This is a genomic window from Nocardioides sp. cx-173, from assembly GCF_021117365.1.
Classification (GTDB): domain Bacteria; phylum Actinomycetota; class Actinomycetes; order Propionibacteriales; family Nocardioidaceae; genus Nocardioides.
In genome coordinates, this window is record NZ_CP088262.1 from 3,573,775 (window position 1) to 3,629,958 (window position 56,184).

The following is a 56,184-nucleotide window of genomic DNA, read 5'->3' on the forward strand; positions in this document are numbered from 1 at the left end:
CGGCGCCACTCGATGGCGGCCGGCTCGCCGAGGCGGCGCAGGCTGGCACGCAACGTGCGGGAGGCGTCCACCCGTCCGCGGTGCCACGCCCGGTGCCGCGCCGTACGGCGGACGGGTGCGCGCGGGCGCAGCGTGGCGAACATGGTGTCGAGCCGGGCCTTCTCGGCGGCGGAGAGGGTGGCGACGTCGCGGTGGCGGAGCACCTCGGCGGCCGAGGCCCGCGCGTGGACGCTCTCCTGCGCCGCCTCACCGCTGCCGGGGCCCTCGTCGGCGGGCAGGCCGGACGGGGCGGGGACCGACGGCGGGGCGGAGCGACTGCGGGGCAGCCCGTCGCGAGCGTCGAACCAGGCGGTGAAGACCTGGTCGTAGCGGACCAGGTCGTCGGGTGAGCCGCAGAGCGTGGCGCGGCCCGCGGTGTAGGTGGCGCGCTGGTCGCCCAGGCCGACGAGGGCGACCGCCTCCACGAAGGTCCGGGCGCGGTCCTGGGTGACCGGCAGGCCGGCCGCCCGCAGCGCCCGAGTGAACCCCACCAGCACCTCGTCGGCCTCGTGGCGCAGCGGCGGCGCCGCAGGGTCGCTCATGCCCGCAGCATCTGGTCGAGGGCCCGGCGGACCCGGTCGGTGTCCTCTCGGTACTTCACGAGCGCGCCGAGCGTGCGGGCCGCGGACTCCAGGTCCAGCTCGGAGGCGCTCAGGTGGTGCAGAGCGCGGGCCCAGTCGAGGGTCTCGGCCACGCCGGGTGGCTTCTCCAGGTCGTGCCGGTCGCGCAGCTGCTGCACCACCGTCGCCACCTGGCGGGCCAGCGCGGCCGGCACCTCGGGTGCCCGCGAGCGCAGGATCTCGACCTCGCGGTCGAGCCCGGGGTGGTCGATCCAGTGGTAGAGGCAGCGCCGCTTCAGGGCGTCGTGCAGCTCCCGGGTGCGGTTGGAGGTGAGGACCACGACCGGCGGCGTCGCGGCCTTGACCGTGCCGAGCTCGGGGATGCTCACCTGGTAGGTCGACAGCACCTCCAGGAGGAACGCCTCGAACTCGTCGTCGGCCCGGTCCACCTCGTCGACCAGCAGCACCGCCGGGCTCTGCTGCAGGGCGGCCAGCACCGGGCGCGCGAGGAGGAACCGCTCGTCGTAGAGGCTCTTCTCGGCCTCCTCGACGCCCTGCCCGGACGCGGCCCCGGCGGCCTCCAGGGCGCGCAGGTGCAGGATCTGGCGCGGGAAGTCCCAGTCGTACAGGGCCTGGGTCGCATCGATGCCCTCGTAGCACTGCAGCCGCACCAGGGGCAGTCCGAGGCTCTCGGCGATCGCCTCGGCCAGGGCGGTCTTGCCGGTGCCGGGCTCGCCCTCGAGGAGCAGCGGTCGCTCCATGCGCAGCGCCAGGAACACCACGGTCGCCAGGGCGTCGTCGCACAGGTACCCGGTCCCGCCGAGCTGCGCGGCGAGAGCGGCGGCGGACGCGGGCTGCATTCCTCGAATCTATCCCGGTACGCGTTGGCCGCGGGTTGGCGACGCGGGTTGGCGACGGGTGTTGCTGACGGGGGGGCAGGTCAGCGGGTGTCCACGTCGCGGCCGCTCGCCAGGTCGCCGCACTCGACCAGCACCGTGCCGGCGGCGGCGAGGTAGTCGCGGGCGCCGCGGTCGCCCACGGCGGTGGCGTCGACCCCGGCCCAGTGGTCGCGGCCCAGGAGCACCGGGTGGCCGGGCCGACCGCCGTACGCCGCCCGCGCGAGGACGCCGGTCCCCCCGCCCGCCGCAACCACGCGCCGTACGACCTCGGCGGTGACGTCGGGCAGGTCGACCAGCAGGACGACGGCCGCCTCGGCGTCGTCGGGGAGCGCGCCGAGCCCGGCCCGCAGCGAGGCCGCCATCCCCTCGGCCCAGTCCGCGGCGATCACCACGTCGACGCCGAGCCCGTCCAGGAGGCCGAGCGCCTCGTCGGCGGCGGCCCCGAGCACGACGGTCACCTCGTCGCAGCCGCCGGCGCGCAGCACCGCGACCGACCTGGCGAGCCAGGACTCCGCACCGTCATGGACGAGTGCCTTGGGCAGGCCCATCCGGCTGCCGCCACCGGCGGCGAGCAGCAGGCCCGCCAGGCTCACCCCGGGAACGCCTCGACGTAGAGCGCCTCGAGGGCGGGGCTGAAGGGGCCGCTGAAGCCGCAGACCGCGACCTGGCCCCCGTTGGCGCTGACCAGGTAGCGGCGGCCCTCCTCGAACTGCACGGCCCCCACGAGCGCCGTCATCAGCTCCGGCGGCGAGCTCACCTCCACCAGCTCCGTCGGCTCCCCGGCGTAGAACCGGTCCGGCGCCAGCGTCACCACGTCGGCCGCGACCGACTCGACGGTGGCCGAGAAGGCGACCTCCGCGGTGGCCAGCGTCTCGGCGTTCGGCGCCAGGCACTTCGCCGAGGTCGGCGGCGGCGCCGTGAGCTCGGTGACCGTGGGCGGCTGCGACGCCGGGGCGCTCGGCCCGGCCGAGGGCACGTTGTCGGACTCCGGGTCGTTGCCGAGCAGGGCGAAGACCCCGACCGCCGCGAGCAGCACCGCGGCCGCGGCCACCAGCCAGGTGAGGGGGCTGCGGTTGCGGGTGCCGGTCTCGCGGCTCTCCGGCAGCTCGTGCTGCTCGTGCTGCCCGTCGTCGGCGGGTTCGTCGAGGTCGGCGTTCATGGTGTCCTCCAGGAGTCGGGCCACCCAGGCGGGGTCCGCCGGGGGCAGGTCGGACGCCGGGTCGCCGGCCTGCAGCCGCTGTCGCAGCTCGTCGTCGTTCACGGGGTCCTCCCTTCCGTCGCCTCCTCATGTCCGGGAGCGGCTCCGCTCTTTCGCAGGATGCCCCGGAGCTTCTCGCGGACGCGGTGCAGCCGGATGCTGACCGCGTTGGGCGTCAGGTCGAGCACGGCGGCGATCTCGGCCGGCGTCAACTGCTCCCAGGCCCAGAGCCGGATCAGCTCGCCCTCCGTCGCGGTCAGCCCCGCGAGCGCCTGCTCCAGCCGCTGGTCACCGCTCCCCACGATCTCGTCGGGCCCGGGCTGCGTCTGCGCGGGACGGTCCAGCGTCGCCACCCGCCCGGCCACGCGGACCTGCCGGCGCGCGGAGCGCTCCGCGTTGGCGAGGCAGTGGCGCGCCACGCCGTACGCCCACGGCAGGGCGGCGTCCTGCGGCACGTCGTCGAGGCGCCGCCAGCACACGAGCAGGGTCTCGGCCAGCACGTCGTCGGCGGTCGCGTGGTCGGTACGGCGGGCCAGGAACCGCCGCAACGGCTCGATCAGTCCGGGCGCCAGCGCCTCGAACCGGGCGCGGCGCTCGGCGGCGCGGGGGTCGTCGTCGGCCACACCCCCAGCCTCACACACGCCGCCCCCGCGTAAACCCGCACGTCCCCCAGCGACCCCGCCGGGTTTCGAACACCCTCCCAGCGGATAGGTTCCCCTCGCCGGACCGCCCGCGACGGAGGAGACACGATGGCCCGCTTCCCCTCGGTGGGCGAGCAGTTCGGCGACTACCGCATCACGGGCACGCTCGGCCGCGGCGGCATGGGCGTGGTGTTCGCCGCCGAGCAGCGCGGCCTCGCGCGCACCGTGGCCCTCAAGGTGCTGGCCCCCGAGCTCGCGGAGCAGCCGGACTACCGGCGGCGATTCGCCCACGAGGCGTCCGTGCTGGCCCGCCTCGACTCGCCGCACATCATCCAGGTCTACGACCACGGCGAGCAGGACGGCTGCCTCTACATCGCCACCCAGTACGTCGCCGGCGGCGACCTCAGCGAGGCCATGCGTCGCCACGGGGCGGTCCCGACCGCCCCGGCCGCCCACATCGCCGCGCAGGTCGCCTGGGCGCTGGCCGACGCGCACGCGGCCGGGATCGTGCACCGCGACCTCAAGCCCAGCAACGTCCTGCTGCGCAACGTCGACGGCGCCGACGTCTTCGCCTATCTCTGTGACTTCGGCATCGCCCAGGACCGCAGCCCGGGTCTCACCGCACCGGGCGCGGTCGCCGGCACCTTCGCCTACCTCGCCCCCGAGCGTCTGCGCGGCGAGCCGGCCACGCCGAGCGCCGACCTCTACGCCCTGGGCTGCGTGCTGTGGACCGCGCTGACCAACTCCACGCCGTACGCCGGCAGCGACGTGCAGATCGGCATGAGCCACCTCAGCGACCCGGTGCCGCAGCTGGCGCCGACCTCGCCGGTCGCCCGGGCCGTCAACGACGTGCTGCGCCAGGCCATGGCCAAGGAGCCGGCCCAGCGCTACCCCTCGGCCAACGCGATGCGCACCGGCCTGCAGGAGCTGGCGCGGCTCGCGCAGACGACCCCGCACCCGCCACTGGTCCCCGACCGGGCGACCTCCCCCGGCCCCCCGCCGCCTGCGCCGCCGCGGTCTCAGCCCTCGCACCCCTCCCAGCCCTCGGCGCCGCGACCGGCGTACCCCGCTCAGCCGTCGCACCCGTCGCACCCGTCGCATCCGGCCGCTCCGACGATGCTGCCGTTCCGGCCGCCGCCGCCGCCCGCACCGAAGCGGCACCGCACCGCGCTGGTCGTGGGTGCCGTCGTCGCCGCGGTGGCCCTCATCGCGGGGACCGTCGCCGCGGTCGCCACTCGCGGCCCGGGTGACGACCCGAGCACGACCTCGACCTCCTCCTCCGAGCCCACGGCCTCGGACCCCACGACCGAGCCGACCGAGCCGACCGAGCCGACCGAGGCGATGTCACCGTCGGTCACGGCGCCGACCTACAGCCCCACGCCGCCGGCGCCGCCGCCGACGAGCACGGGACCCACGCCGACGTACCCCGCCGTGCCGCCCGCCACCGGGATCAAGCTGCAGGTCGGCAAGGCGGAGATGCGCGCGCCGGCCGGCTGGGGCCGGGTCACCCAGACCAACATCCCCAACGGCGTCGGGTCGCGCGACTACTCCGACTACGAGGGCTACTACTCCTCGGTCTTCCTCGAGCGCACGGAGCCGGTCTTCCCGCTGGAGTCGCTCACCCTGCTCGAGATCGTCGCCATGGCCGCCGTGGAGTCCCTGGCCGAGAAGAACGCCGACATCGAGCTCGTGGCCAAGGACGAGCTCCCGGCCGGCTGGCTCGACGGCGCCCAGGCCGCTCGGGTGCGCGGGGTCTACAAGAACACCGGGACCGGGCTCTACTTCGCCGAGGAGTCGTGGTTCGTGCAGAAGGGCAAGTTCCTCTACCGGCTGACCTTCCAGCACAGCCGCGCCGACAGCCTCGACGAGCGGCGCGCCGACATCGACCCGGTGGTCGTGTCCTTCCGCTGGCGCTAGGTGTACTCGGCTGGGCGCCGGCGGCGCCCTCGTCGGTCGAGCGGAGAAGGGGAAAGGCCCCCGGTCTGTGACCGGGGGCCTTTCGGTGGTGCTGTGCTGCAGAGCTGGCTGGGTTTCGAGACGCGTCGCGCTTCCCCTCGCTTCGCTCGGGTGAGCGCCGACGCTCCTCAACCTGCCGGCCTGATCGCGTCCCTGCGGCTTCGCCGCGGGGACGCGGGCCGTCAGAAGTCCATGCCGCCCATGCCGCCGGTCGGGTCGCCGCCGCCCATGGGCGCCGCCTTCTCCGGCTTGTCGGCCACCACGGCCTCGGTGGTGAGGAAGAGCGCCGCGATGGAGGCGGCGTTCTGCAGCGCGGAGCGCGTGACCTTCGCCGGGTCGATGATGCCCTCGGCGATCATGTCGACGTACTCGCCCGTGGCCGCGTTGAGGCCCTGGCCGGAAGGCAGGTTGCGCACCTTCTCGGACACGACGCCACCCTCGAGGCCGGCGTTGATCGCGATCTGCTTGAGCGGGGCCTCGGTCGCGACGCGCACGATGTTGGCACCGGTCGCCTCGTCGCCCTTGAGGTCCAGCTTGTCGAACGCGACGACCGCAGCCTGCACGAGCGCCACGCCGCCACCGGCGACGATGCCCTCCTCGACGGCCGCCTTCGCGTTGCGAACGGCGTCCTCGATGCGGTGCTTGCGCTCCTTGAGCTCGACCTCGGTGGCCGCGCCGACCTTGATGACCGCAACGCCGCCGGCCAGCTTGGCCAGGCGCTCCTGCAGCTTCTCGCGGTCGTAGTCGGAGTCCGACTTCTCGATCTCGGCGCGGATCTGGTTGACCCGGCCGGCGATCTGGTCGGCGTCGCCCGAGCCCTCGACGATGGTGGTCTCGTCCTTGGTGATGACGACCTTGCGGGCCTGGCCGAGCAGCTCGATGCCGGTCGACTCCAGCTTGAGGCCGACCTCCTCCGAGATGACCTGGCCGCCGGTCAGGATCGCGATGTCCTGCAGCATGGCCTTGCGGCGGTCACCGAAGCCCGGGGCCTTGACGGCGACGGACTTGAAGGTGCCGCGGATCTTGTTGACGACCAGCGTGGACAGGGCCTCGCCGTCGACGTCCTCGGCGAGGATCAGCAGGGGCTTGCCCGACTGCATGACCTTCTCGAGCAGCGGCAGCAGGTCCTTGACCGAGGAGATCTTCTGGTTGGCGATGAGGATGTAGGGGTCCTCGAGGACCGTCTCCATGCGCTCGGGGTCGGTGACGAAGTAGGCCGAGATGTAGCCCTTGTCGAACCGCATGCCCTCGGTCAGCTCCAGGTCGAGGCCGAACGTGTTCGACTCCTCGACGGTGATGACGCCTTCCTTGCCGACCTTGTCCATCGCCTCGGCGATGATCTCGCCGACGGTCGGGTCCGCGGCGGAGATCGACGCGGTGGACGCGATCTGGGCCTTGGTCTCGATGTCGACGGCCATGGCGGAGAGCTGCGCGGAGACGGCCTCCACAGCAGCCTCGATGCCCCGCTTGAGGCCCATCGGGTTGGCGCCGGCGGCGACGTTGCGCAGGCCCTCGCGGACCATCGCCTGAGCCAGGACGGTCGCCGTGGTGGTGCCGTCACCGGCCACGTCGTCGGTCTTCTTGGCAACTTCCTTGACGAGCTCGGCCCCGATCTTCTCGTACGGGTCCTCCAGCTCGATCTCCTTGGCGATGCTCACGCCATCGTTGGTGATGGTGGGCGCGCCCCACTTCTTCTCGAGCACGACGTTGCGGCCCTTGGGACCGAGGGTGACCTTGACGGCGTCTGCGAGCGTGTTCATGCCACGCTCGAGGCCGCGCCGGGCCTCCTCGTTGAAAGCGATCAGCTTCGACATATCTGCTGCGATCCTTCGCACTTCAGAGCTGTGGACGGACCGGTTCGCTGCCCGCGACGGACGATCAGGCTGCCCGGCGAACCCTTCTCGCCGGCGCTTCGGACCTCAGCTCCCCGGTCCGGGGAAAATTGTCACTCTCATGAGGAGAGTGCCAACCTCATGTTTAGCACTCGGGCAAGGCGAGTGCAAACAACTGAGCGCTCGAGTCGACACCGCATCGCCCCTCAGCCACAGCCCCCGGAGGTCGCCTCGACCGTGGCCAGCCGGAGGTCCGGCGCGTCCTGGTCGAGCAGCTCGAGGCTGACCTCGAGACACGCCCGCTCCGGCGCGTCCTGCCCCGCGCGCACCTCGATCACGTAGGCGGCGTTCTGCTCGTCCGCGACCTGGAGGTCGCCGCGCTCGCTGATGACGTCCCGCCCGAGGTCGGCGGCCATCAGACTCGCCACCTCCTCACCGTTGACCGGGCCGAGCGAGCCGGAGAGGTCCGCGGCGGCCTCTCGAGCGGCCTCGTCGAGCTCCTCCTGCGAGACCCGGCTCCGGTCGAGGGTCAGCGAGACGGCGTACAGGGCCATCACCAGGGCCGGCACCAGCGTCAGCGCGAGCATGGCCCGCGAGGTGGACGGCCGGGGGGCGTACTGGAGCGCAACCGGAAACGCCAGGGTCAGGGCAAGCACCCAGGGCACCCACAGCGGCAGGTTCATGACCGCTCCTTTCCCCGGCCGCGAGGCTCGGAAACGGAGTTTTGCCCGGAGGACGGCGGGGTAGGCGTCGTTGAACATCCACAAGTGGGGAAGACCATGTCGAACTACTACGAGCTGGAGTCGCTGATCGGGAAGATCAAGCGGGCCGCCATCGACGTCTACATGACCGACCAGGCCAACTTCTACGAGATCGACGGCGATCGCTACCGCTACCGCGGGTCGGGGCGCGGGGCGCCGCAGTACTGCACCCGTCCCGGCGAGGACGGGGAGGGCGGTGGCGACGTCTCGATGGGTGGCGGCATGCCGGACTTCCTGGTCAACCACCTCGACGCCGACTTCCGCGCCGCCTTCGGCAACATCCGAGGCCAGGTGGACGCCATCTTCACCAGCCTGAAGGACGTGCCCTCCGGTGCCAGCCTCATGTTCGAGGAGAGCCGGTCGATGGACGCCGCGGAGAAGCTGACCCCGAAAGGCGCGACCACGTCGCTCCCGGCCGGCGGTGGCTCCTCGCTGAACCTGAACAACGCGGCGCTGTCACAGCGGGTCAACGCCGTCCACGGCTACAGCTACCGACTGTCCTCGCGGACCATCAACGCCTTCCGGGTGGCCTATGCCGACCGCCTCGGTGCGATCCTCGACGCTCAGGCCGCGCTGGCGGCGACCATGGGCATGGCGGCGGCGGGCCAGACCGCGGTGTTCACCAAGCTGCGCGAGGACATCGCGACGTTCGCGGCCAACGCGCTCGCCTCGCTCAACGCGCTGGCCGGCGTGCAGTCGGCCGGCCAGGGCCCCGGCGGCGGTCACTTCGCCGTGGGCGGCGCGTTGCTCACCATCGCCTCGCTGAGCGGGGGGCCGGGTACCGCCGCCTTGGCGGCCTTGGGCGCCGTGGGCGGTCTGATCGCCGACCTGTGGCCCGACGCGCCGGCGAAGAAGGAGCTCGAGTTCAAGGGGTCGAACCTCGAGTCGATGATGCAGTCCATCGCCGACGCCAAGACCACGCTGCTCAGGACGCCGGTCGAGGACGAGACCGCCATCAGGCAGGCCCTGACCAACGCCTCCGCGGCAATCCGCCAGTCGCCCGCCTCGTTCGACATCAGCCGGCCGGAGTACCCCCGTGGCGGTGGCGAGGACGTCGGCGGCCCAGGGACGATCCAGCATAACCGCAACGACATGCAGCAGCTGGCCGCCACCTGCCAGCTCGTCTCCGACGACGTCGACGGGGCCCGCCTCCTGGTGGCCGGCGCTGACGGCGGCCGTGGCGAGTGGCGCCGTCCCGAGGGGATCGGGATCGGGCCGAACGGCCCCTACGACGCCTTCCGCGATCTCGGCAGCGACCTGGTCGCCCTCACCCGCAACACGGCCGCAGAGCTGGCGGAGGCGGCCACCAAGCTGATCGCGGCCTCGCTGGACTTGGACGCGACCGACGCCGACGTCGCCCAGGCCCTGGCCCGCGAGATCAGGGAGGTCAAGCAGGCCGAGGCGGCCGGCGACCTGCTCTTCGAGTGAGCCTGCCGCTGGAGGACGGCGCTAGAGCCGGGCCGCGACCGCGTCGGCGAAGAGGCCGCCATTGGCGGGCCGGACGTCCAGGTAGAGGCCCGGCTCGGTCACCTCGATCTCGCTGACCATCAGCCGGCCCTCGTGGCGCAGCAGGTCGATGCGGGCGTAGACGAGCTCGCGATCGAGGATCTTGGCCGCGGCACCGACGGCGTCAAGGGCGATCCGCGTGGCCTCTTCGGACAGCGGGGTGTCGTGGCTGCTGCCGCCGTACTCCTCGTGCACCCGGACGTCCCCCTCCCCTGCGACCTTGCGCACCTGGGCGACCGGGCGCCCGTCGATCACGAACACCGACACCTCCCCCTCCTCGCGCACCGAGGGCACCAGCGGCTGGACGACCCAGGCGCCGGGGTCCGACGGTGGCGACCACGCGTCCAGGTCGTCGACCACCACCAGGCCGCGCCCACCGGCGCCGACCCGCGGCTTCACGACCGCCGGCCGGACCCGCGCCACCGCCGCGCGCAGGTCCTGCACGGTCGACGGCACCTCCGTGGGCACGACCGGCACCCGGCCGTCCCGGGCGAGGTCGAGGAGGTAGGCCTTGTCGGTGTTCCAACCGAAGACGTCGACGCCGTGGAGCATCCTCGGACCGACCGCCTCGGCCCAGGCCAGGAAGTCGGCCAGGCGGTGCTCGTAGTCCCAGGTCGACCGCACGGCGACGAGCGCGGCCTCGGCCCAGTCCACGGCCGGGTCGTCCCAGACGGCCCAGCGGCTGCGGATGCCGCGCTCCGCGAACGCCGCGTCGAGCGCGGCGTGCCCGGGCTCGCCCTCGGCGTGCGCGCGGTCGGTGGCCAGCAGGACGAGCGGGGCGGTCATGCGGAAAAGACTGTCATCCCTGTCGATCGCGGCGTGCCTCGCCCGTCATCGAGGTGTCAGAATCCGACAGCGACGAAGTGAGAGGTCCCCATGACCGAGAGCAGCACCACGTACGTCATCCTCCTGCCGGGCGACGAGTCCGCCTGGGAGGCGGCGTCCGAAGAGGAGAAACAGGCGGTCTACGCCGTGCACCAGGAGTTCTCGGAGGCCCTGGAGGCGCGCGGTCACACGATCACCGGCGGCCTCGAGCTCGGCCCCTCGCGGGAAGCGCGCACCCTGCGGACCGCCGCGGACGGCTCGATGACGGTCACCGACGGCCCCTACGCCGAGGCGGCCGAGCAGCTGACGGGCTTCTACGTCGTGGAGTCCTCCAACCTCGACGACCTGGTCGAGGTGTGCCGGATCCTGGGCCGCAGCGAGGGCGCCATCGAGATCCGCGCGAAGGCGGCGTCATGAGGTTCCTGGTGCTGATGGCCGAGGAGGACCACTTCGCCCGCTGGGACGCGGCCGACGAGGCCGAGCGCCACGCGGTGTTCGAGTGCTTCCAGGCGTTCGACGCGGCCGTGAAGGAGCGCGGGACGATCGTCGCGGGCGAGGCCCTCGCCTCGCCGGCGGAGGCGAGGACGCTCGGGCCGGGCCCGACGCGGGCCGTCACCGACGGGCCCTACGCCGAGACCGTCGAGCAGACCGGCGGCTTCTACCTCGTGGACCTGCCGTCGCACGAGGCCGCGCTCGAGGCGGCCGCACTGCTGCCGCCGGCGTACACCGTCGAGGTGCGCCCTGTCCTGGACGTGGTCTTCGACTGAGCGCCTCCGACGGCGCTCTCGAGGCGGCCCTCGGGCGCGTGCTGCGCGACGAGTGGGGGCGCCTGCTCGCCCTCCTCGTCGCGCGGTACCGGCGCCTGGACCTGGCCGAGGACGGCCTCGCCGACGCCTTCGAGGCGGCGGCACGCACCTGGCCTTGGGCCGGCGCACCGGACAACCCGGCGGCGTGGCTGCTGACCGCCGCCCGCCGGCGCATCCTCGACCGGCTGCGCGCCGAGGCCGTGGCCGCTCGCACGCTGCCACTGCTGGCCGTCGAGGCCGGCCTGACGGAGGAGGCCCAGCGCGTCATGGCCGATCCCGGCGTGCCCGCCGCGCTCGCCGACGAGCGCCTGCGGCTGGTGCTCCTCTGCGCCCACCCCGACCTGGCCCCCGAGGCGGCCGCCGCCCTGACCCTGCGCCTGGTCCTCGGCGTGTCCACGGCCGACATCGCCCGCCTGTTCCTGGTGAGCGCACCCACCATGGCGGCCCGCCTCACGCGCGCCCGCAAGCGCCTCGCCGGCGCGTCCTTCGGGCTGCCGAGCGGCGCCGAGCTCGACCGCCGCCTGGCCGGCGTGCGCGACGTCGCCTACCTGGCGTTCACCGCCGGCTACGCGCCCGGCTCCGGCGCCGACGTGCTGCGCGCGGACGTGGCCGCGGAGGCCATCCGGCTGGCCCGGGTCGTCCGCGAGCTGGCACCGGGCCGCGAGGCCGACGCGCTGCTCGCCCTGATGCTGGTCCAGCACTCGCGCCGCGACGCCCGGGTCGTGGACGGCGAGCTGGTGCTGCTGCCCGACCAGGACCGCACCCGCTGGCACCACGACGAGGCCGCGGAGGGGCTGGCCCTGCTGGTCCCGCTCGCCGGAGGTCCCGCCACGCCGCTGCTGCTACAGGCGCTCATCGCCGGCGAGCACGCGATCGCGGCGCGGCCCGAGGACACCGACTGGCCGCGCGTCGTGCGGCACTACGACGAGCTGCTGGCGCTCACCGACACCCCCGTGGTCCGGCTCAACCGCGCGGTCGCCGTCGGGGAGGCGGACGGGCCGCTGGCCGGCCTCGCGGCACTGGAGGGCCTGCGGCTGGCCGGCCACCGCTTGCCCGCCGTACGCGCCGAGCTGCTGGCGCGTGCCGGGCACGCGGACGCCGCCCGCGCGGCGTACGACGACGCGCTGGCGGCGTGCGACAACGAGGCGGAGCGCCGGCACCTGGAGCGCCGGCGCGACGCGCTCAGCCCCCCGCGACCGCCGGGATGACCGAGACCTGGGTGCCGTCGGGGGTGGGGGTCGCCAGGTCGTCGAGGAAGCGCACGTCGTCGTTGCCGACGTAGACGTTGACGAAGCGTCGCAGCGCGCCGTTGTCGTCGAGGATGCGCGCCCTGATGCCGGAGTAGGAGGCCTCCAGGTCGTCCAGCACCTCGGCGAGCGTGGTCCCCTGGGCGGTGACCTCGGACTCGCCGCCGGTGTAGGTGCGCAAGATGGTGGGGACGCGGACGGAAACGCTCACGGGTGGGGCTCCTGGTTCGGTGGGGTGGGGCTCAGGCCAGGCCGGTCTTGACGAACGCGGCGTACGACGGGTCGATGGTGGCGGCGGGACCGACGGAGTCGGCGACCGCGTCGAGCGTCTTGAGGCCATGGCCGGTGTTGATCACGACGGTCTCGAGGGTGGGGTCGAGCTGGCCGCTCTCGACGAGCTTCTTCAGGACGCCGACGGTGGTGCCGCCGGCGGTCTCGGTGAAGATGCCCTCGGTGCGGGCCAGCAGCACGATGCCGTCGCGGACCTCGTCGTCGGTGATGTCCTCGACGGCGCCACCGGTCTCGCGGCAGATGTCGAGCACGTAGATGCCGTCGGCGGGGTTGCCGATCGCCAGGCTCTTGGCGATGGTGTCGGGCTTGACCGGGCGGATCGCGTCGGTGCCGGCCTTGTAGGCGGTCGAGACCGGGGAGCAGCCCTCCGCCTGGGCGCCGAACACCTTGTAGGGCTTGTCCTCGACCAGGCCGAGCTTGACGAGCTCCTGGAAGGCCTTGTGCACCTTGGTCAGCTGCGAGCCCGAGGCGACCGGGATGACGATCTGGTCGGGCAGGCGCCAGCCGAGCTGCTCGGCGATCTCGTAGCCCAGGGTCTTGGAGCCCTCGGCGTAGTAGGGACGGACGTTGACGTTGACGAACGCCCACCCGTCCTCCTCGCCGGCGATCTCGGAGGCGAGCTTGTTGACGTCGTCGTAGTTGCCGTTGACGGCAACCAGGGACTCGGTGAAGACGGCGGAGTTGACCTGCTTGGGCTTCTCCAGGTTGCTGGGGATGAAGACGACGGTCTTGATCCCGGCCCGCGCGCCGGCCGCGGCCACCGCGTTGGCGAGGTTGCCGGTGCTCGGACAGGCGAAGACCTTCGAGTGGAACTCGGTGGCCGCGCTCAGCGCGCAGGCGACGACGCGGTCCTTGAAGGAGTTGGTGGGGTTGGTGCTGTCGTCCTTGACCCACAGGGTCTCGATGCCCAGCTCGCGACCGAGGTTGCGGGCCCGCAGCAGCCGGGTGAACCCGGGCTCCATGTTGGGGCTCTGCTCGATGTCGGTCGGCACCGGCAGCAGCGCCTTGTAGCGCCAGATGTTGCGCGGCCCGGCCTCGATCTCCTCGCGGGTGACGACCGGGAAGTCGTAGGCGATCTCCAGGGGGCCGAAGCACTCCATGCACGCGTAGTGCGGGCCGAGCTCGACCTCGTGGCCGCACTCGCGGCAGATGAGGGCCCGCGCGTTGCCGAAGGCGCCCTCGCGGATGCCGGGGGTGGTGCCCGGCGTGTTGTCGGGGGTGTTGCCGGTGACCTGCTCGGCGATGACGGCGCTCATGGATCCTCCTTCTCATCTTCCCCGGCACGTACCTCGCGACGGGACGGAATTAGCACCGTTTCCGCGACTGCGCGATGGCAGGGAGCACGCGGCGGTTGCCGGGACTTCACTGGGCCGTACCCTCAGTCCCTCTTGATGAGCTGGTGGAAACAGTACGGGGCGCCTCCCCCGACGCGTCCACCGGGTCCGCATGCTGGACCCCCCGCCCACACACTGAGACACCTCCCGGTGACCCGTCACCAACTCACCGCAACGACCGCTGACCCGTCAGAAACTTTCTGACGGGTCAGCGGCGGGTGGGTGCAGTTGGTGACGGGTCGATCAGGCGGCGGCGGCGTGGCTCTCCGCCGGGGCCGGCACGAGGGCGCCGCGGACCACGTCGAGGACGTCGCCGACGACGTGGACGGTGACCGTCTCGAGGACGTCGTCCGGGACGTCGTCCAGGTCCGGCTCGTTGCGCAGCGGCACGAACACCTCGCTCAGACCGTGGCGCTGCGCGGCCAGCAGCTTCTGCTTGAGCCCGCCGATGGGCAGGACCCGGCCGTTGAGCGTGACCTCGCCGGTCATGCCGACCTCGGAGCGCACCGGTCGCCCGGTGGCGAGCGAGGTCAGCGCCGTCACCATGGTGATCCCGGCCGACGGGCCGTCCTTGGGCGTCGCACCTGCGGGGACGTGCACGTGGATCGCCCGGTCGAAGAAGCTCGCGTCGACGCCGAGGTCGGCCGCGTGGGCCCGTACGAACGACAGCGCGATCTGGGCCGACTCCTTCATGACGTCGCCGAGCTGGCCGGTCAGCGTCAGGCCGGCCGCGCCGTCGTGCGCGGAGGCCTCGATGAACAGGACGTCCCCGCCGAGCCCGGTCACGGCCAGCCCGGTCGCGACGCCGGGGACCGAGGTCCGCTCGTGGGACTCGGGGGTGAACCGCGGGCGTCCGACGAGGTCCTTGAGATCGGGCACGTCGATCAAGACCGTCGTGGCGTCGGTCGTCGCGAGCCGGGTCGCCGACTTGCGCAGCGCCTTGGCGATCAGCCGCTCCATCTGCCGCACTCCCGCCTCACGGGTGTAGTCGGCCGCGAGCTCGTGCAGGGCCGCATCGGTGACCGTCACCTCGTCGCCCGTCAGCGCGGCGCGCTCCAGCTGGCGCGGCAGCAGGAAGTCGCGGGCGATCGCGACCTTGTCGTCCTCGGTGTAGCCGTCGAGGGTGACCAGCTCCATGCGGTCCAGCAGGGCTCCGGGGATCTGCTCGACGACGTTGGCCGTCGCGATGAAGAGGACGTCGGACAGGTCCAGGTCGAGCTCGAGGTAGTGGTCGCGGAAGGTGTGGTTCTGCGCCGGGTCGAGCACCTCGAGCAGCGCCGCGGCGGGGTCGCCGCGGTAGTCGGCGCCGACCTTGTCGACCTCGTCGAGCAGCACGACCGGGTTCATCGAGCCGGACTCCTTGATGGCGCGCACGATGCGGCCCGGGAGCGCTCCGACGTACGTGCGCCGGTGGCCGCGGATCTCGGCCTCGTCGCGAACGCCGCCAAGTGCGACCCGCACGAAGTTGCGCCCCAGCGCCCGGGCGACGGACTCGCCGAGCGAGGTCTTGCCCACTCCCGGCGGGCCGGCGAGCAGGATCACGGCGCCGGAGCCGCGGCCGCCGACCACCTCGAGGCCGCGGGAGGCGCGGCGCGAGCGCACGGCGAGGTACTCCACGATCCGCTCCTTGACCTCCTCCAGCCCGTGGTGGTCGGCGTCGAGCACGGCCCGGGCCGCGACCACATCGGTGCTGTCCTCGGTGCGCACCGACCAGGGCAGGTCGAGCACAGTGTCCAGCCAGGTGCGGATCCAGGAGGTCTCGGGGCTCTGGTCACTGGACCGCTCCAGCTTGTCGACCTCGCGCAGCAGCGCCTGGCCCACAGCGTCAGACACCCCTCGCTCGATCAGGGCCTCGACGCGCGCACGGTAGTCGTCCGAGCCGTCCGGCTCGCCCTCCCCCAGCTCCTTGCGGATGGCGGCGAGCTGTTGGCGCAGCAGGTACTCGCGCTGGGTCTTCTCCATCCCCTCGCGCACGTCGGCGCCGATCTTGTCGGTCAGCTCGGCCTCGGCGAGGTACTCCCGCGTCCACCCGATCACCGTCTCCAGCCGCCGTTCGAGGTCGGGGGTCTCGAGCAGCTCGCGCTTCTGCTCGTCGCTGAGGTACGGCGCATAGCCGGCCGCGTCGGCGATCGCGCTCGGGTCGGTCATCCGATGCACCGAGTCGATCACCTGCCAGGCCTCGCGGCGCTGCAGCACGGCCACGACCAGGCGCTTGTACTCCTCGGCCAGCTCACGGACGTGCTCGGTCACGGTCTCCTCGACCGGCTCCGCCTCGACCCACAGCGCGGCACCGGGCCCGGTGACCCCGGCCCCGATCCGCGCCCGGGTCTCGGCGCGCAGCACTGCCGCGGGCGCCCCGCCCGCGAGCTTGCCGACCCGGTCGACGGTGGCCACCACGCCGTACGAGGCGTAGCGGTCCTCCAGCCGCGGGGCGACAAGCAGCCGGTTCTCGCTACCGGCGCGCGCGGCGTCGACCGCGGCCTGCGCGGCCTCGTCGAGCTCGATGGGGACGACCATGCCGGGCAGCACGACGAGGTCGCTGACGAACAGCACAGGCAGATTGGTCACGGACATGTGGCGCCTCTTTCACGGAGAGTCAAAAACGTTGAGCGTGATCGACTCAACCTCCGGTCCGCACTCGGTGTTCCGCTGTTCGTCGTGGGCGAACGCCGGTGGCGACGCGCGTGAGTTTCACCGGGTGCCCGGTGAAACTCACGCCTCCCCGACAAAGCTTCGTACGAGAAGCGCGAGTTTCGTGCCTGCCGTGGTGCGGGGGCGCCTGCCGATGATGCAGCGGCCAGGGGGGCGTCCGTCCGCGGGCTTGGCCCCAGAAGTCACAAGATTCACCGGGCACCCGGTGAATCTCACACCCACTACGCCCGCAGCGCCGCCGCGTCGTCGGCGAGCTGGCGCAACAGCTCCATGACGCCCTCGGGGCCGTGGACCACGACGTCGGCGAGGTCCATGAGGCGGTTCTCCTCGTCGGAGGCGGAGCAGACCAGGAGCGTGGCCAGGCCCTGCTTGTCGAGGGTGGCGACCGCCTCGAAGGCCTCCACGTCTCCGAGGTCGTCGCCGGCGAAGAGGAAGCCGCCCGCGCCGAGCTCCTCGGCCAGCCGCTCGACGACCAGGCCCTTGTGGATGCCGTCGGAGCGGACCTCGATCACCTGGCGGCCCGGCTCGACCACCAGGTCGTGGCGCGCGGCCAGTTCCTGGATCTCGGGCAGCAGCCGGCGAAATGCGGCCTCGGGGTCGGGCAGCCTGCGGGTGTGGACGGCCACCGAGAGGACCTTGTCCTCGAGGTGCGCGTCGGCGGCCTCAGCGCGGCGCAGCACGCGGGGAAGCTCGCGCTCGAAGCTCGCCAGGCCGGCGGGTGGGCGGGGGCCGATGACGCGCCGGTTGGTGGAGCTCCAGCGCTCGTTGCCGTACTGCCCGAACAGGTACAGCTCCTTGCCCGCGTCGCCGATCGCGTTGCCGACCTCCTCCAGCCCGCCCAGGTCGAGCGCCTGTCGCGCCGGGCGACCGGTGATCACGGCGACCGCGGCCACCTGCAGGGCCAGGTCGAGCAGCACCTGGGGGGCATCGGGGTGGATGTGCGCCTGCGAGGGGTCCTCGACGATCGGCGAGAGGGTGCCGTCGAAGTCGAGCCCGACGATGGTCTCGGCGGCGGCCCGCACGAGGGCGGCGTACTTCTGCTCGCCGGTAGTCGAGGTGAACTCCACGCCTCAACCCAATCATGCCCGTCGCGCGGTTCGGGCAGGAGTGCCGTTTGCTAGCTCAGCTCGCCGGTCAGGATGACCGTGAGCCGGTCGAGCCGCATCGGGTCGACGGCGAGGGCCGTGCGCCCGATGCCGAGGTCAAGGGCCAGCAGCTCGGCGGCCGCCTTGAGCCGCTGGGGGTAGAAGACGGTGTTGCCGTTGACCGAGCCGACCCAGTTGTCGGTGCCGACGACCTGCCAGCCGGCGTCGGTGGCGCGGGTCCCGACCTGGCCGGCGAGGCCGGTGATGCCGGAGTTGTTGTAGACCTCGACGTAGGTCTTGCCCCGCTGGACGACCGGCTTGGGCTTGGGCTTCGGCTTGGGGGTGGTCTGCGCACTGGGCGTGGGCGAGACCGACGGCTCCCCGGAGGAGGCGACGACCTCCCGCTCAGTGGGCTCGGCGCCGCGGGTGGCGAGGAAGGCGACGGCGGCCATGGCGACGGCGACGATGCTCAGCATCACCACCGGCGACGGGAAGACCACCCCGCGCTCGTCGCGGCGACGGGCACGCACGGTCAGACCTCGAAGCCGAGGCGGCGGGCGGAGCGCTGGCGCTGGCGCTGCGAGCGCAGGCGGCGCAGACGCCGCACGAGGAGCGGGTCGGCCTCGAGTGCCTCGGGACGGTCGATGAGCGCGTTGAGCACCTGGTAGTAGCGCGTGGAGCTCATGTCGAACTTCTCGCGTACGGCGGTCTCCTTGGCGCCGGCGAACTTCCACCACTGCCGCTCGAACTCGAGGATCTCGCGGTCGCGGTCGCTCAGGGTCGGCGTGGCCCCGGCCTGCTGGCCGTCGAGGGCGTTCGCGGCGTCCATGCGCTGTCTCCCGGTGCGGTGTGTGCGGTGCTCGTCGGGCACCACTGTAGGCGACGAACCACAACGATGTCATTCGCCTCGCGCAAGCGGGTGTCCCCTAGGGTCGGCGCATGGCACAGACCACGCGCTGGGGGATCCTCGCGACCGGCAAGATCGCCCACAAGCTGGCCGCGGACCTGGCCCTCACCCCGGACAACGAGCTGGTCGCCGTGGGCTCGCGGCGGTCGGAGTCGGCGCAGGCGTTCGCGCGACAGTACGGCGCGCCGGCGGCGTACGGATCCTACGAGGAGCTGGTGGCCGACCCGGACGTCGACGTCGTCTACGTGGCGACCCCGCACGCCCTGCACCTCGAGTGCGCGCGGCTGGCCTTCGCCGCCGGCAAGCACGTCCTGTGCGAGAAGCCGCTGACCCTCAACATCGCCGAGGCGGTGGAGATGGTGCGGCTGGCGCGCGAGCACGACCGGTTCCTGATGGAGGCGATGTGGATGGCCTGCAACCCGGTCATCCGCCGTCTGGGCGACGACCTGCGCGCCGGGCGCTTCGGCACCCCGCGCCAGGCCCACGCCGAGCTGGGGTTCCGCGTCGACGAGGGCCCCGAGCACCGCCTGCTCAACCCCGCCCTCGGCGGCGGCGCCCTGCTGGACATGGGCATCTACCCGCTCACCTTCGCCCATCTCATGCTCGGCCCCGCCGAGCAGCTGACGGCGACGGCCACGCTCTCGGGCCCCCCGGGGGCCGGGGTCGACCTCGACGTCGCCATCACCGGCCGGTACGCCGGCGGGGCGCTGGCGACCATGTGCGCCTCGCTGACGTCGTGGTCGTCGCGCTCGGCCTCGATCGCCACGGACGAGGGCCGGCTGGAGGTCCCGCCGGAGTTCCACCACCCTCGGTACGCCGTCTGGACGCCGGTCGGCGGCGAGCCCGAGCGGATCGAGGCCGATGAGCCGGTGATCGGCGAGGGCTACGGCAACGAGATCGCCGAGGTCGGCCGGTGCGTCCAGGCGGGCCTGCGCGAGAGTCCCCTCATCCCCCTCGACCGCACCCTGCTCCTGATGCGGCAGATGGACGAGCTGCGTCGTCAGGTGGGCGTGCGGTACGCGTCCGACTGAGGGGGCAGGGTTATCAGCATCTGCTGATAACCCTGCGCTTCTGGGCCAGAACAACGCCCCAGAAGCGCCTGAAAAGGCCCAGAGGCGCTGCTTGAGCACGGCCGGACCGGCCCGACACCCGGTGTCGGACCAGCCGGACACCGCATAGGGTTGGGCGCGTGCCTGCGGACCTCGTGATCGTCGCCAACCGGCTCCCCGTCGATCGGGTGGAGCAGAGTGACGGGACGCCGGGGTGGCGTGGCTCCCCCGGCGGCCTGGTGACCGCGATCGAGCCGGTGATGCGGGCCAACGACGGCACCTGGATCGGCTGGCCCGGTGGGACAGAGACCGAGCTGGAGCCGTTCGAGTTCGAGGGCATGCACCTGGTGCCGATGACCATGACGGCGAGCGAGATCGAGCTCTTCTACGAGGGCTTCTCCAACGCCACGATCTGGCCGCTGTACCACGACCTCGTCGCCAAGCCGGTGTTCCACCGGGAGTGGTGGGACGCCTACGTCGCGGTCAACCGGCGCTTCGCCGAGAAGGCGGCCTCGCTGGCCAACAAGGGCGCGACGGTCTGGGTCCACGACTACCAGCTGCAGCTGGTCCCGCAGATGCTGCGCGAGCTGCGCCCCGACCTGCGCATCGGCTTCTACCTGCACATCCCGTTCCCGCCGGCCGAGCTCTTCCAGCAGCTGCCCTGGCGCCGACAGATCCTCGAGGGCCTGCTCGGCGCGGACCTGGTCGGCTTCCAGCTGCCGGGCGGCGCGGGCAACTTCGTGCGCCTGGTACGCCAGCGCGTGGGCCACAAGACCCACCGCGACCTGGTCTACCTTCCCGACGGCCGCACGGTCCGCGCGGCGGCGTTCCCGATCTCCATCGACGCCCGGGGCTTCGAGGAGCTTGCGCAGAGCGACTCCGTCGCCGACCGGGCGAAGGCGATCCGCGAGGCCCTCGGCAACCCGCGCCGGATCTTCCTGGGCATCGACCGCCTCGACTACACCAAGGGCATCTACGCCCGCTTGCGCGCGTTCAGCGAGCTGATCAAGGACGGCCACTTCGACGTCGAGGACGCGGTGTTCGTCCAGGTGGCCGTGCCCTCGCGCGAGCAGGTCGAGCAGTACAAGATCCTGCGCGACGAGATCGACCGCCTGGTGGGCCGCATCAACGGCGACCTGGGCCGCATCGGCCGCCCCGCCATCAGCTACCTGCACTCCTCCTACCCGCGCGAGGAGATGGCCGCGCTCTACCGCGCCGCCGACATCATGGTCGTCACGCCCTACCGCGACGGCATGAACCTCGTCGCCAAGGAGTACGTCGCCTGCCGCTTCGACGACGACGGCGCCCTGGTCCTGTCGGAGTTCGCCGGCGCCGCGGACGAGCTGCGGCAGGCCTGGCTGGTCAACCCCTACGACATCAACGCGATGAAGTCCTCGATGCTCGAGGCCTACGGGGCCGACGAGAAGGAGCTGACCAAGCGGATGCGCGCGATGCGCAAGACGATCCGCCAGCACGACGTGGCGGCGTGGGCCGACAGCTTCATGACCGAGCTCGCCGACGTCGACAACACCCACGCCAAGCCGGTGCGGCCCCCGAAGCGCTCGTGACCCTCGAGGTCTCGACCGACCCCGCTCGGCTCGATGTCGGCCTGATCCACCGCTGGCTGTCCGAGGACGCCTACTGGGCCATCGGCCGCTCGCGCGAGGTCGTCGAGCGCGCGATCGAGGGCTCGCTCAGCTTCGGCGCCTACGACGACGGACGCCAGGTGGGCTACGCCCGGGTCGTCACCGACCGCGCGACGTTCGCGTGGGTCTGCGACGTCTACGTCGACCGCGCGGCGCGCGGCCACGGCGTCGGCAAGGCGCTCGTGGCCGCGATCGACGCCACGCTGCGCGGCCTCGGCGTACGCCGGGCGATGCTCGCCACCGAGGATGCACACGCGCTCTATGCCGCCGTCGGCTTCGCGCCCCTCCCCGACCAGCATCGCTGGCTCCTGCGCACCTACGAGCCCTGAGCCGCGGTCGGGGCGCGGGGGTAGGTTCTGCACATGGATCTGATCCCGAGGCCCGGTCAGGTCGTCGCGGCGGCGGGCAACGTCGCACGAGTGGTGCTGCGCGGCGGGGTGGCCGACCTGCGCGGGACGCCGCGCACGCTGATCGACGAGGGTCCGCTGCGACAGCTGTACCACTACCGGCCGGCGACGACGGTCGTCGAGCACGGCGACCCGGTGCTGCTGGTGACGCCGCCCGGGGTGCCCGGGGTGTGCTACGACCTGCGACGCGGCTGCTCCCTGGCCGAGCGCCTGGTGACGGACGGCCACCCGACGTACCAGGTGGAGTACGGCGAGGTGCGGTTCGAGGACCGGGACCTCGACCTCAACCCGTGGGTCAGCGACGTGCTCCCGGCGGCGGTCCACGAGGTCTCCGCGCACTCCGGAGGCCGGCCGGTCCACCTGGTCGGCTGGAGCCTCGGAGGCGTCCTCGCGCTGCTCACCGCCGCCGACGGGCCGGAGCTGCCGCTGGCGTCGCTGGCCGTGCTGGGCGCGGCGGTGGACCTCGACCAGGTGCCGCTCGTGGCGCCGGCGCGCCCGCTGCTCGACCCGACCCAGGGCACCGGGCTGACCGCACGCGGCGCCCAGGTGCTCGCCTCCCTCCCCCTCGTGCGATGGGCGTCCGGGCACCCGGCCGTCCACCGGCTCGTCGCCAAGCCGGTCGCGGTCGGGACCCGCCTCGACGACACCGAGTTCCTCGCGCAGGTCGAGGCGGTGGACCGCTTCACCGCAGGCATGCGGGCCTACACCGGTCGCGCCTACGGCCAGCTCTTCCACCGCTTCATCCCGGGCAACGCGCTCGCCAGCGGCTCCCTCGAGCTCGGCGAGCGCACCATCTCCCTGGCCGCCGTCGACCGACCGGTCCTGGTCTTCGCGGGCGCGACCGACGGCATCGCCCCGCTGCCCGCGGTCCGGGCCGTCGAGCCCCTGCTCGAGAGCTCACCCGAGGTCCGGTTCGAGATCGCGCCGGGCGGCCACCTCGGCATGCTCACCGGCCGCGAGGCCCGCTCGGGGACCTGGCCGGCGCTCGAGGACTGGCTCGCCCAGTGGTCGAGCGAGCTGCCACCCACGGTGCCCGCGGAGGCGGCCACGATCGGCACCCGCCGCCGGCGCCGGCACGGCTCCGGGGCCTCTCGGGCGCTCTCGACCTGACGGCTGCCTCGCAAAGCTGACGGCGGGGGCGGTGAATACGCCCTAGGGTGCGGACATGTCCGCACCCGTGGCGAGCACCGCCGCCCTGCCTCGCGCAGTCCGGATCGGCTACGGGTCGGGGTCGGTGGCCACCGGCGCCTTCGGCACGGTGCCCGGGCTGATGCTGCTGCCCTACCTCACCGACAGCCTCGGGATCGCGGCCCTCGTGGCGGGCGTCATCGTCTTCCTGCCCAAGGCGTGGGACGTCGTGCTCAACCCGATCGCGGGACGCATCAGCGACCGCACCGTCGACCCCCGCGGTCCGCGCCGCCCCTGGCTGCTGCGCGCCGGGCTGACGCTCTCGGTCGCGTTCGCCCTGATCTTCGCCGCACCCGAGCTGGGCTCCAAGGTCGCCGAGGCGGCCTGGGTGCTGGTCGCCTTCCTGGCCTGCGCGACGGCGTACGCCTTCTTCCAGGTCCCCTACGTCGCGATGCCGGCCGAGCTGACGACGTCGTACGACGAGCGCACCCGGCTGATGACCTGGCGCGTGGCGATCCTGGCGTTGACGATCATGATCGCCGGCGCGACGGCTCCAGCGATCCGGGACGCGGTCGGCGGGCGTGACGGCTACCGCGTGATGGGGCTGGTGATGGCGCTGATCATCGCCACCGGCGTCATCGCCGCCTACCGGGGGACCCGCGAGGCGCCCGTGGGGGCGGTGGCGGCCGGCCCCGGGTCGCTGCGCGACCAGCTGCGGATCGTCGCCACGGCCCACGACTTCCGCAACCTGCTGACGACGTTCGTGATCCAGGCGCTGGCCACGGGCTGCATGCTCGCCGGCGTGGCCTACCTCGCCGAGGACGTGCTGGACAGCAAGGGCGCGGCCACCGTGCTCTTCGTCTGCTTCGTCGGGCCGGCGCTGCTGCTGACCCCGGCGTGGTCGGCCATCGGGGCCCGGATCGGCAAGAAGCGCGGCTACGTCTACTCCTCGCTGATCCTCGCCGCGGGGGCCGCCTTGGCGGTGGTGGCGCAGTCGGCTCCGGCCGCGGTCGTGTTCCTGGCGACCGGACTGGTCGGCGTCGGGTACGCCGGCTGCCAGGTGTTCCCGATGGCGATGCTGCCCGACGCGGCGGCCGTCGACGCCCGTCGTACCGGCAGCAACCGGGCCGGCGTCTACACCGGCGTCTGGACCGCGGGCGAGACGCTCGGGCTCGCGCTGGGCCCCGGCGTCTTCGCGCTGGTGCTGGCGCTGGGCGGCTACCGCTCGAGCACCGACGGCGACGCCCTGCAGCCGGACTCCGCGCTCACGGCCATCGTGCTGGGCTTCTCCCTGCTGCCCGCCGCCCTCACGCTGCTCAGCCTCTGGTGGCTGAGTCGCTACTCCCTCGACGCCTCGGAGGTCGACGCATGAGCCGCTCCCGCGACATCCTGGCCCGCCTCTCGGCCATGCGCGCCGGCGACGTGCCGGTCCACGGGGGCCGCACGCTGGCCTACGTCTACGACTCCGGACTGGCCGAGGTGGACCAGCTCGGGCGCGACGCGGTGGCGGCGTTCGCCGGATCCAACGGGCTCGACCCGACGGCCTTCCCGAGCCTGCTGCAGATGGAGAACGACCTGGTGGCCTTCGCCGCGGGCCTGCTCGACGCCCCTGACAGCGTCGTGGGCTCGGTGACCTCCGGCGGCACCGAGTCGGTGCTGCTCGCGGTGCAGACCGCCCGTGACGCGCGGCCGGACGTGCTCGCGCCGTCGATGGTGCTGCCGAGCTCCGCGCACGCGGCGTTCCACAAGGCCGCGCACTACTTCGGCGTACGCGCCGTCGTCGTCCCCTGCGGCCCGGACCTGCGCGCCGACGCCGCCGCCATGGCGGCCGCCATCGACGACACCACCGTGCTGGTGGTCGCCAGCGCGCCGTCGTACGCGCACGGGGTGGTGGACCCCGTCACCGACATCGCCGCCGCCGCGGCAGCCCGCGGGGTGCGCTGTCACGTCGACGCCTGCATCGGCGGGTGGGTGCTGCCGTACGCCGGCCGCCTCGGCCGCGACGTCCCCGCGTGGACCTTTGCGGTCCCGGGCGTCACCTCGGTCTCCGTGGACCTGCACAAGTACGGTTACGCGCCCAAGGGGGTCTCGCTCCTGCTGCACGCGACGCCGGCGCTGCGCCGACCGCAGTTCTTCGCCTCCGCCGCGTGGCCGGGCTACACGATGCTCAACTCCACGATGCAGTCGACGCGCTCCGGCGGCCCGACCGCGGGCGCCTGGGCGGTCGTGCAGATGCTCGGGGACGACGGCTACGACACGCTCGCCCGCGACGCCCTCGAGGCCACCGACCGGATCGCCGACGGGGTGGCGGAGATCCCGGGGCTGCGGCTGCTGGCGCGGCCGGACTCGACGCTGGTCGCGATCGCGACCGACGAGACCTGCGACCCGTTCACGGTCGGCGACGAGATGGGCGCGCGGGAGTGGTACGTCCAGCCCCAGCTCACCTACGGTGACGTCCCCGCCAACCTGCATCTCTCGGTCAGCGCCGCCACCCTCGCCCACGTCGACGACCTCCTCGCCTCGCTCGCGGAGTCGGTGTGCGTCGCCGTGGCCGCCGGTCCGGTGCGGGTCGACCCCGGCGTTCTGGCCTACGTGGCCACGCTGGACCCGGCCTCGATCACCGAGGACGACTTCGACGGCCTGCTCGCCGCCGCGGGCCTGCTGGGCGGAGGCGACGGCGAGGCCCTCGCGCTGCCGCAGCGCAAGGCCGACATCAACGCGCTGCTCGACGCCGCCTCCCCCGCCCTGCGGGAGGCCGTCCTGCTGGCCTTCCTCGACCGCCTGTCGCGACCCTCCCCCGGTGGTTGAGGAGGGACGAAGTCCCGTCTCGAAACCCTCAGGCCACCAGGTCGGCGTAGGCCGGGTGGCGCTCGATGTAGCTCTTCACGAACGCACAGGTCGGGGTCACGCGCAGGCCGCGGTCGCGGGCCTCGTCGAGGGCGTGCTTGACCAGGTTGCCGCCGACGCCCTTGCCTTCGAACTCGTCGCGCACCACGGTGTGGGTGAAGTCGATGCCGCCGTCGGTGAGCTCGTACTCCGCGAAGCCGGCGAGCTTGCCGTCGTAGGTGATCTCGAAGCGCTGGCGCTCGGGGTTGTCGGTGACGTGAGTGGCAGCCATGGCCCCCAACCTACGGCGGATCACCCAGCGGGGAGGGCGACCTTCCCGCCGCGGCGCTGAGGTGTCGTCCACAATAGGCCGCATGAGCGCGCTCGAGAGCCTCGTGGACAAGGGCCTCATGGCCGCGGACTGGGCCGAGGCGCTGGCCCCGGTCGACGACCGGATCGCCCGGATGGGCGCCTTCCTGCGCGAGGAGGTCGCGGCGGGGCGGGGCTACCTGCCGGCCGGCGACCACGTCTTCCGCGCGTTCCAGCGCCCGCTCGCCGACGTACGCGTCCTCGTCGTCGGCCAGGACCCCTACCCCACGCCGGGCCACCCGATCGGGCTGAGCTTCGCGGTCGACGCACAGGTACGGCCGGTGCCACGCAGCCTGGCCAACATCTACCGCGAGCTGGCCACCGACGTCGGGGTCACCGCACCGGCGCACGGCGACCTCACCGCCTGGGCGGACCGGGGGGTCATGCTCCTCAACCGCGTCCTCACCGTCCGGCCCGGCGAGTCCGCCGCCCACCGCGGCCGCGGCTGGGAGGAGGTCACCGAGTGCGCCATCCGGGCGCTGTCGCGTCGTGGCGGTCCCTGCGCGGCGATCCTGTGGGGCCGCGACGCGCAGTCCCTCAAGCCGTTGCTGGCGCCCGTGCCGTGGGTGGAGTCGGTGCACCCCTCGCCGCTCTCGGCCAGCCGGGGGTTCTTCGGCTCGCGCCCCTTCAGCAGGGTCAACCGGCTGCTGACCGACCAGGGCGGCGAGCCGCTCGACTGGAACCTCCCCGGGGAATAAAGTTGAAACATCAACCATTGAGACAGGCATGAACGACTCCCGGATGCCCGCCCTCTACCTCGGCCACGGAGCACCCCCGCTCCTCGACGACCCGGTCTGGTCCGGTCAGCTGGCCGCCCTGGCGCGCGACCTCCCGCGCCCCCGGGCAATCCTCATCGTCAGCGCCCACTGGGAGTCGGCGCCGGTGAGCCTCAGCGCCAACGGGGCGCCGCTCGTCTACGACTTCGGCGGCTTCGACGCGAAGTACTACCGGATGACGTACGAGACCCCCGACGCCACCGCGCTCGCGCAGCGCGTCGCCGCGATGATGCCGGCCGGCGAGCCGGTCCACCAGCACACCTCGCGCGGGCTCGACCACGGCGCCTGGGTGCCGCTGCGAATCATGTACCCCGAGGCCGACATCCCGGTCCTGCAGATGTCCCTGCCGACCCAGGACCCGACGCGGCTCCTGGCGCTGGGCGAGCGCCTGCGCCCGCTCCGCGACGAGGGCGTGCTGATCATCGGCAGCGGCTTCCTGACCCACGGGCTGCCGTTCCTCACGGAGTTCCGCATCAACGCGGCAGCCCCCGGCTGGTCACAGGACTTCGACGCCTGGGCCGGCGAGGCGATGGCCCGCGGCGACGTGGACGCCCTGGCCAACTACCGCGCCGAGGCGCCCGGCATGCCCTACGCCCACCCCACCGTCGAGCACTACACGCCGCTGTTCGTCACCCTCGGCGCCGCCACCACCGCCGACGACCCGGGCATCCAGGTCATCGACGGGTTCTGGATGGGTCTGTCCAAGCGCTCTCTCCAGGTGGCGTGACGCCCCAGACCCGGGACCGGCCCGGCCCTCACCCCAGCCCGGTCGCCTCATCCAGCTCGACCAGATCCGCCTCGGAGGGCACCCAGCGCAAGGCGGCGGCGTTGAGGCGGACCTGGTCGCCGGAGGTGGCGCCGGCGATCACCGAGGAGACGGCGGGCTGGGCGGCGAGGCCCGCGATGGCCACGTCGAGCAGCGACAGGTCGCGAGCCTCGGCGTAGGCCGTCACGGCCTCGATCCGGTCCCAGTCGGCCTCGGCCAGCCACTGTGCGCGGGCGGGGTCGAGGTCGGCCCGGGAGCCGGCGGGTGCGGACTGGCCGCGCCGGTACTTGCCGGTCAGCAGCCCGTACTCCAGCGGGAAGAACGGCAAGATCCCGAGGCCGAAGTGCTCGCACGCCGGGACCACCTCCTCCTCGATGCTCCGGTCGAGCAGCGAGTAGCGGTTCTGCACGGAGACGAAGCGCTCGAGCCCGGCGGAGCGGGACGTCCAGTCGGCGTCGGCGACCTGCCAGGCGTCGAGGTTGGAGCACCCGAGGTAGCCGATCTTGCCCTCGTGGACCAGGTCGGTGAGGACCGTCAGCGTCTCCTCGATCGGCGTGACCTCGTCGGGGACGTGCAGCTGGTAGAGGTCGATGTGGTCGAATCGCAGCCGCCGCAGCGAGCCCTCGACCGCGCGCCGCACGTAGCGACGCGACGCGCGGGCACCGTGGTCCTCCCCGTACTCGCCGCGCATGTCCATGCCGAACTTGGTGGCCACGACGAAGTGGTCGCGCTGCCCGGCGAGCGCCTCCCCGAGCAGCGACTCGCTGCCCCCCGGCGGGTCGCCGTAGGTGTCGGCGGTGTCGAGCAGCGTGATCCCGGTGTCGCGGGCAGCGGCCAGGATGTCGCGTACGCCGGCCAGCTCGACGCGCCTGCTGAAGGCGTTGCAGCCGATGCCGACCGCACTCACCATCAGCCCGGAGTCGCCCAGGGGTCGGTACTCCATCTCACTCACGGCCCGAGCCTACGGAGACGTCGCCGGTCGGGCGCGACTCCGAGCCGGGCACCGCCATCAGCGTGCGCACGTCCTCCTGCAGGCGCGGCCCGAGCTCGCCCCAGCCTGGCCCGTAGCCGTAGAGCTCGCGCAGCGAGATCCGAGAGCGGGTGCCGTCGAGGAGGTCGACGTCGTCGGGGCCGATGAGGCCCGGGTGCACGACGCCGATGGCCTCGCTGACCTTGACCAGGTCCCGGCGCAGCGAGGTGAGGTAGTTGGCCGTCCGCACCGCCTTCAGGGTCGGGTCGAGGCCGCGTTGCAGCCAGGCGTTCTGGGTCGCGACGCCGGTCGGGCAGTGGTCGGTGTGGCACTTCTGGGCCTGGATGCAGCCGATCGCCAGCATCGCCTCGCGCCCCACCTGGACCAGGTCGGCGCCGAGCGCGAACGCCACCGCCGCGTTCTCCGGCAGACCCAGCTTGCCGCCGCCGATGAAGGTGACGTCGTCAGTCAGGCCGGCCGCGGCGAAGCGCCGGTAGACCTCGCTGAACGCGACCCGGAAGGGGTAGGCCACGGAGTCTGCGAACACCATCGGAGCCGCGCCGGTGCCGCCCTCGCCGCCGTCGATGTTGACGAAGTCGACGCCCCGCTGGCCGCCCACCATCTCCTCGACGAGGCGGTCCCAGAAGTCGAGGTTGCCGACCGCGGACTTGATCCCCACGGGCAGCCCGGTCTCGGCCGCGACCAGCTCGACGAAGTCGAGCATCGAGTCGACGTCGTGGAAGACCTGGTGCCGGCTCGGCGAGGCGCAGTCCACGCCCGCCTTGATCCCGCGGATCTCCGCGATCTCGTCGCTCACCTTGGCTGCGGGCAGCATGCCGCCCAGGCCGGGCTTGGCGCCCTGCGACAGCTTGATCTCGATCGCGCGCACCGGCGCCCCGGCCACCAGGTCCTTGAGCCGGGCCAGGTCGAAGCGCCCGTTCTCGTCGCGGCACCCGAAGTACGACGTACCGATCTGGAACACCAGCTCACCGCCGTTGCGGTGGTACGGCGAGAGCCCGCCCTCGCCGGTGTTCTGCAGGCAGCCGGCCAGCTCGGCGCCCCGGTTGAGCGCCTCGATCGCGTTGGCCGAGAGCGAGCCGAAGCTCATCCCCGAGATGTTGACGACCGACCCGGGCCGGAAGGCGTGGGCGCGGCCGCGGGCGGCGCCGAGGACCTTCGCGGCGGGCACCGGGACGCCCTCCTCGGCGTGCCGCCCGGTGGCGGCGCCGGGCCCGGTGAACGTGCGGTGCTTGATGATCGGGTAGCCCACGACGTTCTCGACGTCGTTGTCGGTGCCGAAGCCGAAGTAGGCGTTCTCCAGCTTCGAGGAGGCGTAGACCCAGCGCCGCTGGTCGCGACTGAAGGGCCGCTCCTCGTCGTTCGACGTGACGATGTACTGGCGCAGCTCGGGGCCGAACCGCTCCAGCTGGAAGCGCAGGTGCCCGATCACCGGGAAGGTGCGCAGGATCGCGTGCTTGCGCTGGGTGAGGTCGTGTGCGGCCACGGCGCCGAGCGCGGCGGCGCCCAGCGCGGCCGCCCGAGTGAGCTTCATACCCCTAGAGGTACCCGCAAACCCGCCCGACCGACAGGGCCGGGGGTCAGCAGGTCAGCGGATGCGGGTCCGACGCATCATCCGGAGCCCGGACAGCATCCCCTTGACGTACGCGTCGTAGTCCTGGCCGGGGCGCGCGCCCATGACCTGCTTCTTGAGGACCGCCAGGTTCTGCACGTCGGTGTACTTGGTCAGGCCCTGGTCGCCGTGGCGGGCGCCGACGCCGGACTGCTTGACGCCTCCCGACGGCGTCCCCTTCGACGCGAACGCCGTGGCGAGGATGTCGTTGATGTTGACGTTGCCCGACTCAATGCGCCGGGCGACGGACTCGGCGCGCTTGAGGTCACCGCCCCACACCGAGGCGTTGAGGCCGTACTCGGTGTCGTTGGCGAGCTCGACGGCCTCCTCGACCGTGCGATAGCGGTGCAGGGCCACGACCGGGCCGAAGGTCTCGGTGGAGCCGGCCAGCATGTCCTGGGTGACGCCCTCGAGGATCGTCGGCTCGAAGAACGCCGGGCCGAGGTCGGGGCGCGCCCTGCCACCCGTCACGAGGGTGGCGCCCTTGGCGAGCGCGTCCGCCACGTGCGCCTGGACCCGCTCCTTGTGCTCGGGCGAGACCAGCGAGCCCATCTCGGGCTCGAAGTCGTACGACGCCGCCACTTTCAGCGACTGCGCCGCGGCGGTGAACCGCGCCTTGAACTCGTCGTAGTGCGACTCGGGCAGGTAGATCCGCTCGATGTGCATGCAGATCTGACCGGTGTTGCCGAAGACGCCGAACACCGCACCCTGGACCGCCTCGTCCAGGTCGGCGTCGTCGAGGACGATCATGGGGTTCTTGCCCCCGAGCTCGAGGCAGCACCCGATCAGGTTGCGGCCGGCGCGCTCCCCGATGACCCGCCCGGTGGCGGTGGAGCCGGTGAACATCACGTAGTTGGCGTGGTCGATCAGCGTCGGCCCGACGTCCGGGCCCTCTCCGCACACCACCTGGAACAGGCCCTTCGGGAGCCCCGCCTCCTCGAGCATCTGGATGCCGAAGAGCGGCGACAGCGCGGTCTTGTTGTCGGGCTTGAGGACCACGCCGTTGCCGGCCATGAGGGCGGTGATCGCGTCGGACATCCCGGTGGCGAAGGGGAAGTTCCACGGCGCGATGACGCCCACGACGCCCTTGGGCTGGCGGATCTCGGTGGAGGTGGTGAGGAACGGGACCGGGCCGCCGCGCTTGACCGGCGCGAGCAGCCGGGCAGCGCGCTTGAGGTAGTGGCTCATCACCATCGGCGGGTCGCAGCTCTCCTCGATCGCCATGCGCCGGTTCTTGCCGCTCTCGACCTGGATCAGGTCGGTGGTGGTGACCGCGTTGTCGACGAAGATCCGGTGCGCGCGGTCGAAGACCGCGAGCCGCCTCTTCAGCGGCCAGGACGCCCACTCGTGCTGCGCGGCGCGTGCCGCCGCGAACGCCGACTCGATGTCGGGCGGGGTCGACTGCGGCAGCTCGACCAGCACCTCGCCGGTGTAGACCTCGGTGAGCTTCCAGGTGCCGCCGCTGGTGGACGGGACTCGGGAGACGAGTCGCTGGAGGAAGGCGTCGGTGACCGACGCCGGGCGCTGCAGGGTCATGTCATGCCCCTTGGGATCCGGTGCTGCCGAGGACGAGGTCGGCGCCGCGCTCGCCGATCATGATCGCGGGCGCGTTGGTGTTGCCGCCGGTGATGGACGGCATGATCGAGGCGTCGCACACGCGCAGCCCCTCGACGCCGCGGACCTTGAGGTCGGGGCCGACCACCGCCAGCTCGTCGACGCCCATGCGACAGGTGCCGACGCCGTGGTAGACCGAGGTCGCCCGGTTGAGGATCGCGTCGCGCAGCTCCTGGCCCTTGAGGCTGGCCCCGGGGTGGATCTCCTCCTTGACCGCGCCGCCGAACGCCGCGCCACCCATGATCTCGCGCACCATCTCCGAGCCCTCGGCGAGGACCTCGAGGTCGGCCGGGTCCGCGAGGTACTGGAAGTCGATCAGCGGAGCGGCCGTCGGGTCGGACGAGGCCAGGCGCAGGGTGCCCCGGCTCTTGGGGTAGATCAGCGTGGCCAGCAGCGTCAGCGACGTACGCGGGTCCACCTTGTGCTGGATCGGCTCGTCCTGGTTGGGCGAGACGTAGGACCAGGGCAGCAGGTGCAGCTGCAGGTCGGGTACGTCGGTCGCCTGCGAGGTCCGCAGGAACGCGACCGACTCGAAGACCGAGTTGGCGAGGAACGTCCTGCCCGGACGCAGCGCCTCCCGGGCCACGCCCCTGGCGAAGAAGAACGCGTTGCCGCGCATCTTCGACGTGGTCGTGTGGAAGGTCAGCGCGTGGAACATGTGGTCGTGCAGGTTGTCGCCGACCGGGAGGTCCGCGACGACCTCGATGCCCTGGTCGATGAGGTGCTGGGCATGGCCGACGCCCGAGAGCATCAGCAGCTGTGCCGACCCGACGAAGCCGGCCGAGAGGATGACCTCCTTGCCGGCGCGCACCGTACGGCGAGAGCCGTCCTTGTCGGTCACCTCGACGCCGGTGGCGCGGCCGCCCTCGATGGCGACCCGGGTGACCAGGACCTCCGACTGCAGCTGCAGCGAGGGCACGTCGAGGTGGTGGAGGTAGCCGCGCGAGGCGCTGTAGCGCAGCCCGTGAGCGGCGTTCTGCTGCATCCGGCTGACGCCCTCCTGCGACTCCGCGTTGTAGTCGTCGAGGATCTTCACGCCCAGCGCGTCCGAGGTGGCCTGGATGAACTGCAGCGTGCCCTCCTGGGGCACCTTGTTGCGGGTGACCTTGATCGGCCCGCCGGCGCCGCGGTACCGGTTGGGGCCGTCCTCGAAGTCCTCCAGGCGCCGGTAGGCGTCGTTGACCTCGTCGGCCGACCAGCCGGTGTTGCCCTCGGCGGCCCAGGAGTCGTAGTTGGCGCGATTGCCGCGGACGTAGACCATGCCGTTGATCGAGCTGGAGCCGCCGACCACCTTGCCGCGCGGCACCGGCATCTTGCGGTCGAGGATGTGCTTCTGCGGCGTGGAGTAGTAGCCCCAGTCGACGCGGGCCTTGATCTGCGGCACCGAGTGCATCGGCCCGATCATCCCGGGCTTCTTGACGAGGTACTGCTCGTCGCTCTTGCCGGCCTCGAGGACGATCACGCTGGCGCCCGACTGGGCGAGGCGACCGGCGATGGCAGCCCCGGAGCTGCCGGAGCCGACGACCACGTAGTCGGCCTCGTTGCGATAGGGGGCGGCCTTGCCCATGGGTGAGTTCCTCACGTCGGTCGGGTGCTGCCGGCCGCAACTGTAACGCGTTCTAGTTTGCTCCGTACAGGCCTCGGACGGGAGACTCAGCGCCGTGCAGATCCTCTCGATCCAGTCCTCGGTGGCCTACGGCCACGTCGGCAACTCCGCGGCCGTCTTCCCGCTCCAGCGGCTCGGGCACGAGGTCTGGCCGGTGCTCACCGTCCACTTCTCCAACCACACCGGGTACGGCGCCTGGCGCGGGCCGCTCCTCGCGCCGGCCGACGTCGCCGAGGTCATCGCCGGCATCGGCGACCGCGGCGTGCTCGGCGAGGCGGACGCGGTGCTGTCGGGCTACCAGGGGGACCCGGCGATGGGCCAGGTCATCCTCGACGCCGTCGCCACGGTGAAGTCGGCCAACCCCGACGCCGTCTACTGCTGCGACCCCGTGATGGGCGACGTCGGACGCGGAATGTTCGTCAAGCCCGGGATCCCGGAGTTCCTGCGCGACACCGTCGTCCCCACCGCCGACATCATCACGCCCAACCACTTCGAGCTCGACTTCCTGGCGGGGACGAGCACCACCACGCTCGAGGAGGTGCTGGCGGCCGTCGACGTCGTACGCGACGGCGGCCCCCGCGACGTCCTGGTCACCAGCGTCCTGCACGCCGGCTCCGACCCCGACTCGCTCGACGTCGTCGCCGTCTCTGACGCCGGAGCCTGGGTGGTCACCACCCCGCTGCTGCCCATCACGCCCAACGGCTGCGGCGACGTCACGGCCGCGCTCTACCTCGCCCACCTGCGCACCACCGGCTCCCCCGCGCTCGCCCTGGGCCGCACCACGTCCTCGGTGTTCGCGATCCTCGAGGCGACCCTCGCCGCCGGCACCCGCGAGATCCAGCTCGTCGCCGCCCAGCACGCCATCGCGCACCCGCCCGAGCGGTTCGAGGTGCGCCGGCTGCGCTGAGGTGGCGTGGGCGCGTGGGGGCGTGGCGTGGCGTGAGATTCACCGGGTGCCCGGTGAAACTCGTGCCTCCCCGACAAAGCTTCGTGGGGGAAGCGTGAGTTTCACCGGGTGCCCGGTGAAACTTGTGACGAGCCCAGACGCCGCACCCCCACAGAGCCGCGTGAGAGAATCGAACTCTCGACAATCGCATTACAAGGGCGATGCTCTGCCAACTGAGCTAACGCGGCACGCGCTCTCGCGCGGGGCAATCCTAGGCGTTGTCGCCCGGCTCGGCCTCGGGGGCGGCCTCAGGCGTGGAGGCGTCGACGAAGGCACGCTGCACGTCGGTCTCCGGCGCCCACCCCGGGCATCCCGGGCGAGACGTTGATGCGACGCGCGAGCACCCGTGCGCGCCGCCTCCTGGACGCCTTTGGCACACTCGCCCGGTGACTGACGCGCCCGCTCCGCAGAGCCGCGCCGGCAAGCTCTTGGTCCTGGTCGGCATCGTGGTGCTGGCCTTCAACCTCCGCCCGGCTGCGGTGAGCGTGGGGCCGGTGCTCGACGAGATCCGCGACGGTCTCGGCATGTCCGGCACGGAGGCCGGCGTGCTCACGTCACTGCCGGTACTCGCGTTCGCGGTGTTCGGCGGGCTCGCGCCGCGACTCGCACGGCGGGTCGGGACGCACCGGCTCACCCTGCTGGCCCTGCTCTGCGTGCTCGCCGGGCTCCTCCTGCGCAGCCGGACGGACGGCGTCGCCCCGTTCCTGCTGCTCTCCCTCCTGGCCCTGTCGGGCATGGCCACGGCCAACGTCGTACTGCCGTCCCTGGTCAAGCAGCACTTCCCGGAGCGGGTCGGTCTCCTGACCGCGCTCTACTCCACGGCGCTGGCCATCGGCCTCACCGCCGCCTCGGTCGCCACCGTGCCGATCGGCGACGCCCTGGGCGACTGGCGCCACGGCCTCGGGGTCTGGGCGCTGACGGCCGCGCTCGCGGCCCTGCCGTGGCTGGGGCTGCTGCGCCACGACCGCCCGCCCGCCGACCCCGACGGCGTGGGCCACGCCCCGATCGGCCTGGTCGCCGTCGCCCGCACCCGGCTCGGCCTGGCGATGGCGCTCTTCTTCGGCCTGCAGTCGCTGCAGGCGTACGCGATCTTCGGCTGGTTCCCCGCCATCTTCCGCGACGCCGGCTACTCCGCGGCGCAGGCCGGGGTGCTGCTGGGCGTCATCACCGGCGTGAGCATCCCGCTGTCGTTCGTCATCCCCTCGCTCGCCGCGCGCCGCACGGACCAGCGCTCGATCGTGTCGGTGCTGGTCGCCTGCTACCCGCTCGGGTACGCCGGCATGATCCTGGCGCCGTACGACGGCGCCTGGCTGTGGGCGGTGCTGGTGGGCGTCGGGACCTGCACCTTCCCGCTGATCCTCACCCAGATCGGGCTGCGCGCCCGGACGCCCGCCGGCACGGCCGCGCTGTCCGGCTTCACGCAGTCGACCGGCTACTTGCTGGCGGCGCTGGGGCCGTTCGGCGTCGGACTGCTGCACGACGCGAGCGGGGGCTGGACGCTCCCGCTGCTGGCCCTGATCGCACTCTCGGTCCCGCTCCTGGCACTGGGGCTGGCCGTCGCCCGGCCGGCGTACCTCGAGGACCAGCTGGCTAGCTCATCCCCCCGTCGAAGGCGAGCACCGACCCGGTGATCATCCGAGCGTCCTTCGAGGCGAGGTAGACGATCGCGGACCCGATCTCCGCGGGGCTGATCGCGGGGCCGGGCAGCATCATCAGCAGCCGGTCGGCCACCCGCGGGTCGAGGTCCGGCGGGAAGATACTGGCGACGTGGGACACGATCGGGGTGTCGACGGTGCCCGGGCAGATCGCGTTGACCCGGATGCCGTGGGGCGACAGCTCCAGCGCCAGCGCCTTCGTCAGCATGGTCAGCCCGCCCTTCGCGGCGGCGTACGCCGTGGCGTAGGGCTGGGCGACGTTGCCCGCCACCGAGGAGACGTTGACGATGTTGCCGCCGCCCGCCTTGAGGTGGGGCAGCGCGGCCTGCATCAGCAGGAAGGGGCCCTTGAGGTCCACCGCGTGCACGCGGTCCCACTCCTCCTCGGTGATCTGCTCGAAGCGGCCGAACTGCACGATCCCCGCCACGTTGGCCAGGACGTCGATCCGCCCGCCCGCGGCGCAGACGGCGACCGCGTCGTCAATGGACCCGCGGTCGGCCACGTCGCACTCGACGAAGGTCACCCCCTCCGGCACGCCTGCCCGGATGTCCAGGCCGAACACCACCTCGCCCAGGTCGCGGAAGAGCTCGGCCGTCGCGTACCCGATCCCGCTCGCGGCGCCCGTGACGACGACGACGCGCTGGGGCCGCCCGGGGGTCTGGGTCATGGCGCGGAGCGTAGCAGCGAACTAGAACCTGTTCTCGTCTCGCGCCGTGCGAGGCTGGGACCGTCATGAGCCTGCTGCACGAGCCGCACCACGACGGCTCCCCCCTGTACCTGCCCGACGACCGGCCCACGCCCGACGGCACGGTCGCCGTCCGTCTGCGCACGCACACCGGCGATCCCGTAAGCACCGCCTGGCTGCGCACGACGTACGACGCCGAGCCGGTGTTCCACGAGTGCCGCGTCGAGCGTCGCGACGGCGACACCGTCTGGTGGACCGCGCAGCTGCCGGTGCACAACCCGGTGACCCACTACCGCTTCCTCCTTGACGGCCCCGACGGCCAGCGCTGGCTCACCGCGGCCGGACTGCTCGAGCACGACCCGCCCGACGCCTTCGACTTCACCGTCACCTGGCACGAGCCCGCGCCCGACTGGGGCCGCGACGGCGTCGTCTACCAGGTCTTCCCCGACCGCTTCGCGCGCTCGGCACGTGCCGACCAGCGGCCCACCCCGCACTGGGCGCTGCCCGCGGCGTGGGACGACGAGGTGGTCTTCGAGCTCGACGACCCGCGGACGGCGGTCCAGCTCTACGGCGGCGACCTGGACGGCATCGCCGAGCACCTCGACCACGTGGCCGACGTCGGCGCCACGATCCTCTACACGACGCCGGTCTTCCCGGGCGAGAGCAACCACCGCTACAACGCCTCCACCTTCGACGGCGTCGACCCGCTGCTCGGTGGGGACGACGCCTACGCGCGGCTCAGCGCCGCCGTCCACGCCCGCGGCTGGCGGATCCTCGGCGACCTGACCACCAACCACACCGGGGACACCCATGAGTGGTTCCTCGACGCCGCCGCCGACCCCGCCTCCGAGCGGCGTACCTGGTACCACTTCCGGCCCGACGGCAGCTACGAGTGCTGGATGGGCTGGCAGAGCCTGCCCAAGCTCAACCACGCCGACGACGGCGTACGGCGCGCGATGGTCGCCGGGCCGGACAGCGTGGTGGCGCGCTGGCTGCGCCCGCCGTTCGACGTCGACGGCTGGCGCATCGACGTCGCCAACATGACCGGCCGGCTCGGCGCGATCGACGTCAACCACGCCGTCGCCCGCGACGTACGGCGCACGGTCGCGGACGGGCGCCCCGACGGGCTGGTCATCGGCGAGCACAACCACGACGCCTCGGGCGACCTCGAGGGCGACGGCTGGCACGGCACCATGAACTACTCCGGCTTCGCCTGGCCCGTCTGGTCCTGGCTGCGCGACCCGGCCTCGCCGGCCCGGGCCTTCGGCCGCCCGGTCCCCGTCTCCCGTCGGCCGGGCGCGAGCGTCCAGCGCGCGCTGCGCGAGTGGCAGGCCCGCTACGGCTGGCGCGCCACCGGCGCGTCGTGGAACGTGCTCGGCTCCCACGACAGCGCCCGGATCCGCACCGTGGTCGGCGACCCGGCGCTGCACCGGCTCGCCGCCGGACTGCAGTTCACGCTGCCCGGCGTCCCCATGGTCTTCGCCGGCGACGAGATCGGTCTCGAGGGCGTCGCCGGCGAGGACTCGCGCCGGCCGATGCCGTGGGAGCGACCCGAGACCTGGGACCGCGCCACGCTGGCGACGTACTCCGCCCTCGCGAGGGCCCGCGCCGAGCACGTCGCCCTGCGCCGCGGCAGCCTGCGCTGGGCGCACGTAGACGACGACTGCCTGATGTACCTGCGCGAGCACCCCGCGGGCTCGGTGCTCGTCTGCGCCCGCCGAGCGGGCGGCCCGGCGGTGGATCTGCCGCTCGAGCTGGGCGAGGTGCTGGTCTCCAGCGAGGACGCCCCCGTCGGGCCGCACGCCTCCGAGCACCCGGGATTGACCGTCTGGCGGGTCTAGGGTGGCGGGTATGGCCCTCCACATCGTGGCCAACCGGCCCGACCCGGCGCTGCTGCGCCTGCCGTGGGCGACCTGTCTGGAGGAGTGGGACGACCGCTACGTCGTCCCACTGCCGCGCGGCCTGTCACGGCACATCGTGCGGATCGTGCGGCTCGGCGCGCGGACCTACGCGATCAAGGAGACGGTCGCGGACGTCGCGTTCAAGGAGTACCACCTGCTGCGCGACCTCGGCCGGCTCGGGCTTCCGGCGGTGCGGCCGCAGGGCGTGGTCACCGGGCGCGTCGACGCCGAGGGCCAGGAGCTGCCGGCGGCGCTGCTGACCGAGCACCTGCGGTTCTCGCTGCCCTACCGCAGCCTGTTCGCGCACGGTCTCGCCGCCGACAACGTCCCCTCGCTCATCGACGCGCTGGTGGTGCTCCTGGTCCGGCTGCACCTGGAGGGCTTCTTCTGGGGCGACGTGTCCTTGTCGAACGTGCTGTTCAGGCGCAACGCCGGCGGCTTCGCGGCGTACCTCGTCGATGCCGAGACCGGCGAGCTGCGCGGCAGCCTGTCGCAGCAGATGCGCGAGTACGACCTGACCATCGCCACCGAGAACGTCTTCGCCGAGCTGCTCGACCTGCAGGCCAGCGGCTCCCTCGACGAGCACGCCGAGGCGCTCGAGGTCGCGGGCTCCATCGAGGAGCGGTACGCCGCCCTGTGGGGCGAGCTGACCGACGTCGAGGAGTTCTCGGCCGACGAGATGTGGCGCATCGAGCAGCGCATCGAGCGGCTCAACGACCTCGGCTTCGACGTCGACGAGCTCGACATCGTCACCGACCTCGGTGGCGACCAGGTCCGCATCCAGCCGAAGGTCGTCGAGCTCGGCCACCACCGCCGCGAGCTGCAGGGGCTCACCGGGCTCGACGTCGAGGACGGCCAGGCCCGCAGGCTGCTCAACGACATCGCGTCCTTCACGGCCCACCACGACCTCGGCCGCGAGGACCGCGCGCTCGTCGCCAACCGCTGGCTCATCGACGTCTGGGAGCCCATCACCGCCATGATCCCGCCCGACCTGCGTGGCAAGCTGCCGCCCGCGGAGTTCTTCCACGAGGTGCTCGTGCACCGCTGGTACCTCTCCGAGCAGGCCGGCCACGAGGTCAACATCCTCGACACCGCCCGCGACTACGTCGAGCACGTCCTGCCCCACCGACCCGACGAGGTCGTCACGACACCGCCCGACAACCGGGATAGTCCCTAGCGCAGGAGGTCGCGGCCGATCACCATGCGCTGGATCTGGTTGGTGCCCTCGAAGATCTGGGTGACCTTGGCGTCGCGGAAGAGGCGCTCGACGGGGTAGTCGCGGGTGTAGCCGTTGCCGCCGAGGACCTGGACGGCGTCGGTGGTGACCCGCATGGCGGCGTCGCTCGCGGTGAGCTTGGCGATGCTGGCCTGGCGGGAGAAGGGGCGGCCGGCGTCCTTGAGCCGCGCCGCGTGCAGGTACGTCGCACGCGCGCGCTCGACGTCCGCGGCCATGTCGGCGAGCAGGAACTGCATCCCCTGGAACTCCCCGACCGCCCGGCCGAACTGCTCGCGCTCCCCCGCATAGGCCACGGCGTGGGCCAGGGCCGCCTGCGCGATGCCGGTGGCGACGGCGGCGATGCCGAGCCGGCCCGCGTCGAGGGCGGAGAGCGCCACCCGCATGCCGGCGCCCTCGTCGCCGATGCGGTGCGCGGCCGGGATCCGAGCCCCGTCGAAGAGCACCTGGGTGGTGACGTCGCAGTGCAGGCCGAGCTTCTTCTCGGGGGCGCCGAAGCTCATCCCCGGGGTGTCGGCCGGCACGATGAAGGCGGAGAGTCCGCGCTTGGGGTCCTCGCCGGTGCGGGCGAAGAGGATGTAGTAGTCGGCGCAGGAGCCGTTGCTGATCCACTGCTTGGTGCCGGTGACGACGTACTCGCCGGACGCCTCATCCAGGACCGCCTTGGTGCGGATCCCGCTGACGTCGGAGCCGGCCTGCGGCTCGGAGAGGCAGTAGGCGCCGAGCCAGTCACCGGCGAGCATCCGCGGCAGCCAGGTGACGCGCTGCTCGTGGGAGGCGTTGGCGGCCACCACCGTGGCGGTGAGGGAGTGCACCGAGGCGCCGACGCCCACGCTGGGCCAGGCGGTGGCGATCTCCTCGATCACCTGCAGGTAGACCTCGTAGGGCTGTGCCCCACCGCCGACCTCCTCGGCGAACGGCAGGCTGAGCAGGCCCGACCGCCCGAGCAGCCGGTAGGCGTCGGCCGGGAACTCCGCCCGCTCCTCCATCGCGTCGACCTGGGGCGCGAGCTCGCGGGTCGCGATGTCGCGCGTCAGCGCGAGCAGCGCCTCGGCGTCCTCGTCGGGCAGCAGTCGGTCCACGGCGGTCGGCACGCCGACCACTCTAGGTCGCGGCCCACGCCGCTAGGCGACCACGGTCGGCGCGGTCAGCATCGCCGAGGCCATGACGACCAGGTTGTCGACGAACCGGCTCGTGGGCAGCTGCCCGCGGTGGCGCTCGTCGCCCGCGAGCGCCCGTACGCGTCGGGCCACGGCGCCCAGGACGAAGGCGGTCATCAGGTTCAGCCGCTCGTCGCGCAGCTCCTCGTCGAGCTGCGGCAGCCGCTCCAGCAGCGTGGCGTAGACCTCGTAGGCCCCGCTGCCGGCCAGCGCCGCCTCGACCTCGGGGCTGTACGTCGAGGGGTCGTGCTCGGACAGCTCGGCGATGATCATCAGGAAGCTGGCGCCGCTGGCCGACTGCTCGGCGAGCTCCACGCAGGGGCGGACGAAAGCCTCGACGACCGGGGCGACGTCGTCGTCGGACCCGTTGCGCGCGGCCGCGAGGAGCTCGAGCTCGCGCTCGTGCAGGAAGGCGTTGTGCTGCTCCAGGACCGCGACGAGGAGACCGTCGCGACCGCCGAAGTGGTAGTGGACCGCGCCGCGGTTGCGCTGCCCTGCCTGGCGCGTGATCTCGACCAGGGAGGCCGACTGGATGCCGTGGTCAGCGAAGCCCTGGGTCGCCGCCTCCACGAGGCGCTGCCGGGTCGTGACCATCTCGCCAGACTAGGGCCTTCCAGCGCTACGGGCTGTAGTCCAGCGTGACGAATTCCCCGACGTCGAACCGGCCGTTGGACTGCAGGACGACCGGCTGCAGCCCGACCGGGCGGCCGTCGGCGTACGTCAGGAGGGTGACCTGCGCCGGGCGGCGGATCTTGCTGCCGATCGCGATGGCGTACGCCGCCCCGCCGGTCGTGCCGGTGGTGAAGGAGTAGCCGACCCGACCGTCCTCGGCCGTCACGGCGGTCGGTCCGTCCTGGACGTGCAGGTGGCCGCCGACGACCAGGTCGGTGCAGCCGCGGGCGAGCGCCTCGTCGCCGAGGTTGGCATCGTGGACCAGCAGCGTCGCGACCCGCTCGCCCTCCTCGTCGGCGGCGCAGGCGGCGTCGGCCAGGCGCTCCCCGACCTCGGCGAAGCTCAGGCCGGTCTCGTCGCGCCAGCTGCCCAGGCCGCTCGAGCGCGGGTCGCCGACCCCGAGCAGCCGCGTGTCGCCGGGGCCGTCGACCGGCTCGCCGTCGAGGACCGTCCAGCCCTGCTCGTCGAGGTAGTCGGCGACGAACGGCCCGTTGTCGTGATTGCCGGTGACGGCCCAGTGGCCGTCATAGCCCTCGAAGGCCGCCGTGACCGAGTCGAGCGAGAACGCCTCCCAGGCCTTGCCGGTCGACGTGTCGTCGCCGGCGTCGAAGACCGCGGTGGCGCCGCCCGCATCCGCGATGGCGCGGGCCACGGCGTCCATGCCGATGTTGTCGTGGCGGTCGGAGACCAGGGCGACGACGGTCTCGTCCTCCTCGGGCTCGCGCAGCGCCAGGTCCGCGGCGTCCTCGGCGGCCCGGGCGTAGAACTCCTCGCTCTTGGCGTAGGTGTCCACCGCGCTCTCGATGAGCCGGCGGGTCTGCGAGGTCGTGACGTCCCCGAGCACCTCGACACCGGCCGCCTCCTCAGGCACCGGGACCGTGGGCCCCAGGAAGGTGGAGAGCGACACCCACTCGCGCCCCGACTCGACGCTCTGGTCCTCGTCGTCCCAGGGCTCCCAGAGACCGACGACCATCAACAGCGCGAGCAGCGCCGCAAGCGCCCCCCGCCGCGACAGCGCCTGGCGGGCCAGCTCGCGGCGGCGAGCGGCCCCCACGGCCGCGAACAGCAGGACCGGCACCAGCCCGAGCACGGCGCCGCGCAGCAGCGCATCGACCAGCAGGCCCCGGATCGCGCCCTCGACCTTGCGGACGGCACCGTCGGGCTGGCTGGCGAGCACCGCGTAGCGCTCGACCAGCGCCTCGGTCGACGGCGCCTCGGTCTTGCCGAGACTGATGTCGGCGCCGATGCGCGAGCCGGAGTCAACGCGCAGGTCCGGCAGCACCGGGCCGGTGTGCAGCACCACCTGTCCGGTCAGGTCGGGCCGGATCTCCGCGTCGTGGCTGGCCAGCGTGACCGTGCGGCTGCTGTTGAGGAACACCAGCGCCGACGCGACCAGCGCGAGCCCGAGCCAGGCGGCCACGTAGGACAGCCCGACCGCGCCACGCACCGTCGTACGACGGACCCGCCCGCGCGGGCCCTTCGGCTCGTCGGGCTGCGGCGCCACGGGATCGGTCAGGCCCGCGCCTGCGCGATCGCGTAGAGGGCGACCGAGGCCGCGACCCCTGCGTTGAGCGACTCCAGGCTGTGCGCCATCGGGATCGACACCAGCTGGTCACAGGTCTCGGCGACCAGGCGGGAGAGCCCGTTGCCCTCCGAGCCGACGACGAGCACCAGGGGCCCGTCGGCCAGGTCGAGGTCGGGCAGCGACACCTCGCCGTCCGCCGCGAGGCCGACCACCATGCAGCCGGCGTCCTGGAAGGCCTTGAGCTGGCGGACCAGGTTGACGGTCTGGGCCACCGGGATCCGGGCGGCGGCGCCGGCGCTGGTCTTCCAGGCCGACGCGGTCATGCCGGCGGCGCGCCGCTCGGGGATGACCACGCCGTGCGCGCCGAAGCCCGCGGCACTGCGGATCACCGCGCCGAGGTTGCGCGGGTCGGTGACCGAGTCGAGCGCCACGATCAGCGGCGGCTCGTGGTTGGCCGCGGCCAGGTCGAGCAGGTCGTCGGCGTGGGCGTACTCGTACGGCGGGATCCGCGCGGCCAGGCCCTGGTGGACGGCGCCGCTGGTCATCCGGTCCAGCTCGCCCTTGCTCACCTCGAGCAGGTTCAGGCCCCGGTCGGACGCGATCTGGAAGGCCTCGCGCAGCCGGCCGTCGCGCTCGGCGCCCTCGGCGACGTAGACGCCGGTGACCGGCACGCCCTCCCGCAGCGCCTCCACGACGGAGTTGCGCCCGGCGACCCACTCGGCGTCGGTGCCCTTCTTGCGCGGGCGGGTCGAGGTCGAGCGCGACGACCTCTGCTCGGCCTTGTAGGCCTTGTGGTACGGGCGCTCCTTGGCCTTGGGCGTGGGGCCCTTGCCCTCCAGGCCACGCTTGACCCGCCCACCGGATCCGGCCGTGGGCTTCTTGCTGGTCTTGCGGATCGCGCCTTTTCTGCTGCTGTTCCCGGGCATTACAGGGTCCACCTTGCTCCGGCAGCGGTGTCCTCGATCTCGATCCCCGCTGCCTTGATCTGGTCGCGGATGGCGTCCGCGCGCGCGAAGTCCTTCTCAGCCCGGGCCTGGGCGCGCTGCTCGAGCAGGCCGGCAACGAGGACGTCGACGGCGGCGCTCAGCTTGGCGTCGTCGCCGGAGCCGCCCCAGGCGGGGTCCTGCGGGTGCAGGCCAAGCACGTCCAGCATGGCCAGCACCTCGGCGGCGGCCGGGGAGGCGTCTCCTGCGGCGGCCAGCAGCCGGTTGCCCTCGCGGACGGCGTCATAGAGGACCGCCACCGCCGCCGGCGTACCGAGGTCGTCGTCCATCGCCGCGACGAAGGCGTCCGGGAGGGTGCCGGTCTCGACCTCGGGGGCACGCTCCAGGAAGCTCTCGATGCGGCGCAGCCCGGCCGCGGCCTCGTCGAGCGCCTCGAAGCTGAACTCCACGTGCGAGCGGTAGTGGGCCATCAGCAGGTAGAAGCGCAGCTCGATGCCGCGGTAGCGCTGGAGCACCGCGGGGATGCTCAGCGAGTTGCCCAGCGACTTGCTCATCTTCTCGCCGGCGGTGGTGATCCAGGCGTTGTGCATCCAGTACGTCGCGAAGGGGCGGCCGGCGGCACGGGACTGGGCCTGCTCGTTCTCGTGGTGCGGGAAGCGCAGGTCGACACCGCCGCCGTGGATGTCGAAGGCCGCGCCGAGGTACTTGCCGGCCATCGCGGAGCACTCGATGTGCCAGCCGGGGCGGCCCCGTCCCCAGGGGCTGGGCCAGGCGGCGGTCTCGGGCTCGCTCTCCTTCTTCCAGCCCTTCCACAGGGCGAAGTCACGCGGGTCGCGCTTCCCCCGCGGGTCGGCGTCCTCGGCGGCGGCCATGTCCTCGATGCCCTGCCGGGTCAGCTCGCCGTACGACGGCCACGACCGCACGTCGAAGTAGACGTCGCCGGATCCGTCCTCGGCGGGGTAGGCGTGGCCCTTCGCGATGAGCTCGGCGATCAGCTCGATCATCTCCGGGACGTGGCCGGTCGCGGCCGGCTCGTAGGTCGGCGGCGCGACGTTGAGCGCGCGGTAGGCGCGGTCGAGCTCGCGGTGCATCTCGTAGGCGAGGTTGTACCAGGGGCGGCCCTGCTCGGCGGCCTTGGTGAGGATCTTGTCGTCGATGTCGGTGACGTTGCGGATGAAGGTGACGTCGAAGCCGCGGTGGCGCAGCCAGCGCTGCAGGACGTCGAAGTTGACGCCGGAGCGGACGTGGCCGACGTGCGGCTCGGACTGCACGGTGAGCCCGCACAGGTACAGACCCGCCTTCCCCTCCTCGAGGGGGACGAAGTCACGGACCTCGCGGGTCGCGGTGTCGTAGAGCCGGAATGTCACCTGCCAAGTCTAGGAGTTGCGGGTGCCCAGACCCGCATCGAGCGAGTCTGTGACAGAAGTGACTGGTGTGACTTACCGTGGATCGGTGCGCCTCCCCTTCCCCGCCCTGCTCACCACGACCGCCGCCGCCAGCCTCGGCCTCGCGCTCCTCGCGCCGCTGACGCCCGCCACCGGCGCCTCGACGTCCTCGTCCTCGTCCGCCGTCGCGGCCGAGCCGCGCGCGATCGCCTACACGCAGTGGGACAGCGGGGCCGAGCTGCGCACCGGCGCCCGCACCGGGACGATGGTCCTCAAGGGTCGCCTGGCCGTCACGAAGGCGGCGACCGCGCGCCGTACCTATGCGGGGAAGAGCTACCAGGTCGGGCGCTGGCTCTCGCCGTGGACGACGACGAAGTTCGGCCTCACCGAGCTGATCGCCTCGTGGGAGGCCACCACGCCCGGCAACAGCTGGGTCGAGATCGAGGTGCGCGGGCGCACCAAGGCCGGCGCGCGGTCGAGCTTCGACGTGCTCGGGCGCTGGACCTCCGGCGACAGCCACACCAAGCGGCAGACGGTCTCGGGCCAGAAGGACGACCTGGCCAGCGTCGCGGTCGACACCTGGCGCAGCAACGCCAGCGCTGGGCTCGGCTCCTACCAGCTGCGCGTCTCCCTCATGCGCTTGCCCGGCAAGGCCAGCCCGACGGTCGACACGATCGGGGCCGTCGCCTCGCGGCTGCCCACCGGGGAGGTCGTCGAGTCCAAGCCCGGCGTCGCCCGCGGCACGGTGCTCGACGTGCCGCGCTACTCCCAGATGGTCCACGAGGGCCACTACCCGCAGTGGGGCGGCGGCGGCGAGGCGTGGTGCTCGCCGACCTCGACCTCGATGGTCCTCGGCTACTACGGCGCGCTGCCGAAGCCGGCGCGCTACTCCTACCTGCCCTCCGACCACGCCGACCCGTGGGTCGACCACGCGGCCCGGATGACCTACGACACGGCCTACGACGGAACCGGCAACTGGCCGTTCAACACCGCGTACGCCGCCGCGCAGACCGGCAGCGCGTTCGTCACGAGGCTGCGCTCGATGCGCGAGGCCGAGCGGTTCATCGCCGCCGGCATCCCGCTGGTTATCTCCGTGGCCTTCGCCTCGGGCGAGCTCACCGGCGCCCCGATCTCCGCCACCGACGGACACCTGCTCGTGGTCGTCGGCTTCACCCAGTCCGGCGACGTGGTGGTCAACGACCCCGCCTCCCCCACCCGCGCGGGCGTGCGCCGTACCTATGACCGCGGCGAGCTCGAGAACGCCTGGCTCCCCACCACCGGCGGCACCGCCTACGTCATCACCGACCCCACCCACCCGGTCCCCGCCACCGCCCACAGCAACTGGTGATCGGGGCGGCGCGGCGTTGACGCGACCCTTGTAACTCACCGTTACGCCTTCTGCCATGCCCTTACAAGGGCGTGCTAGAAGCAGTAACGGTGAGTTACAAGCACGGCGACGCCCACCGCTCACCCGGACACCGACAGGTCGATGCCGTGCCGGCCGGTGGCGCCGTCGGGCAGGACGTCGCGCTCGACGTCGGTCTGCACGAGCCCCTCCGCGTCGGTGGCGCGGACCACGATGCGGTGCTCGCCGGGCTCCAGGTCGACCACCGCGCGCCACTGCACCCAGGTGTCGATCGTGCCCGGGTCGGCGAGGTCGGCCCGCTGCCAGGCACCGCCGTCGACGGCGACCTCGACCGCCGAGATGCCGGTGTGCTGGGCCCAGGCGACCCCGGCGACGGCCACCTCGCCCGCCGCGACCTCGGCGCCCGAGTCCGGTACGTCGATCCGGGAGGCCAGCTTGACCGGGCCACGCTCGGCCCAGCCCTTCTCGGTCCAGTAGGCCTGGATGTCGGCGAAGCGCGTGACCTCCAGGTCCACCACCCACTTGGTCGCGGAGACGTAGCCGTACAGGCCGGGCACGATCGTGCGCACCGGGAAGCCGTGCTCGATGGGCAGCGGCTTGCCGTTCATGGCGACCGCCAGCATCGCGTCGCGGTCGTCGGTCAGCGCCTCGAGCGGGGTGCCACAGGTCCAGCCGTCCTCGGAGGTCTGCAGGACCGCGTCGGCGCCCGGCTGTACGCCGGCGTCGGCCAGCAGCGTGGCGACGCGGACCCCGCTCCACCAGGCGTTGCCGATCAGGTCGCCGCCGACCGGGTTGGACACACAGTTGAGGGTCACCCAGGCCTCGGTCTTCTCGAAGGCGTTGAGCTCGTCGAAGGTCAGCTCGATCTCGCGGTCGACCAGCCCCTGGATGCGCAGCCGCCAGTCGCTCGGGTTGACCACCGGGATGGCGATGGCGGTGTCGATCCGGTAGAAGTCCGTCGCGCTGGTGAGCCACGGCGAGATGCCCTCGGCGCCGATGATCGCGCGGGGCGGGACCTGGGGGGCGCTCACGCCCGGCAGCCGCAGCAGCCCGCGGATGCGCTCCACCTCGCGGCGCCCCGCACCGACAAACCGTCCGAGCACTCCCGCCACCGCCACCGTGCCGGCGACCGCGCCGGCTCCGATGAGGAACCCGCGCCGCGAGGACTCCGGCATCGCGGCCGCCGGCTCACCGGGCACGGTCGACTCGGTCGCGGCGTCCGCCGTACGCAGCGGGGCGGCGAGCAGCGACAGCGCGACCAGCCAGGTCACGAACCCCGCCAGCACCGGCAGCGCGTCGGTGGCGTTGGCGGTGCCCTGCGGCAGCAGCACCGCCGTCGCCGCCGCGAGCGCGAGCGCGGTCAGGATCAGCACCGGCGCCCACCAGCTGCGCCGGGCGAGGTGGCCCACGACGGCGAACAGCACGGTGACGACCACCAGGATCCCGGCGACCAGCACCGCCTTGTCCCGATGCCCCAGCAGGTCGATCGCCGCCTCGGCCACGGGACCCGGGGTCAGCCGGATGACGTCCTCGGCCACGGCGACCACGGGCGACTCGCGGATGGAGAGCAGGTTGGCGGTGAGGTAGCTCGTGGCCAGCCCCGCCGCACCGGCGAGGATCCCGGCCAGCGACCAGGCCCCGCGAGTCGACGTCACACCGTCGATTGTGGCTCAGGCATCATCGGGGGGTGAAGCAGCCCCGGATCGGTATCGGCACCGACGTCCACCGGCTCGTCCCCGGCGTCCCCCTCCACCTCGCCGGTCTGTCCTGGCCCGACGAGCCGGCCGGGCTAGAAGGCCACTCCGATGCCGACGTCGCGGCCCACGCCGCGTGCGACGCGCTGCTGTCGGCGGCCGGCCTCGGCGACCTCGGCTCGAACTTCGGTACGTCGGACCCGGCCTGGGCCGGCGCCTCCGGAGCGGCCCTCCTGGGCGAGACGGCACGGCGCGTGCGCGAGGCCGGGTTCGAGATCGCCAACCTCGCCGTCCAGGTCGTCGGCAACCGCCCCCGCCTGGGGCCGCGCCGGGACGAGGCCGAGGCCGCCCTGTCGGCCGCCGCCGGCGCGCCGGTGAGCGTCTCCGCCACCACCACGGACGGCCTGGGCCTCACCGGCCGCGGCGAGGGTGTCGCCTCCATCGCCACGGCCCTGCTGCTGAGCGAGGCCTGAGGCCACGCATCCCGAGGCTGACCGTCTCGGCATCGGCGTTCTGGCCCTCTCCCTTGTCAAGACCAGATCAGGTGGGCAGGCTGTCGGCCATGTCTCCAGACGGGCGTGACAGCGGGCGGGGACCGGTAGTGGTCATGGGCGTGTCCGGCTCCGGCAAGAGCACCGTCGGCGCCGCCCTCGCCCAGCGCCTGCGCGCCCCCTTCGCCGACGCCGACGACTTCCACCCCGCGGCCAACGTGGCCAAGATGACCGCCGGGCACGCCCTGGACGACGACGACCGCCGGCCCTGGCTGGAGGCCCTCGGGATCTGGCTGGCCGACCACGAGGAGGGCGGGGTGATGACCTGCTCGGCGCTCAAGCGGGCCTACCGCGACCAGCTGCGGGCGCACGCACCCCAGACGGCCTTCGTGCACCTGCACGGCGACCGCGGCGTCATCGCCCGGCGCCAGGCCACCCGGCCCGGGCACTTCATGCCGGCCTCGCTGCTGGACTCGCAGTTCGCCACCCTCGAGCCCCTCGACGACGACGAGCACGGCTTCGTCGTCGACGTGGACCAGTCGGTGGACGCGATCGTCGAGCAGGTCGCCGGGCACCTGTCCCCGCCCGGGGTCGGCTGATGTCCCCCGCGGTCATCCTGGCCGCGACCGAGCTGACCGAGCCGGTCGCCGGCGGCGGGCGGCTGGTGCTCGCCGCCCTGGTCGGCATCGCGCTGATCGTCGGGCTGATCACCTTCCTCAAGGTGCACCCGTTCCTGGCACTGATCCTTGGCGGCTTCGCCGTCGGCCTCGTCGCCGGAGTGGACGTCGCCGACGTGGTCACCAGCTTCACGACCGGCTTCGGCACCACGGCGGCCGGCGTCGGCATCCTGATCGCGCTCGGCGCGATGTTCGCCAAGCTGCTCGCCGACTCCGGCGGCGCCGACGAGATCGTCGACGCCATCGTCGGGCGTGCCAGCACGCGGAGCCTGCCGTGGGCCATGGCGGCCGTGGGGGCGCTGATCGGGCTGCCGATGTTCTTCGAGATCGGGCTGGTCCTGCTGATGCCGGTGATCTACCTGGTCGCCCGGCGCGCGCAGCTCTCCCTCGTCACCGTGGGCATCCCCGCCCTGGCCGGCCTCTCGGCGATGCACGGCCTGGTGCCGCCGCATCCCGGCCCGCTGGTCGCCATCGACGCCCTGGGCGCCGACCTCGGCACCACGCTGGCGCTCGGCGTGCTCGTCGCGGTCCCCACCGTCGTCGTCGCGGGGCCGCTGTTCGCGCCGATCGCCGGGCGGTGGGTGCCGGTGCCGGCGCCCGACCGCTTCGAGGCGCGCGAGTCGGAGACGGTGGAGCGGCGGCCGTCGTTCCCGGTCACCCTGTTCACCGTCCTGCTGCCGGTGCTGCTGATGATGGGCAAGGCGCTCGCCGACATCCTCATCGACGACGAGGACGACCCGGTACAGCGGGTGCTCGACGTGATCGGGACCCCGGTCGTCGCCCTGCTGATCGCCGTCGTCGTCGCGATCTTCACCTTCGGCCGCGGCGCGGGCATGGACCGCGCGGCCGTCGCCACGTCCATCGAGTCGTCCCTGCCGCCGATCGCCGGGATCCTGCTGATCGTGTGTGCCGGCGGCGGCTTCAAGCAGGTGCTGGTCGACACCGGGATCGGCACCCGGCTCGCCGACTGGGCCCAGGACTTCGACGTCTCCGTGATCGTCCTGGCCTGGCTGCTCGCGGTCCTGATCCGCCTGGCCACGGGATCGGCCACCGTCGCGACCATCACCGCCTCCGCCCTGGTGGTCGGCCTGGCCGAGGGCCTCAGCCAGGGCGAGACCTCGCTCGTCGTCCTCGCCGTCGGGGCCGGGTCGGTCTTCTTCTCCCACGTCAACGACGCCGGCTTCTGGCTGGTCAAGGAGTACTTCGGCATCTCCGTCGGCCAGACCATCAAGACCTGGTCGGCCATGGAGACGATCCTGTCGGTCACCGGCCTGATCTTCGTGCTGCTGCTCAACCTGGTGATCTAGCAGCAGGATCGGCTCAGGCCGCGTGCATCTTGCGGTGGCCGACGAGCACGACGCCGTCGACCACCTTGACGTCGTACGCCGGAACGGAGATGTGGGCGTCCTCGAGGCACTGGCCACTGCGCAGGTCGAAGGCGTGGCGGTGCGAGGGGGACGCGACGAACGGGACGTCGCCTCGGGTCCCCACGATCCCGCGCGCGATGACCGAGGCCTTCGCGAACGGGTCGTGGTTGCCGAGGGCGTAGACGTGGTCGTCCTGCGTCCGGAAGATCGCGATCGCCTGGCCGTGCACCAGCGCCGTGACGCCGCGCTCGACCTCGAGCTCGGCCACCCGGCAGACCGGCTGCCACTCCTCTGCGTAAGGGGAGCGAGGTGTCATCGCGACCTCCTTTCGTGTCTCGGAACCTAGGTCGTGCGTGTGTGCCCCCTGTTTCGCCGTGTAACAGCCGTGAAAACGATCGCCGGCGCCCCGTCGCCGCGGCCGACCCTTGCCTCGGGTGACCCGCGTCACCTACTGTGTGGTCATACGTGATTGACACACGCACATATGTGCATCAGGAGGAACGATGACCGACGCGCCGATGGCCACGGCGGAGGCCGCCCGCCACGCCCTGCACACGATGTGGAGCATCCGCCGCTTCGAGGAGGCCGTGGACGACCTCTTCGCTCGCGGACTCATGCACGGCACCATGCACCTGTCCATCGGTCAGGAGGCCTCGGCGACCGGCGTCTGCATGGCGCTGCGCCCGGACGACGCCATCACCTCGACCCACCGCGGTCACGGGCACTGCATCGGCAAGGGCGCCGACCTGACCCGGATGATGGCCGAGCTGCTCGCGAAGGAGACCGGCTACTGCCGCGGGCGCGGCGGCTCGATGCACATCGCCGACGTGGCGACCGGCAACCTCGGCGCCAACGGCATCGTCGCCGGCGGCATCCCGATCGCGACCGGCGCGGCCCTCGCCTACCGGATGCGCGGCGAGGACCGGGTGGTCGCCTGTTTCTTCGGCGACGGGGCCACCAACGAGGGCGCCTTCCACGAGGCGGTCAACCTCGCCGCCATCTGGAAGCTCCCGGTCGTCTTCGTCTGCGAGAACAACAAGTACGGCATGTCGTTCTCCACCGAGAAGTCGATGGCCGTCGAGAACATCGCCGACCGCGCGGCCGCCTACGGGATCCCCGGCGTCACGGTCGACGGCAACGACGTCTCGGCCGTCTACGAGGCCACCCGTACGGCGGTCGACCGGGCGCGCGCCGGCGAGGGGCCCACGCTGGTGGAGAACCTCACCTACCGGTGGAAGGGCCACAGCAAGTCCGACAAGAACCTCTACCGCACCAAGGAGGAGATCTCGGAGTGGCGAGCCCTGGACCCGATCCTCCGCTTCGAGCACGACCTCAAGGAGTCGGGACTGCTGTCCGAGGAGGACATCCAGGGCATCCGGACCCAGGCGATGGAGGAGATGCGCGACGCGGTCCGCACCGCCAACTCCGCCCCTGACGCCGACCCCTCGGACCTCCTCGACGCGGTCTTCGCGCCCGTCTGACCAGCCCATCCCCCAGGAGCCCCCATGACCAGCACCCAGACGACCAGCGCGCCCACCGACACCGGCCGCGAGATCACCTACTCCGAAGCCATCCGTGAGGCCATCGGTCAGGCCATGGAGGCCGACGAGCGGGTCTTCATGCTCGGTGAGGACATCGGCATCTACGGCGGCGCCTTCGGCGTCAGCGGCGACCTCTACCACCGCTTCGGCGCCGAGCGGATCCGGGACACCCCGATCTCCGAGCTCGGCATCGTCGGCGCGGCGGTCGGCGCGGCCTTGGCCGGGATGCGGCCCATCGTGGAGATCCAGTTCTCCGACTTCACCAACCAGGCGATGGACCAGATCGTCAACCAGGCCGCCAAGATCCACTTCATGCTCGGTGGCGCCGCCACCGTGCCGATGGTACTGCGGGCCCCCCTGGGCTCCGGCACCGGCGCGGCCGCGCAGCACTCGCAGAGCCTCGAGGCGTGGTTCGCGCACGTGCCGGGCCTCAAGGTCGTCATGCCGTCCTCGGCGGCGGACGCGAAGGGCCTGCTGCTGTCGGCCATCGACGACCCCAACCCGGTCATCGTCCTGGAGCACAAGCTCCTCTACCGCACCTCCGGTCCCGTCCCCGAGGAGGCCGTGCGCGTCCCCCTCGGGAAGACGAACGTCGTCCGCCGTGGCAGCGACCTCACCATCGTCGCCACCGGCGTCATGGTGTCGCGCTCGCTCGAGGCCGCCGGCATCCTCGCCGACGAGGGCGTCGACGTCTCCGTCATCGACCCCCGCACCCTGAGCCCTCTCGACGACGCGCCGATCCTCGAGGACGTCGGCCGCACGGGCCGGGTGCTGCTGGTCCAGGAGGCCCCGGGGCACGGCGGGTTCACGGCCGAGATCGCCGCGCGGATCACCGAGTCCCCCACCATCTACCGGCTGCTCGCACCGGTGAAGCGGCTCAGCGGCCTCAACGCGCCCATCCCCTACGCGCCTCAGCTCGAGACGGCCTCGGTCCCGCAGGTCGCCGACATCGTCGACCAGGCGCTCACGATCATGAAGGAGTCGTGATGACGCGCCTCGCCATCAGGATGCCCAAGATGTCCATGACGATGACCGAGGGCGAGGTCTCGGAGTGGATGGTCGAGGTCGGCGCCGAGGTCGCCGAGGGCGACGTCGTCTGTGAGGTCATGACCGACAAGGTCGACATGGAGGTCGAGAGCACCGTCAGCGGGCGCCTGGTCGAGATCGTGGTCGCCTCCGGCGTCGCGAACGTCGGCGACCCGATCGGGTGGGTCGAGGGCGAGGACACCGGCGGCGGATTCGGCGACCTGCTGATGGCGCCGGAGCCCGACGCCGCGGCCGTCGAGACCACCACGGAGGACGTGCCCGCCACCGAGGCTCCTCGCACCGTGCTGGAGACCGAGGACGCCCCCGCACCCGACCCGGCTGCGGCGCCCGCAGCGCCCGATCCGGCCCCGTCCGGACCGCCCGCGGCCGTCCCCCGCGCCCGCGGCCTCGCCGCCGAGCGCGGCATCGACCTGGCCGACGTGGTCGGCAGCGGCCCGGACGGGCTGATCCGCGTCGCCGACGTGGAGGCGCTGGCCCAGCCCGTCGCTGCCCCGCCGGCGCCGCCGGCGGCCGCACCGCCGGCCGCACCGCCGACCGCGGCACCGGCCACACCGGCCACGCCGGCCACACCGGCCAGGGCGGCTCAGCCGCAGGCCCGCCCCGCCGGTGACCGCAAGACAGCCATCCGCGGTGCCGTCGCCCGCAAGATGACGCCCAGCGCCGCGATCCCGCAGTTCACGGTCTGGCGCACGATCGAGCTCGACGCCGTCGACGGGCTGCGCCAGGGGGTCTCCTGGACCACCGTGCTGCTGCGGGCGTACGCCGCGGCCCTGCGCGAGGTGCCGGACCTGCTGTGCCGCTGGGAGGACGACCGCGCCACGGAGAGCGGGCCGCCGAGCATCGCGCTCGCCGTGGCGACCGACCGCGGGCTGCTGGTGCCGACGTTCCTGGAGCCCGACCTCGGCAGCGCGGCGGACCTCGACGCCGAGATCCGCACCGTGGTCCGCTCCGCGCACGCCGGCAAGCTGGACCCGGCCTACATGGGCGTCGCCAACGGCTCGCTGTCCAACCTGGGCGGTCTCGGCGTCGACCGCTTCCAGGCGCTGCTGACCCCGCCCCAGGCCAGCGTGCTGTCCCTCGGCAGCATCCGGCAGCGGCCGGTCGCGGTCCCCGGCGGCGTCGGCCTCGCCCTCACCGTGGAGGCCGGCCTGACCGTCGACCACCGGGTGGCCGACGGCGCCCACGCGGCGGAGCTCCTGCAGCGCCTCGCCGCGCGGCTGAGCGGGGCCCTCTAGCCCCACCGCTCACGCACCGCGCCGGCGCCGCGGGACCTGCGGGTCCCGCGGCGCCGACGTGCGCTCCCACCCGAACCCGGTCAACCCCTTGACGTGACGCACGTTACAGGCGACAGTCCTGCCTACCAGATGTGATCACGAGATTCACAAAGGTGACGATGGCTGCCCCCCGAGACCCCAGCACGCTCATGCGCGCCGCGTACCTCTACTACGTCGAGGACAAGTCGCAGGCGGCGATCGCCGAGGAGCTCGGCACCAGCCGGTCCAACGTGTCGCGGATGCTGGACGAGGCCAAGCGGCAGGGCATCGTCGAGATCCGGCTCAACGACCCCTCGGGCCGGCACCGCCAGCTCGAGGAGCAGCTGGCGACGCACTTCGGGCTCACCGAGGCACGGGTGGCCCCCCGGGGTGCACGCACCGGCGCCAGCGCCGAGGACCGGGTGGGGGGCCTGGCCGCGGGACTGCTCCTGGAGAGCCTCAAGGAGCCGATGACCGTGGCCCTGTCCTGGGGCAGCGCCCTGCAGTCGATGGTCTTCGCCGTCACGACCGACTCCGACCATGACGTGACGGTCGTGCAGCTCCTCGGCGGCGTCTCGGCGGTCAACAACGACATCAGCGGGCAGGAGCTGGTGCGCGAGCTCGCGGTGCGGCTGGGCGCGTCGTACCGCCTGCTCCACGCCCCCGCGACGCTCGAGTCCGCCCAGGCCGCCCGGTCGCTGCTCGAGGAGTCGTCGGTGCGCGCGGCCCTCGCCCTGGCCCGCAGCGCGGACCTCGCCTTCGTCGGCGTCGGCGACCCCACCCACGGGTCGTCGGCGGCCGTGCTCGAGTCGCTGCGCCTCGACCAGGAGGAGAGCCGGGACTTCTGGGCGCGCGGCCCCGTGGGCGACCTCGCCGGTCGCTACGTCACGGCGAGCGGCGAGCCCGTCGGCGGCCCGGTCGAGGACCGGGTCGTCGGCGTCAGCCTGGCCGACCTCAACCGCATCCCCGTGGTCTACGGCGTCGCGGTCGGCCGCTCCAAGACGACCGCCGTCCTGGGTGCCCTGCGGGGCCACCACGTCGACGGCCTGGTCGTCGACGAGGCCCTCGCCCGCAGCCTGCTCAGCCACTGACCCGCACGCCCCCCACCGAAGGAGCACCACCGTGAAGAAGGTCCTCGTCATCTGCGGCACCGGCGTCGCCACGTCGACCATGGTCGCCAGCAGCATCAAGGAGCACTGTGCCGCGCAGGGCATCGACGTGCAGGTCACCCAGGGCAAGGTCATGGACCTGCTCGGCTCCACCCCCGACGTCGACGTCATCGTCGCCACGACCGCGGTCCCCGACGGCATCACCG

General features: G+C 72.7%; 53 protein-coding genes, 1 tRNA gene and 1 riboswitch (2 of these 55 cut by a window edge). Of the genes, 26 read left to right on the forward strand and 28 right to left on the reverse strand.

Annotated elements, in window-relative coordinates:
• The 5 genes from LQ940_RS17475 to LQ940_RS17495 all read right to left on the reverse strand — a co-directional run.
• Positions 1-581, reverse strand: the 5' portion of a protein-coding gene (locus LQ940_RS17475) for a vWA domain-containing protein (RefSeq protein ID WP_231244175.1). Its footprint begins 541 nt before the window's first position; only the first 581 of its 1,122 coding nucleotides appear in the window; the start codon lies at positions 579-581; its stop codon lies off the left edge, out of view.
• Positions 578-1,459: an AAA family ATPase gene (locus LQ940_RS17480; RefSeq protein ID WP_231244176.1), complete on the reverse strand. Its 882-nt coding sequence runs from the start codon at positions 1,457-1,459 to the stop codon at positions 578-580. The genes LQ940_RS17475 and LQ940_RS17480 overlap by 4 nt, the downstream gene beginning before the upstream one ends.
• Positions 1,460-1,539: 80 nt before the next feature.
• Positions 1,540-2,091 carry a nucleotidyltransferase family protein gene (locus tag LQ940_RS17485; protein WP_231244177.1) on the reverse strand — a complete coding sequence of 184 codons (552 nt, stop codon included), beginning with the start codon at positions 2,089-2,091 and terminating at the stop codon, positions 1,540-1,542.
• Positions 2,088-2,759 (reverse strand): hypothetical protein, encoded by a 672-nt coding sequence (locus LQ940_RS17490; protein WP_231244178.1) that lies wholly within the window; start codon positions 2,757-2,759, stop codon positions 2,088-2,090. The genes LQ940_RS17485 and LQ940_RS17490 overlap by 4 nt, the downstream gene beginning before the upstream one ends.
• On the reverse strand, positions 2,756-3,319 hold the full coding sequence (locus LQ940_RS17495) for an RNA polymerase sigma factor (RefSeq protein WP_231244179.1): 564 nt from the start codon (positions 3,317-3,319) through the stop codon (positions 2,756-2,758). The genes LQ940_RS17490 and LQ940_RS17495 overlap by 4 nt, the downstream gene beginning before the upstream one ends.
• 126 nt (positions 3,320-3,445) lie before the next feature.
• Here LQ940_RS17495 and LQ940_RS17500 point away from each other — a divergent pair, with 126 nt between their 5' ends.
• Positions 3,446-5,254, forward strand: coding sequence for a serine/threonine-protein kinase (locus LQ940_RS17500; RefSeq protein WP_231244180.1), 1,809 nt, complete (start codon positions 3,446-3,448; stop codon positions 5,252-5,254).
• A gap of 221 nt (positions 5,255-5,475) precedes the next feature.
• Here LQ940_RS17500 and groL read toward each other — a convergent pair whose 3' ends face one another.
• The gene (groL, locus tag LQ940_RS17505) at positions 5,476-7,107 is read right to left on the reverse strand and encodes a chaperonin GroEL (RefSeq protein ID WP_231244181.1); all 1,632 of its coding nucleotides are present in this window, start codon (positions 7,105-7,107) and stop codon (positions 5,476-5,478) included.
• A 224-nt stretch (positions 7,108-7,331) separates the two neighbouring features.
• Positions 7,332-7,808, reverse strand: coding sequence for a hypothetical protein (locus LQ940_RS17510; protein ID WP_231244182.1), 477 nt, complete (start codon positions 7,806-7,808; stop codon positions 7,332-7,334).
• Between the two features lie 96 nt (positions 7,809-7,904).
• On the opposite strand from LQ940_RS17510, the gene LQ940_RS17515 reads away from it, so the two are divergent.
• Positions 7,905-9,314, forward strand: a complete 1,410-nt coding sequence (locus tag LQ940_RS17515) for a hypothetical protein (RefSeq protein WP_231244183.1) — start codon at positions 7,905-7,907, stop codon at positions 9,312-9,314.
• 21 nt (positions 9,315-9,335) lie between these two features.
• On the opposite strand, the gene LQ940_RS17520 is transcribed toward LQ940_RS17515, so the two are convergent.
• Complete coding sequence (locus tag LQ940_RS17520; protein ID WP_231244184.1) at positions 9,336-10,178, reverse strand: ATP-grasp domain-containing protein; 843 nt, start codon at positions 10,176-10,178, stop codon at positions 9,336-9,338.
• A gap of 90 nt (positions 10,179-10,268) precedes the next feature.
• On the opposite strand from LQ940_RS17520, the gene LQ940_RS17525 reads away from it, so the two are divergent.
• Genes LQ940_RS17525 through LQ940_RS17535 form a run of 3 tightly spaced genes read left to right on the forward strand, consistent with a single transcriptional unit; the run spans position 10,269 to position 12,231 of the window.
• Positions 10,269-10,634, forward strand: coding sequence for a YciI family protein (locus LQ940_RS17525; RefSeq protein ID WP_231244185.1), 366 nt, complete (start codon positions 10,269-10,271; stop codon positions 10,632-10,634).
• Complete coding sequence (locus tag LQ940_RS17530; protein WP_231244186.1) at positions 10,631-10,984, forward strand: YciI family protein; 354 nt, start codon at positions 10,631-10,633, stop codon at positions 10,982-10,984. Before LQ940_RS17525 ends, LQ940_RS17530 begins: the two co-directional genes overlap by 4 nt.
• 38 nt (positions 10,985-11,022) lie before the next feature.
• On the forward strand, positions 11,023-12,231 hold the full coding sequence (locus LQ940_RS17535) for an RNA polymerase sigma factor (RefSeq protein WP_231244187.1): 1,209 nt from the start codon (positions 11,023-11,025) through the stop codon (positions 12,229-12,231).
• On the opposite strand, the gene LQ940_RS17540 is transcribed toward LQ940_RS17535, so the two are convergent.
• From LQ940_RS17540 to LQ940_RS17565, 6 genes are all read right to left on the reverse strand, one after another.
• Positions 12,206-12,481 (reverse strand): MoaD/ThiS family protein, encoded by a 276-nt coding sequence (locus LQ940_RS17540; protein WP_231244188.1) that lies wholly within the window; start codon positions 12,479-12,481, stop codon positions 12,206-12,208. The genes LQ940_RS17535 and LQ940_RS17540 overlap by 26 nt on opposite strands.
• A gap of 31 nt (positions 12,482-12,512) precedes the next feature.
• The gene (gene thrC, locus LQ940_RS17545) at positions 12,513-13,817 is read right to left on the reverse strand and encodes a threonine synthase (RefSeq protein ID WP_231244189.1); all 1,305 of its coding nucleotides are present in this window, start codon (positions 13,815-13,817) and stop codon (positions 12,513-12,515) included.
• Between the two features lie 9 nt (positions 13,818-13,826).
• Positions 13,827-13,959: riboswitch (SAM riboswitch) on the reverse strand.
• Between the two features lie 179 nt (positions 13,960-14,138).
• Positions 14,139-16,469 (reverse strand): endopeptidase La, encoded by a 2,331-nt coding sequence (gene lon, locus LQ940_RS17550; RefSeq protein ID WP_231244190.1) that lies wholly within the window; start codon positions 16,467-16,469, stop codon positions 14,139-14,141.
• A 299-nt stretch (positions 16,470-16,768) separates the two neighbouring features.
• Positions 16,769-17,614 carry a trehalose-phosphatase gene (gene otsB / locus LQ940_RS17555; RefSeq protein WP_231244191.1) on the reverse strand — a complete coding sequence of 282 codons (846 nt, stop codon included), beginning with the start codon at positions 17,612-17,614 and terminating at the stop codon, positions 16,769-16,771.
• Between the two features lie 50 nt (positions 17,615-17,664).
• A complete protein-coding gene (locus tag LQ940_RS17560) occupies positions 17,665-18,162 on the reverse strand; it encodes a LytR C-terminal domain-containing protein (protein ID WP_231244192.1) in 498 nt (165 codons plus the stop codon).
• A 2-nt stretch (positions 18,163-18,164) separates the two neighbouring features.
• Complete coding sequence (locus LQ940_RS17565) at positions 18,165-18,461, reverse strand: DUF3263 domain-containing protein (RefSeq protein WP_231244193.1); 297 nt, start codon at positions 18,459-18,461, stop codon at positions 18,165-18,167.
• Between the two features lie 110 nt (positions 18,462-18,571).
• Between LQ940_RS17565 and LQ940_RS17570 the strand changes: the two genes are divergently transcribed.
• The 6 genes from LQ940_RS17570 (at position 18,572) to LQ940_RS17595 (ending at position 25,577) form a co-directional block, all read left to right on the forward strand.
• Positions 18,572-19,570 (forward strand): Gfo/Idh/MocA family protein, encoded by a 999-nt coding sequence (locus LQ940_RS17570; RefSeq protein WP_231244194.1) that lies wholly within the window; start codon positions 18,572-18,574, stop codon positions 19,568-19,570.
• Between the two features lie 158 nt (positions 19,571-19,728).
• Positions 19,729-21,156 (forward strand): alpha,alpha-trehalose-phosphate synthase (UDP-forming), encoded by a 1,428-nt coding sequence (locus tag LQ940_RS17575; RefSeq protein WP_231244195.1) that lies wholly within the window; start codon positions 19,729-19,731, stop codon positions 21,154-21,156.
• The gene (locus LQ940_RS17580) at positions 21,153-21,563 is read left to right on the forward strand and encodes a GNAT family N-acetyltransferase (protein WP_231244196.1); all 411 of its coding nucleotides are present in this window, start codon (positions 21,153-21,155) and stop codon (positions 21,561-21,563) included. The genes LQ940_RS17575 and LQ940_RS17580 overlap by 4 nt, the downstream gene beginning before the upstream one ends.
• A 33-nt stretch (positions 21,564-21,596) precedes the next feature.
• Positions 21,597-22,751 (forward strand): alpha/beta fold hydrolase, encoded by a 1,155-nt coding sequence (locus tag LQ940_RS17585; RefSeq protein ID WP_231244197.1) that lies wholly within the window; start codon positions 21,597-21,599, stop codon positions 22,749-22,751.
• A gap of 55 nt (positions 22,752-22,806) precedes the next feature.
• Complete coding sequence (locus tag LQ940_RS17590) at positions 22,807-24,141, forward strand: MFS transporter (RefSeq protein ID WP_231244198.1); 1,335 nt, start codon at positions 22,807-22,809, stop codon at positions 24,139-24,141.
• On the forward strand, positions 24,138-25,577 hold the full coding sequence (locus LQ940_RS17595; protein ID WP_231244199.1) for a pyridoxal phosphate-dependent decarboxylase family protein: 1,440 nt from the start codon (positions 24,138-24,140) through the stop codon (positions 25,575-25,577). Before LQ940_RS17590 ends, LQ940_RS17595 begins: the two co-directional genes overlap by 4 nt.
• Before the next feature lie 28 nt (positions 25,578-25,605).
• On the opposite strand, the gene LQ940_RS17600 is transcribed toward LQ940_RS17595, so the two are convergent.
• A complete protein-coding gene (locus LQ940_RS17600; protein ID WP_231244200.1) occupies positions 25,606-25,887 on the reverse strand; it encodes a GNAT family N-acetyltransferase in 282 nt (93 codons plus the stop codon).
• An 82-nt stretch (positions 25,888-25,969) separates the two neighbouring features.
• Here LQ940_RS17600 and LQ940_RS17605 point away from each other — a divergent pair, with 82 nt between their 5' ends.
• Positions 25,970-26,662, forward strand: a complete 693-nt coding sequence (locus LQ940_RS17605; protein ID WP_231244201.1) for a uracil-DNA glycosylase — start codon at positions 25,970-25,972, stop codon at positions 26,660-26,662.
• A gap of 28 nt (positions 26,663-26,690) precedes the next feature.
• Positions 26,691-27,467, forward strand: coding sequence for a dioxygenase family protein (locus LQ940_RS17610; RefSeq protein ID WP_231244202.1), 777 nt, complete (start codon positions 26,691-26,693; stop codon positions 27,465-27,467).
• A 28-nt stretch (positions 27,468-27,495) separates the two neighbouring features.
• Here LQ940_RS17610 and LQ940_RS17615 read toward each other — a convergent pair whose 3' ends face one another.
• From LQ940_RS17615 to LQ940_RS17630, 4 genes are read right to left on the reverse strand one after another with little or no spacing between them, the layout of a single operon-like run.
• Complete coding sequence (locus LQ940_RS17615) at positions 27,496-28,449, reverse strand: aldo/keto reductase (protein ID WP_231244268.1); 954 nt, start codon at positions 28,447-28,449, stop codon at positions 27,496-27,498.
• Between the two features lies 1 nt (position 28,450).
• A complete protein-coding gene (locus LQ940_RS17620) occupies positions 28,451-30,028 on the reverse strand; it encodes an FMN-binding glutamate synthase family protein (RefSeq protein ID WP_231244203.1) in 1,578 nt (525 codons plus the stop codon).
• Between the two features lie 54 nt (positions 30,029-30,082).
• Positions 30,083-31,642 carry a succinic semialdehyde dehydrogenase gene (locus tag LQ940_RS17625; RefSeq protein WP_231244204.1) on the reverse strand — a complete coding sequence of 520 codons (1,560 nt, stop codon included), beginning with the start codon at positions 31,640-31,642 and terminating at the stop codon, positions 30,083-30,085.
• Between the two features lies 1 nt (position 31,643).
• Positions 31,644-33,287 carry a GMC family oxidoreductase gene (locus LQ940_RS17630; RefSeq protein WP_231244205.1) on the reverse strand — a complete coding sequence of 548 codons (1,644 nt, stop codon included), beginning with the start codon at positions 33,285-33,287 and terminating at the stop codon, positions 31,644-31,646.
• 94 nt (positions 33,288-33,381) lie between these two features.
• On the opposite strand from LQ940_RS17630, the gene pdxY reads away from it, so the two are divergent.
• Entirely contained in the window at positions 33,382-34,233 is an 852-nt protein-coding gene (gene pdxY / locus LQ940_RS17635) for a pyridoxal kinase PdxY (protein WP_231244206.1), read from the forward strand.
• 154 nt (positions 34,234-34,387) lie between these two features.
• Here the strand turns inward: pdxY and LQ940_RS17640 are convergent.
• Positions 34,388-34,460: transfer RNA gene (locus tag LQ940_RS17640), tRNA-Thr, on the reverse strand.
• Between the two features lie 198 nt (positions 34,461-34,658).
• Between LQ940_RS17640 and LQ940_RS17645 the strand changes: the two genes are divergently transcribed.
• Complete coding sequence (locus LQ940_RS17645; protein WP_231244207.1) at positions 34,659-35,903, forward strand: CynX/NimT family MFS transporter; 1,245 nt, start codon at positions 34,659-34,661, stop codon at positions 35,901-35,903.
• On the opposite strand, the gene LQ940_RS17650 is transcribed toward LQ940_RS17645, so the two are convergent.
• On the reverse strand, positions 35,863-36,594 hold the full coding sequence (locus LQ940_RS17650) for an SDR family NAD(P)-dependent oxidoreductase (protein WP_231244208.1): 732 nt from the start codon (positions 36,592-36,594) through the stop codon (positions 35,863-35,865). The two genes, LQ940_RS17645 and LQ940_RS17650, sit on opposite strands and share 41 nt — an antisense overlap.
• Positions 36,595-36,659: 65 nt before the next feature.
• Here LQ940_RS17650 and LQ940_RS17655 point away from each other — a divergent pair, with 65 nt between their 5' ends.
• Together LQ940_RS17655 and LQ940_RS17660 are read left to right on the forward strand one after the other, a co-directional pair.
• Entirely contained in the window at positions 36,660-38,453 is a 1,794-nt protein-coding gene (locus LQ940_RS17655; protein ID WP_231244209.1) for a glycoside hydrolase family 13 protein, read from the forward strand.
• A 10-nt stretch (positions 38,454-38,463) separates the two neighbouring features.
• The gene (locus LQ940_RS17660; RefSeq protein WP_231244210.1) at positions 38,464-39,690 is read left to right on the forward strand and encodes a DUF4032 domain-containing protein; all 1,227 of its coding nucleotides are present in this window, start codon (positions 38,464-38,466) and stop codon (positions 39,688-39,690) included.
• Here LQ940_RS17660 and LQ940_RS17665 read toward each other — a convergent pair.
• From LQ940_RS17665 to cysS, 5 genes are read right to left on the reverse strand one after another with little or no spacing between them, the layout of a single operon-like run.
• Positions 39,687-40,841: an acyl-CoA dehydrogenase family protein gene (locus tag LQ940_RS17665; protein WP_231244211.1), complete on the reverse strand. Its 1,155-nt coding sequence runs from the start codon at positions 40,839-40,841 to the stop codon at positions 39,687-39,689. The genes LQ940_RS17660 and LQ940_RS17665 overlap by 4 nt on opposite strands.
• 30 nt (positions 40,842-40,871) lie before the next feature.
• The gene (locus LQ940_RS17670; protein ID WP_231244212.1) at positions 40,872-41,501 is read right to left on the reverse strand and encodes a TetR family transcriptional regulator; all 630 of its coding nucleotides are present in this window, start codon (positions 41,499-41,501) and stop codon (positions 40,872-40,874) included.
• Between the two features lie 25 nt (positions 41,502-41,526).
• Positions 41,527-43,083, reverse strand: a complete 1,557-nt coding sequence (locus LQ940_RS17675; protein WP_231244213.1) for a metallophosphoesterase family protein — start codon at positions 43,081-43,083, stop codon at positions 41,527-41,529.
• A gap of 8 nt (positions 43,084-43,091) precedes the next feature.
• On the reverse strand, positions 43,092-44,030 hold the full coding sequence (gene rlmB / locus LQ940_RS17680) for a 23S rRNA (guanosine(2251)-2'-O)-methyltransferase RlmB (protein ID WP_231244214.1): 939 nt from the start codon (positions 44,028-44,030) through the stop codon (positions 43,092-43,094).
• The gene (gene cysS / locus LQ940_RS17685) at positions 44,030-45,415 is read right to left on the reverse strand and encodes a cysteine--tRNA ligase (RefSeq protein WP_231244215.1); all 1,386 of its coding nucleotides are present in this window, start codon (positions 45,413-45,415) and stop codon (positions 44,030-44,032) included. Before cysS ends, rlmB begins: the two co-directional genes overlap by 1 nt.
• Before the next feature lie 85 nt (positions 45,416-45,500).
• Between cysS and LQ940_RS17690 the strand changes: the two genes are divergently transcribed.
• A complete protein-coding gene (locus LQ940_RS17690) occupies positions 45,501-46,781 on the forward strand; it encodes a peptidase C39 family protein (RefSeq protein WP_231244217.1) in 1,281 nt (426 codons plus the stop codon).
• Between the two features lie 119 nt (positions 46,782-46,900).
• Here the strand turns inward: LQ940_RS17690 and LQ940_RS17695 are convergent, their stop codons facing one another.
• Positions 46,901-48,454, reverse strand: a complete 1,554-nt coding sequence (locus LQ940_RS17695; protein ID WP_231244218.1) for a molybdopterin-dependent oxidoreductase — start codon at positions 48,452-48,454, stop codon at positions 46,901-46,903.
• Between the two features lie 32 nt (positions 48,455-48,486).
• Here LQ940_RS17695 and ispF point away from each other — a divergent pair, with 32 nt between their 5' ends.
• The 3 genes from ispF to LQ940_RS17710 all read left to right on the forward strand — a co-directional run bounded on the left by ispF (position 48,487) and on the right by LQ940_RS17710 (position 50,968).
• The gene (gene ispF, locus LQ940_RS17700; protein ID WP_231244220.1) at positions 48,487-48,966 is read left to right on the forward strand and encodes a 2-C-methyl-D-erythritol 2,4-cyclodiphosphate synthase; all 480 of its coding nucleotides are present in this window, start codon (positions 48,487-48,489) and stop codon (positions 48,964-48,966) included.
• An 89-nt stretch (positions 48,967-49,055) separates the two neighbouring features.
• Complete coding sequence (locus LQ940_RS17705) at positions 49,056-49,583, forward strand: gluconokinase (protein WP_231244221.1); 528 nt, start codon at positions 49,056-49,058, stop codon at positions 49,581-49,583.
• Positions 49,583-50,968, forward strand: a complete 1,386-nt coding sequence (locus LQ940_RS17710; protein WP_231244222.1) for a GntP family permease — start codon at positions 49,583-49,585, stop codon at positions 50,966-50,968. The genes LQ940_RS17705 and LQ940_RS17710 overlap by 1 nt, the downstream gene beginning before the upstream one ends.
• A 13-nt stretch (positions 50,969-50,981) precedes the next feature.
• On the opposite strand, the gene nirD is transcribed toward LQ940_RS17710, so the two are convergent.
• Entirely contained in the window at positions 50,982-51,344 is a 363-nt protein-coding gene (nirD, locus tag LQ940_RS17715; protein ID WP_231244223.1) for a nitrite reductase small subunit NirD, read from the reverse strand.
• Positions 51,345-51,531: 187 nt separating this feature from the next.
• Here nirD and LQ940_RS17720 point away from each other — a divergent pair, with 187 nt between their 5' ends.
• The 5 genes from LQ940_RS17720 to LQ940_RS17740 all read left to right on the forward strand — a co-directional run.
• On the forward strand, positions 51,532-52,509 hold the full coding sequence (locus tag LQ940_RS17720; protein ID WP_231244224.1) for a thiamine pyrophosphate-dependent dehydrogenase E1 component subunit alpha: 978 nt from the start codon (positions 51,532-51,534) through the stop codon (positions 52,507-52,509).
• A gap of 24 nt (positions 52,510-52,533) precedes the next feature.
• Complete coding sequence (locus LQ940_RS17725) at positions 52,534-53,556, forward strand: alpha-ketoacid dehydrogenase subunit beta (RefSeq protein WP_231244225.1); 1,023 nt, start codon at positions 52,534-52,536, stop codon at positions 53,554-53,556.
• Positions 53,556-54,851: a dihydrolipoamide acetyltransferase family protein gene (locus tag LQ940_RS17730; protein ID WP_231244227.1), complete on the forward strand. Its 1,296-nt coding sequence runs from the start codon at positions 53,556-53,558 to the stop codon at positions 54,849-54,851. The genes LQ940_RS17725 and LQ940_RS17730 overlap by 1 nt, the downstream gene beginning before the upstream one ends.
• Positions 54,852-55,009: 158 nt before the next feature.
• Positions 55,010-55,960, forward strand: a complete 951-nt coding sequence (locus LQ940_RS17735) for a sugar-binding transcriptional regulator (RefSeq protein WP_231244228.1) — start codon at positions 55,010-55,012, stop codon at positions 55,958-55,960.
• A 31-nt stretch (positions 55,961-55,991) separates the two neighbouring features.
• A protein-coding gene (locus LQ940_RS17740; protein WP_231244229.1) for a PTS sugar transporter subunit IIB crosses the window boundary here: on the forward strand, positions 55,992-56,184 show its 5' portion. It continues 83 nt past the right edge of the window; the window shows 193 of its 276 coding nt (coding positions 1-193); the start codon lies at positions 55,992-55,994; its stop codon lies off the right edge, out of view.

Bases quoted from the DNA above. Each gene is read 5' to 3' on its own strand.
- LQ940_RS17655 (WP_231244209.1), top strand. From the start codon at position 36,660: ATGAGCCTGCTGCACGAGCCGCACCACGACGGCTCCCCCCTGTACCTG.
- thrC (WP_231244189.1), bottom strand. From the start codon at position 13,817: ATGAGCGCCGTCATCGCCGAGCAGGTCACCGGCAACACCCCCGACAAC.
- LQ940_RS17605 (WP_231244201.1), top strand. From the start codon at position 25,970: ATGAGCGCGCTCGAGAGCCTCGTGGACAAGGGCCTCATGGCCGCGGAC.
- LQ940_RS17730 (WP_231244227.1), top strand. From the start codon at position 53,556: ATGACGCGCCTCGCCATCAGGATGCCCAAGATGTCCATGACGATGACC.
- LQ940_RS17530 (WP_231244186.1), top strand. From the start codon at position 10,631: ATGAGGTTCCTGGTGCTGATGGCCGAGGAGGACCACTTCGCCCGCTGG.
- rlmB (WP_231244214.1), bottom strand. From the start codon at position 44,030: ATGCCCGGGAACAGCAGCAGAAAAGGCGCGATCCGCAAGACCAGCAAG.
- LQ940_RS17590 (WP_231244198.1), top strand. From the start codon at position 22,807: ATGTCCGCACCCGTGGCGAGCACCGCCGCCCTGCCTCGCGCAGTCCGG.
- LQ940_RS17720 (WP_231244224.1), top strand. From the start codon at position 51,532: ATGACCGACGCGCCGATGGCCACGGCGGAGGCCGCCCGCCACGCCCTG.
- LQ940_RS17480 (WP_231244176.1), bottom strand. From the start codon at position 1,459: ATGCAGCCCGCGTCCGCCGCCGCTCTCGCCGCGCAGCTCGGCGGGACC.
- LQ940_RS17660 (WP_231244210.1), top strand. From the start codon at position 38,464: ATGGCCCTCCACATCGTGGCCAACCGGCCCGACCCGGCGCTGCTGCGC.
- LQ940_RS17500 (WP_231244180.1), top strand. From the start codon at position 3,446: ATGGCCCGCTTCCCCTCGGTGGGCGAGCAGTTCGGCGACTACCGCATC.
- LQ940_RS17595 (WP_231244199.1), top strand. From the start codon at position 24,138: ATGAGCCGCTCCCGCGACATCCTGGCCCGCCTCTCGGCCATGCGCGCC.
- LQ940_RS17585 (WP_231244197.1), top strand. From the start codon at position 21,597: ATGGATCTGATCCCGAGGCCCGGTCAGGTCGTCGCGGCGGCGGGCAAC.
- lon (WP_231244190.1), bottom strand. From the start codon at position 16,469: ATGTCCGTGACCAATCTGCCTGTGCTGTTCGTCAGCGACCTCGTCGTG.
- LQ940_RS17735 (WP_231244228.1), top strand. From the start codon at position 55,010: ATGGCTGCCCCCCGAGACCCCAGCACGCTCATGCGCGCCGCGTACCTC.
- LQ940_RS17565 (WP_231244193.1), bottom strand. From the start codon at position 18,461: ATGGACGCCGCGAACGCCCTCGACGGCCAGCAGGCCGGGGCCACGCCG.
- LQ940_RS17705 (WP_231244221.1), top strand. From the start codon at position 49,056: ATGTCTCCAGACGGGCGTGACAGCGGGCGGGGACCGGTAGTGGTCATG.
- groL (WP_231244181.1), bottom strand. From the start codon at position 7,107: ATGTCGAAGCTGATCGCTTTCAACGAGGAGGCCCGGCGCGGCCTCGAG.
- LQ940_RS17520 (WP_231244184.1), bottom strand. From the start codon at position 10,178: ATGACCGCCCCGCTCGTCCTGCTGGCCACCGACCGCGCGCACGCCGAG.
- LQ940_RS17670 (WP_231244212.1), bottom strand. From the start codon at position 41,501: ATGGTCACGACCCGGCAGCGCCTCGTGGAGGCGGCGACCCAGGGCTTC.
- LQ940_RS17610 (WP_231244202.1), top strand. From the start codon at position 26,691: ATGAACGACTCCCGGATGCCCGCCCTCTACCTCGGCCACGGAGCACCC.
- LQ940_RS17510 (WP_231244182.1), bottom strand. From the start codon at position 7,808: ATGAACCTGCCGCTGTGGGTGCCCTGGGTGCTTGCCCTGACCCTGGCG.
- LQ940_RS17570 (WP_231244194.1), top strand. From the start codon at position 18,572: ATGGCACAGACCACGCGCTGGGGGATCCTCGCGACCGGCAAGATCGCC.
- LQ940_RS17650 (WP_231244208.1), bottom strand. From the start codon at position 36,594: ATGACCCAGACCCCCGGGCGGCCCCAGCGCGTCGTCGTCGTCACGGGC.
- LQ940_RS17515 (WP_231244183.1), top strand. From the start codon at position 7,905: ATGTCGAACTACTACGAGCTGGAGTCGCTGATCGGGAAGATCAAGCGG.
- LQ940_RS17525 (WP_231244185.1), top strand. From the start codon at position 10,269: ATGACCGAGAGCAGCACCACGTACGTCATCCTCCTGCCGGGCGACGAG.
- LQ940_RS17615 (WP_231244268.1), bottom strand. From the start codon at position 28,449: ATGGAGTACCGACCCCTGGGCGACTCCGGGCTGATGGTGAGTGCGGTC.
- nirD (WP_231244223.1), bottom strand. From the start codon at position 51,344: ATGACACCTCGCTCCCCTTACGCAGAGGAGTGGCAGCCGGTCTGCCGG.
- LQ940_RS17625 (WP_231244204.1), bottom strand. From the start codon at position 31,642: ATGACCCTGCAGCGCCCGGCGTCGGTCACCGACGCCTTCCTCCAGCGA.
- LQ940_RS17630 (WP_231244205.1), bottom strand. From the start codon at position 33,287: ATGGGCAAGGCCGCCCCCTATCGCAACGAGGCCGACTACGTGGTCGTC.
- LQ940_RS17725 (WP_231244225.1), top strand. From the start codon at position 52,534: ATGACCAGCACCCAGACGACCAGCGCGCCCACCGACACCGGCCGCGAG.
- LQ940_RS17620 (WP_231244203.1), bottom strand. From the start codon at position 30,028: ATGAAGCTCACTCGGGCGGCCGCGCTGGGCGCCGCCGCGCTCGGCGCC.
- LQ940_RS17600 (WP_231244200.1), bottom strand. From the start codon at position 25,887: ATGGCTGCCACTCACGTCACCGACAACCCCGAGCGCCAGCGCTTCGAG.
- LQ940_RS17710 (WP_231244222.1), top strand. From the start codon at position 49,583: ATGTCCCCCGCGGTCATCCTGGCCGCGACCGAGCTGACCGAGCCGGTC.